We start from the raw sequence: 56,526 nt of genomic DNA on the forward strand, positions 1-56,526 counted from the left end.
CCGTCAAATCACTTCCGTCAAATCACTTGGAAAACGAAGCGCGTCTCGGTTATGCTCACGCCGAGCGATAGCAGTCCAGGTCATCGGAAACCCCATTTTGATTTAGCACCAAAAGGGAATCACAACCTGCTGTTATCGCTCAACTACTTTTAAATCGGGCTCTCAGCCAATTCCGACCAATAGCGGACATCCTTGTAGCGCCAGGATTGATCTCTCGGATGCGCCCACAGACCGGGCGACTGGTGCCCGACGCAGTTCATTTCGAACGCGTTGAATCGAATCGGCTTGGTCATCGCTTGCCTCATACATATAATCTATAGATATAATGTATTTATAGATCGCGGCAGAAGCTGTGTTCCAAATCAAAAGGCTTTGAGAGAAAAGTATTCCGATCGAAACTGGAGCGGCGCGATCCCGGGACCGCGCCGCTTTATTTGCGTCAGGCCGGCGCGCTGCCGATGCGCCACTGGAACGGCGGCGGCGTGCCGTTGACGGCGTAGTCGCCGACGATGCGGTCCTTATAGATGCGCGGATTGTGCGAAGAAAGCGTCCGGGCATTGCGCCAATGCCGATCCAGCCCGTTGGGCTTGCGGGTGGCCGAGGCGCTCAGCGCATCGAAGGCGATGGTTGCGGCCTGCAGGATCAGATCGCTGACCACCGTCTGCGCCTGGGCGACTTCGAGTTCGGCCTGGATATTGGCACGGTCCTCCGCCTCGGCATCGTCGACGAAATGCGCTTCGAACGCCCGCTGAACCGCGGCTGCCGCCTGCAATACGATGGCGCCCGCGCTATAGGCCGCGCCGCGCACCCGCCCGACCACCTGCAGCACCTGCGGGTCCTGGCTCGAAAGCGGGCCGTTGGCATGGGTAAACGTGCGCTTGCGTGCCGCCACCGCCTTGGCGAGATCATTGGTCAGCGCCCGGCCGATGCCGGCCAGCGTCGCCAGGTGATAGATCTGGTAGAAGGCCGCACCATATTTGAAGCGTTCCTCCTCGACCCTGATATCCTCGGCGGCGACAGAGACATTGGTGAAGGTCGTGGTGCCGCTCGCCGTCAGCACCTGGCCGAAACCGTCCCAATCGTCGATGACGTCGACGCCCTGAGCATGCCGGGGCACGGCGACGCCGATCGCGTTGCCCTCGCTGTCGGAGGCACCTGTGTCGATCCAGTCGGCGAACAATGACCCTGTCGTGTAATATTTCGCGCCGTTGAGGATTAGCCCATCGGCATTGGCGGAAACATGGGTGGAAAAGCGCTCGATATTGGCGCCGCCGCCGATCTCCGTCCAGGCATTGCCGGCGACTTCGCCGCCGCCGATGCGGGCGAACCAGCGCTTGCGCCGCTCCTCGATCTTGGAGTTCAGCAGGTCCTCGGTGAAGCCAAAATGGCCGCGCAGGATCTGGGTAATGTTGGAATCGGCCTCCGACAGTTCAATCAGCAGGTTCGCCAGTTCGGGCAGCGTCGCACCCTTGCCGCCGGCGTCGACCGGCAGCCGCACCGCGCCGAAGCCGGCGGCTTTCAGCTTGTTGACCGCGTCGAACGGCAGGTCGCGTTCAAGATCGCGGCGAACCGCTTCGCTCTCGATCTCCGCGAAGATGGGACGGAACGGCGCGGCGATCTGCTCATAGTTCTGTGTCGGCCCGCTGCCCCAGCCGCGTTCAGCCTGGGCGACCCCACTCTGCAGCTGTTTCTCGTTGATCTGTAACATCGTTTCTTCCTTCCAAGTGAATGAATTATCGAGCGGATCGCCTCGCGGAAATCCGCTTCCGCGGCGGCAAGGATCAGGCAAGTCCGGCTGCACGTGTCGGCTGTTCGGACCATCGGAACGAGGCACCCGTATGCCGCGCCGGCAGGCGGTCACCCTCGCCGAACAGGCGGCTGCGCAGCGTGCCCTCGGCATAGGCGGTCTTGTAGAGGCCGCGATCCTGCAGAGCCGGCACGACCACGTCGACGAAGTCCTCGTAACTCTCCGGCATCACGATGCGGGTCATGTTGAAGCCGTCGATCTCGCCCTCTTCGATCCAGGAGGCGAGCTCGTCGGCCACATGCGAGGCATCGCCGACGATCACCGGATAGCGCCCGCCGATCGCGACTTCCTTCAGCAGCTGGCGCTTGGTCCAACCGCGCTGCTGCGCCAGCTGGGTGACGGATTGGATGGAGTTCGACGTGCCGTAGGCGATCGGATCATCGAGGCCGTAACGGGAGAAATCCACGCCGGTGCCGGCGGCAAAATGCGCCAATCCCGCCTCCGGGCTGGCATAGGGCCGGTATTCCGCCAGCTTCTCCTCGGCTGCCTTCTGCGACAGGTCGGCAACCACGGTGATGCCGACGAAGATCTTGATGTCGTCGGGCCGGCGGCCGGCGGCGACTGCGGCCTGCCGCAGCGCCCGCGACGTCTTCTGCGCCGCGGCCTTGTCGCCGGCGCTGATGAACACGCATTCCGCATGCTTGGCGGCAAATTCCCGGCCGCGGCCGGACGTGCCGGCCTGGTAGAGCACCGGCGTGCGCTGCGGCGACGGCTCCGACAGATGATAGCCGTGCGACTTGTAGAACGGGCCATCATGCGCGATCGGCCGCACCTTGGACGGGTCAGCGAAGATGCGGCGCGCTCGATCAACGATCACGGCATCGTCGTCCCAGCTTCCCTCCCAGAGCTTGTAGAGCACGTCGAGATAATCGTCGGCGCGGTCGTAGCGAGAATCGTGCTCCGCCTGCTTGTCGAGGCCGAGCGCGCGGGCCGCACTATCGAGATAGCCGGTGACGATGTTCCAGCCCATGCGGCCACCGGTCAGGTGGTCAAGCGTCGACATGCGTCGGGCAAATGTATAGGGCGCTTCGGAGCTGACATTGACGGTGACGCCGAAGCCCAGATGTTTCGTCACCGCCGCCATGCCGGACACCAGCATCATCGGATCGTTGACCGGCAATTGCACGGACTCGCGCAGCGTCAGGTCGACCGAGCCTTGATAGACATCGTAGACCCCGACGATATCGGCGAGGAAGATGCCGTCGAACAGGCCGCGCTCCAGCGTCTGCGCCAGCGAGGTCCAGTAGGACAGGTTCTTATATTCCGACGAACGGTCGCGCGGATGCGTCCAGAAGCCATGATTGATATGGCCGACGCAGTTCATGTTGAAGGCGTTGAGCAGGATCTGTTTCTTCTTGGTCATCGTCTCATCCCCAAAACCGCACGATGGCGGCCCGCAGGGCTCCGTTGAGAAAAAGCGGCCAACCGCCCCACATCACAGCGTGAGCACTGAGATGCGAGGCGGCGGCCCTCGTCATTCGACCTGGCTAGTCTTTTGCTTTGTCGCAGGTTCTTGTCGGAAAACAGTGCGACACTTTTCCGGAACCTGCTCAGCTCCAGGGATGGCGCGGCGGGTTGATGCCGTTGAGATAGAAATTGCCGACATGGAAGAATTTCCACCGCACCGGATCGTGCAGCGTGTGCGCCCGGGCATTGCGCCAATGCCGGTCGAGATTGTGCTGGGCGAGCGTCGAGCGCGTTCCGGCCAGTTCGAACAGCTTGTTGGTGGCGAGGATGGCGATTTCGGTGGTCAGCACCTTGGCTTCCGCCGTCTTCACCGTCGCCTGGGCGACGTTTTCCTCGGTCGCCTCGACCTGCGCCTTGTCGATCGCAAGCCCGGCGATGTGCAGCAGCGCCTCGGCTGCGTGCAGCCGGATTTCCAGATCGCCGATCGCCGAGACCGTGAACGGGTCCTCGCCCGCCGTTTCCTTGCCGCTGTCGATCCAGGGCCGCGACTGGGTCTTGATGAAGGCGATCGTGTCTTCGATCGCACCCTTGGCAATGCCGGCATCGATCGCCGCCTGGATGATCTGCGACACCGGGCCGGCAACGGTCGGCCGATCGAAGGCAGCCACCGGCAGCAACCGGCTGAGCGGCACGCGGACATTGTCGATCCGCACACTGCCCGACGCCGTGGTGCGCTGGCCGAAGCTCGACCAATTGTTGGTCACGGTGATCCCCGGCGCATCGCGCTCGGTGAAGACGAGGAAGCCCTGGCCGGTCTCGTCGACGGCAACGATCGGGATGATGTGCGACAGCAGCGCGCCGGTTGTGTAGAATTTTTCGCCGTTGACCACCGCCTCGGCGCCGTCATAGCTGACCTTCGTCTCGAAGGCGGCGACGGTTTTGCTGTGCAGTTCCGAGAAGGCGTTGCCGAAGCGCAGGCCCTTCAGCACCCAGCCGAAGAATTCCTTCTTCTGCGCTTCCGTGCCGTCGAGGTCGATATGGCCTGATATCGCCAGATGGTTCTGGGTGATCTGCGCAATCGAGGAATCGGCCGACGCAATGATCTTGATCACCTCGGCCAGCGTCGCATAGGACACGCCCGGCCCGCCATATTGCTTCGGCACGTTGATGCTCCAGAGGCCGCTCTGCGAATAAAGGTCCAGTTCTTCGAGCGGCAGCAGGCCCTCGCGATCGCGGAAAGCCGCTCCCTCGGAAAACGTCTCGGCAAGCTTCTTCGCCACCTCGATCGCTTCGGCATCCGATTTGATGATGTGAGCGGGCTTGGCCGGATGCGGCCGTGGCGGCACCGGATCGGCCGAGTTGACGCGCGGATGTTGCGAATAGTCGATCTTGCTTTCTGCCTGGGAACCCATGGCTGTGCTTCCTTTCGAAATGCCCGCCGGCCAGGAGCCAGGCGGTTCGGTTGCTGTTGAACCGGTGGCGCGGACCGCCACTCTCTTGTTATCCGCCATATTCAATGATGCTGAGCCCGGCATTGTAGTCGGTGGCGTAGATCAGCCCGGCGGGGTCGACGAACACATCGGCAGACTGGATCACCTTCGGGCGCGGGCGGCGGTCGATCATCCGCTCAGGTGCGGCCGGCACCAGGGCGCCGGTTTCTTTCGGCCGGTAGGGATCGGAAATGTCGAAGGCACGGATGCCGGCATTCTGCCAGGTGGCGAAGATCAGGCTGGAAGACCGGAACGTTCCGGGGCGGTTTTCATGCAGGTTGTGCGGACCGAAATGACCGCCCTTGGCCGAATAATCCGCCTCGTCGGGAATGGGAAAGGTCGCAATCGACACCGGATTTACAGGCGCGCGCATGTCGAACACCCAAGTGTGTTTGCGGCCATCCGCCTCGTTGTCGGCCACCGCCTCATCGGCGACAACAAGCAGGTCGCGGTCGATCAGCGGGAGCGCCGAATGCGTGCCGCCGCCATAGGGTGGCGACCAGTTGCGATGCACGATCAGCCGCGGCCTAGTCCTGTCGGAAACATCGATCAGCGTCAGCCCGCCGTCGCGCCAGCAGGCATAGGCGATATCGCCTTCGACCACGGCATGATGCAGCGCATAGCGCCGCCCCTCGCTCCATGTCGGCGTCTCGCCGGCGGCCTTGTTCATGCCCGGCAGCCAGAAGCGTCCGGCCTCGACGGGCTTCGTCGGATCGGCGAGGTCGACGATCAAGAGGATATAGTCGGTGAAGCCGTCGATCAGCGCCGAGACATAGGCCCAGCGGCCGCCGACATACCAGATGCGGTGAATGCCGACACCATCGACCGGGAAGAAGCCTATCCGCGACGGCCGGGCAGGCACGGAAATGTCATAGATCGCCATGCCCGCAGACCACGGCCTCGTCTTCATGGCGCCACCGGCCGTGCCGAGCGTATCGCCAATCGAAGTGGTGTAATAATCCTTCTCATCGGCAAAGGCAGCTTCTGCGAACAGGTCGAGCGCATGCACGACCAGCAAAAGGTCGTCATGGGTCTGTAGATGGATCGTCCAGGTCTTCGGCGGCGCCGGCACGAAAGTCGACTCGCCAGGCCTTTTGGGATCACGCACATCGATGATCGAAAACCCGCCGGACCAGGGGTGGGCGATATAGGCATGGCCGCGATGCACCATCAGTTGCAGCCCGTCGCCGCGTCCACCCTGATCCGAATGGCCGAGCAGGCGCATATTGCGGGCATAATCCGGCTGCGGAAATGCCATCTCAGCGCGCCTGGCCGACTCGGAACGAGCGCATGGCCACGGCAGCCAGCAGCAGCCCGCCGGCGCTCCAGAAGGCTTCAGCAGAGTAGCGGCGGATGCCGAGGAAATGGTCCTGCCGGCAGAGCGATTCTGCCAGCGAGCAGATATCGGTGTTGCGCGCCAGGCAGGGGACGACCTCGGAAAAGGTCATCGTATTGGTCTTCAAGAGTTCGTCGAAGACCACCCACCACCAGAGAATGGCAAGCGTGGTGAGCACGCCGCCGACGATCAGCAAGGCGTTGGAAAGCGAGATCCTAGTCATGGACGATGCCCAGTTTGGAGAGCAGTTCCTGGCGCAGATGCACGAGGGCGTCATCGTCGCGCTTGCGCGGATAGGGCTTGTCGACACTCACTTCGTGAATGATGCGCGCCGGCCGGTCGCTGAAGACGATGACGCGATTGGCGAGCAGCAGCGCCTCCTCGACGTCATGGGTGACGAGGATCGCGGTGAAGCCGGCATCCTGCCAGAGTTTTGTCAATTCCTGCTGCAGGCCGAGACGGGTAAGCGAATCGAGCTTGCCGAAGGGCTCGTCGAGCAGCAGCAGATGCGGATCGTTGACCAGCGCCCGGGCAATGGCGACGCGCTGCGCCATGCCGCCCGAAAGCTGGTTGGGATAGGCATCGGCGAATTTCTCCAGCTTGACGATCCTCAGCGCCTCGTCGACGCGCGATGCATGCGTCTTGAGCAGGCCGCGCGCTTCGAGCCCGGTGGCGACATTGTTGCGCACCGTGCGCCAGGGAAACAGCGTCGGATCCTGGAACACCAGGATGCGCGACGGATCGGGCGCAGTGATCGGCGCCCCTTCTTCCAGCAACCGGCCCTGGCGCGGCGTATCGAGGCCGGCGGCGAGGCGCAGCAGCGTGGACTTGCCGCAGCCGGACGGCCCGAGCAGCGCGATGAACTCGCCCGGCTTGACCGAAAGGTCGACATTGTCGAGCACGGCCAGCCTCTCGCCATTGATGACGAAGTGATGCGAGACATTCTCGACATCGAGCGCGATGGCGCGGCGTTCGACGGCAGATGGATTGACGGTGACGTTCATCAGATGAGCCCTCTTTCCTGGCCGGTCAGCAGGCGGTCGCGGGCGACGAACAGCAGCTTGACGATTCCCGAGCAGAGCAGCGCCATGATGACGATCGTGGCGTAGACATTGGCATAGCCGGAATAGGCCGTCTGGAACTGGATATACCAGCCGAGCCCGTATCGTGCGCCGAGCATTTCGGCGACGACCAGCACTGCGAAGGAATAATAGAGGCCCATGAACAGGCCGACGAAAGTGTGCGGCAGCGACGCAGGAATGGCGATCTTGGTGATCAGGTAGCGCGAATCCGCCCCCAGCGTCCGGGCGACGTCATAAAACGCCTTGTTGACCGAGGCGACGCCGGAAGCGGTGAGGATCGCCACCGGAATGCCGCAGGAGAGCGCCACAATGAAGATCGAAGCGTCGAACGTGGTCGGGAAGAAATAGAAGGTCGCGGGAATCCACGCCGTCGCCGGCACCGGCCCGATCAGCTTCAGCACCGGCATGGCCCAATAATTGAACCGCACCGACGAGCCGAGCGCCACACCAAGCACGAAGCCCACGGCAATGCCGGAAAAGAAGCCGAGCCCCCAGAGCCTGAGCGAATAGGCGATGCAGATCAGCAGCCGCTGCCATTCGACCACATAGACGTTGAGCAGGCCATGCGGCGGCGAGAAGAACGGTTTCGGCAGCCAGCCGGTCTTGGCGGTCGCATATTCCCAGAGCAGGAACCAGACGCCGAGCGCGATCAGCCACGGGCCGTAATAAGTGAATTTGGCGCCGGCCGCACCCATGCGCGGCACGGCAAAGCCAAGTGCTGCAAGCACGATCGCCCCTGTCCCCATGATGGCGGCGAACAGCGGACCGCTGCCCCAGGCGATCACATCCGGCAGGGCGACCGTGACGATCGCCGTCAGCGCCCAGAACAGGGCGGCAATGAAACCGGAGGTCCAGACACCCTGCCGCAAGGACAGGGTGCCGATCCGGTCGTCGACAAAGGTCGGCGCGGCGTCCGTCATGGTTTTGGTCCTTATGCCAGGAGGTTGACCGTGATGCGCTCGGCGAACTCCTTCGGGTCCGTCGACGGGTCGAGAACCTTGACGAGCTTCAGGTCTTCCGAGGTGATGCGAATCTGCTCCACCAGTTCCGGGCCGATCGGATGATTGTGGGTCCTGAGATTGCCGATCACCGCGACAAGGTCCTCGAGGCTGAGGCCGGCCGGCTTCAGCGCTTCGAGATACCATTGCGCCACTTCTTCGACATGGCCGGAGACATATTCGTGGATCTCGATATTGGTCTCGGCGAGCCGGCGCAGCGCATCCTTGTTGGCCTGCAGGAACGGGCCATTGGCGCCGAGCACGCAGCAGGTATGGTTCTCGTAGACGCCGGTCTGGGTGTCGGCGATCAGCTTGAAGTCGAACTTCTTTTCGATCGAATAGGCCCAAGGGTCGAGATGGGCGGCGAGATCCGCATCGCCGCGCTTGACCGTTTCGCCGACGAGATCGAAGGGCACGGCCTTCCAGGTCACGTCGTTTTCCGGATCGATGCCCGCCTTCTTCAGCGTCACCTGGAAAGCGACCTGCGGCGGCGCGCCAATGCCATAGGTGGCGATGGTCTTGCCCTTGACGCCGGCGAGATCGGTAATGCCGGATTCCTTTGACGCCATAAGCCGCTGGCAGCCGCCATGCGAGCCGACGAACAGCTTGACGTCAAAGCCCTGCTCCAGCGGCTTCAGCCAGTCGCCGATCAGGCCGGCGCCGGCATCGGCCTTGTTGGTGGCCAGCGCCTGGATCAGCGTCTGGCCGCTGGCGCCCTGGTAGAACAATTCGACGTCGAGATTGTGCTTGTTGTAAAAACCCTTGGCGACGCCGAAGCCGAGCGGCGAATGGCAGGCCGCCACTTCCGTCCAGGCGAGCCGGATATGCGGCGCTGGGCCGGCGATGGCCGGGGTGAACAGGCTGTTGCCGGCAATTGCACCCGCGGCGACCACGCCCGTGCCAAGCGCCGCACCCTTGAGCACCGTGCGCCGCGAAACGCCGGCCTGGCTGGCGCTGGACGACTTGCTGTCCTGATCCGTCATATCATTCCCTCCGGATATGAGCGCTGCCCCTGCAGGCTCCGATTGCCTAAGCATAGGCGGCATTTTCGCTTAATCAATACAGTTTATAGATTTTATGTTCTAACTTTTCGATCACGAGTGAAACGAGTTTGCGCCAGCGCTGCAATCAACGAAAAATCCGTACGAAGCGATTTGCTAATATAGTATTTTTATCGTTATTTTTCATATTTTTATATCTTTTTTATAGACAATATTGCTTTATCGCATCGCACAGCCTATCGTCGCACCATCACCGCGCCGGAGACAACCGGCAGGAAAAAGACGAAAGAAAGGGAGTGCGCTGTGGCCGCTGAACAATCCTTGCCCATCCTCAATCTCGAGCGCTTCGCACCGGACCATCCGGAACGCGATGCGGCGCTCGCGGAATTGCGCAATATCGCCCATACGCTCGGCTTCTTCTATCTCTCCGGCCACGGCATCCCGCAGGAGCGCATCGACGGCGTGCTGGCTTTGTCGCGGAAATTCTTCGCCTTATCGGATGAGGACAAAGTCGAAATCCAGATGAAGAACTCGCCGCATTTCCGCGGCTATAACGGTCCCGGCCTCGAATATACCCGCGGCCAGAAGGACTGGCGCGAGCAGGTCGATTTCGGCGCCAGCCGCGACAGGCTCACCGTCAATGCCGGCGATCCGCCCTGGAAGCGGCTGGTCGGCCCCAACCAGTACCCCTCCGCCCTGCCCGAATTGAAACCGGCAATCGAGCAATGGATCGCCGACGTCACCTCGGTCGGCATCCGCGTGCTGAAGGCCTATGCCGAGGCGCTCGGCCAATCGCCCGATGTGTTCGCGCCGATCTATGCCGGCGGTCCCAACCAGTTGCTGAAGATCATCCGCTATCCCGGCCGCGACAAAACCGAGACCGACCAGGGTGTCGGCGCCCATAAGGATTCGGGCTTCGTGACGCTGCTACTGCAGGATACCGGCGCCGGCCTGCAGGTCGATGACGGCCATGGCGGCTGGATCGAGGCCAAGCCGGTGCGCGGCACCTTCGTCATCAATACCGGCGAGATCCTGGAAATGGCCTCGAACGGCTTCCTGCGCGCCAATATTCACCGAGTGGTGACACCCAAGGCCGGTACGGACCGCATGTCCGTCGCCTTCTTCCTCGGCGCCAATCTCTCCGCCACCGTACCAGTCCTGACCTTGCCGGAGGACCTGCAAAAACAGGTGCGCGGCGTCACCCAAGATCCACTCAACCCGCTGTTCAGCGAAGTCGGCCGCAATTTCCTCAAGTCGCGGCTACGCTCGCATCCCGACGTCGCCCAGGCGCATCACGCCGACCTGATCACCGAACAGCAAAAGGTCGCCGAGACCGCCTGATCCATCAACGCCGAGCCAAAGGAGCCGGATATGAACCTCCATCTCAACCCCGACGAGGCCGCCCCGACCACGCCCGCCCCGCCCGCGGGAACTGCGCTGTTCAAGAGCAGGCATCCGGAAACGATCGCGCTGCATGGCGGCAGCTATCGCTTCGACCCGACCACCGGCGCGGTCGCCGTGCCGATCTACCAGTCGACCTCGTTCCAATTGCCGGGTACGGAAGGTGCCGACAAGCTCTTCGCGCTCGAAGCGCCGGGCCATCTCTATACCCGCGTCTCCAACCCGACCCAGGATGCCTTCGAGCAGCGGCTCGCCGAAATCGAAGGCGGCGTCGCGGCACTGGCGCTGGGCTCCGGCCAGGCGGCCTCGGCCTTCGCCGTGCTCAACCTCGCCCGCGCCGGCGACAACATCGTCTCCGCCGTCGGCATCTATGGCGGCACCTGGGCGCTGTTTGCCGCAACACTGAAAAGCTTCGGCATCGAGACCCGCTTCGTCGACCCGACCGATCCGGAAGCCTTTGCCCGAGCCACCGACGACAAGACCCGCGCTTACTATGCAGAATCCCTGCCCAATCCGAAGCTGGAAGTCTTCCCGATCGCCGAGGTCGCCGGCATCGGCCGCCGCTTCGGCATCCCGCTGATCGTCGACAACACCGCGGCTCCCCTGATCATCCGCCCGTTCGAGCACGGGGCGGCCGTCGTGGTCTATTCGACCACCAAATATATCGGCGGTCATGGCACCTCGATCGGCGGCGCGATCATCGAAAGCGGCACTTTCCCCTTCGCCAATTATCCGAAACGCCTGCCGACCCTGCACGAGCCCGATCCGAGCTACCAGGGCGCCACCTGGCTGCAAAAGGCGGAAAAGATCGGCTTCTTCGCCTATATCCTGCGTGCCCGCGCCGTGCTGTTGCGCGACCTCGGCGCCGCAATCAGCCCGCAGAATGCCTTTCAGTTCCTGCAAGGCCTGGAAACCCTGCCGCTGCGCCTCATCCAGCACAATCGCAATGCCGAGATCGTCGCCGACTATCTCAAGACCCATCCGAAAGTGTCGAACGTCATCTTCCCGAAATTCCAGACCGGCACGGCCAAGGCCAATGCCGACAAATATCTGAAACCCGGCAATTTCGGCGCGCTTGTCGGCTTCGAACTCAAGGATGGTCGCGATGCCGGCCGGCGTTTCATCGACGCTCTGCAGCTCTTCTACCACGTCGCCAATATCGGCGATGCGCGGTCGCTGGCGATCCATCCCTCGACCACCACCCATTCGCAGCTCTCCGCCGAGGATCAGCTGTCCACGGGCGTCACACCGGGCTATGTCAGACTGTCTATCGGCCTCGAGCATCCCGAGGATATCCTCGCCGATCTCGAGCAGGCGATTGCGGCAGCCTGAACAGGCGGGGTGGCGTTCTTCCCTGCTGCGCCACCCCGTCCGGATTCCATCATGACCCGCTACATCAAAACCGACAAAGCCGCTCCACCGCCAAAAACCGCCCGCTATTCACATGCGGTGGAGGCCAACGGCTTCCTGCTCGTCACCGGCCAATTGCCGATCGATCCCGCCCATCCGGACGCAGCGCTGCCGGCATCGATCGGGCAGCAGACGGAGCTCGTCTTCCGCAATCTTGCGCTGATCGTCGAGGCATCCGGCTATCGCCTCTCGGACACTGTCTTCGCCCGCATCTATCTCAGCCATTTCGAACGTGACTATGCGGGCTTGAATTCCGTCTATCACCGCTATTTCAACGACGAGGCTGCCTTCCCCGCCCGCACGACGGTCGGCGTCGCCAGGCTGGGCCGGGATGCGCTGGTGGAAATCGACCTGACACTTGCCCGCCGTCAATGAGTCCTACGGCTTTATTGCAGCTTCGCCGAGACTTGTGAGCCTGGTCCAGCGCCTTGCGAGAAACAAGAGGTTGAAAGAGCTCCAATTCCCCAGCAGGCATCGATCACCGGAACATGACTGCTCCCTAAAAGCAGTGTTGAATCATTTTCCAGATGAGTTGTGGATCGTCCGCTGATAGCGTGCCGACATTGGCGATATGGCGCAAAAGAGATGTCTAGAAAGATCGTATGGAGTATTGTTCACGATTTTGAAGATGATACGTTTTGCGATCATTTCAAAATAATCGGCATTTTTCGAACCCGAGAGCAAGCGAGAGCGGTCGTTCGCCGTTTGAAGGAGAAACCAGGATTCGTTGATCATCAGAAAGGCTTCTTTGTCGACAATCGCACCCTCAATTATGGCGAGTGGGCTGAGGGTTTTGTCACCATGATCGGCACCAACGAGATGCCAGAGCCGGAGATACCCACAGACCTGGCTACGGCCTTGGATTTCGAGATCGAGGAAAGCCAAGATGGCTTGTGGTATGTCCTACATTCCTATCTCGATGAGTGGAACTGCACAGAAACAAAGGACATCGGGCTGTATTCCGACCTGGAATTGGCAAGGAACGCTGTCAGAGATCGATTGGACCAACCGGGATTTCGCAGCCGACCAAATGGATTTCAAATCATACCGATGACACTCGGGCGGATCGCCTACGAGGGCGGCTTCTGACCGCACCTCGTTGTCGCCGGAAATTTGTCAGCAGTACATAGAACAGGTTTGCAATCACGCTCGGTTCGCCTTGGCGGCAAGGGCGAGCCCGTGGGCTGCGCCGAGCAGCGGATAGCGCTCGGCGTCGACAAACTTCGTCACGATCTCGTCCTTCCCATCGAACTGCGATGTCACGAGATAGAGGCTCCCGGTCGGCACGCTGGCGCCCAATTCCACCAAGAGCGGCCGCAATGTGTGGTTCGGCGCCAGCGAGTGATCGGGCGCGCCGCCGGTGAAGACGGGGATTGCCACGGTGCCCTTGAGTCCGCCGGTGTCGTAGCGGTCGAGAAAAGCCTTGAGCAGGCCAGTATAGCTCGCCTTGTAGGTCGGCGTGGCGAAAACCACGAGACCGGGCTCGGCGACGCTCTTCGTCAGCGCCTTGACGCTCTCCGAATTCCAGTCGAATAGGCCCGCGGCATGGTGTGAGAGCTCGATCACCTCGACCTCATCCGACGTGCCGACCAGACCGGCAATCGCCTTGCCAACGGCCACGGCCAGTTCCGTCGTTCGACCGCCCGCCGAAGGATTGCCGATAACCACTTTGATTTTCATGTCGATTTTCCTCATCGATGAACTGGTAATAGGGTCGCTCATATAACACTTTCTCTATAGAATTAGTCTGTAGAATATTTTTCGTCCAGTGGCCACCAAGTTAGATCATGCGCCTCTCACCTTCATCCAGGCCCCGGTGTAACTTCCTACCCACGCAAGCGAGGCGTCCATGAGCCAAATCCCGCAAATCGACTACGACACCGCCGCCGAGGATATCCGCCGAGCGCATGACGACGAAATCGCCGCCCGCGGGCGCATGACCAATATGAAGCGCACGCTGCTGCATTCGCCGCAGGCGCATCGCATCTATGCCGAATGGTTCACCCTGCGTACCGAGCTGCTGCCGGTCATCGACGACCGCGCCATCTGGATATTTTCGCATGCGATCTCCAAGGCATTGAACTCGAAGATCGCGGTGACGTTCTTCCGCAGGGCACTGATCAACGCCGGCTTCGACCCCGACGCGCTCGTGCTCTCCGAAGAAGAAGCCCTGCTTGCCCGCTTCGGCCGCGCCATCGTTGCCAACTCCAATGCCGTGCCGGCCGATATCTGGGCGGCGCTGAAACTGCGCTACCAGCCGAAAACCCTGGTCGATCTCACAGCCTTCGCCGGCATCATGATCGCCACCGCCGTGTTCAACAACGTCGTCGAGGTCGATTTCGACCCCGAACTCGCGGCCTTCGCCGAAAAACAAGACTGATCTTACCGCCATCCGATCAAAGGGAGTCCACCATGACCATCACCATCAGGCAAAAACTGCTCGGCGGCGTCTTCGGCGCCGTTCTCGCACTCGGCGCTCCGTTCGCGCATGCCGAAACGCCGAGCGACACTCTCGTCGTGGCGCAGTCGATCGACGATGCCGTCAGCTTCGACCCGGCCGAAGGTTTCGAGCTGACCACGGTCCAGTCGTTCAACAATGTCTACCAGCGGCTGGTACAGTCCAACCGCCAGGACGGGACCAAGATCGAGCCGGCGCTCGCCGCTTCCTGGGAAGCCGGCAAGGACGGCAAGAGCCTGGTCTTCGCGCTCACTGATGCCAAGTTCGCCTCCGGCAATCCGGTGCGCCCCGAGGACGTGATCTTCTCGCTGACGCGCGCGGTCAAACTCAACAAGGCGCCGGCCTTCATCCTCAATGAGCTCGGCTGGAAGGCCGACAGCGTCGATGCCGCCGTCACCAAGGTCGACGACAAGCATGTCAAGCTTTCCTGGAGCGCCGATGTCGGTCCGGGCTTTGCCCTCGCCTTGCTCACCGCGCCGATCGCTTCGATCGTCGACGAAAAGACGGTCACCGCCCAGGTCAAGGACAATGATTTCGGCAATGGCTGGCTGAAGATCAATTCCGCCGGCAGCGGCGCCTATGTCATCGCCAATTACACGCCGCATGAGGCTCTGGTGTTGCAGGCCAACGCCAATTCGTCCGACAAGGCAGCCCTGCCCAACCTGATCATCCGCAACGTGCCGGATGTCGGCGCCCGGCGGCTGCTCGTCGAACAGGGTGACGCCGATATCGCCCGCGGCCTGTCGGCCGACCAGATCGATGCGCTGAAGAGCAAGTCCGGCGTCAAGGTCCTCTCCGTCCCCTCGGCCCGCACGGACTATGTGCTGATCAATTCCAAGGCCAATCCGACGCTCGGCAATCCGGCCTTCTGGGACGCGGCACGTTATCTCGTCGATTACGACGGCATCGCCAAGAACCTGCTGCGCGGCCAGAGCACGGTGCATCAGGCCTTCCTGCCGGTCGGCTTCCCCGGCGCGCTGACCGACACGCCGTTCAAGCTCGATGTCGAGAAGGCCAAGAAGATCCTTGCCGACGGCGGCATCAAGACACCGTTCAAGATCGAATTCATCGTCTTCAACGACCAGCCCTTCCTGTCGATCGCGCAATCGCTGCAATCGACCTTCGCGCAGGCCGGCATCACGCTCGACATCCAGCCGGGTGTCGCCAGCGAGATCTATGCCCGCGGCCGCGCCGGCAAATACGAGATGACGCTGCGCTACTGGATCCCGGACTATTTCGACCCGCATTCCAATGCCAGCGCCTTTGCCATCAACAAGGACAATTCCGCCAACACGGTCGCCAAGCAGGCGGGCTGGGTGATCCCGGAACTGACCGACGAGACGCTCGCCGCCGTCAAGCAACAGGACCCGGCCAAGCGCGTCGAGCTCTATCAGGACCTGCAGAAGAAGATCCAGAAAAGCTCGCCCTACGTTTTCACCCTTCAGGGTAATGATGAGGTCGTGCTAAGCGACAAGGTGAAGAACTATGCCCAGGGCCTGAACGCTGACCAGGTCTATTACGACAAGGTGGAAAAATAAGTGCCAGAGACGGCAAACCCGTCGCAAACCGAGATCGATGACTCCCGCCCACGGCGACGCTGGCGGGAGTTGTCTTTCGCCTGGACGCTCGCCAAATGGCTCTGGTCCTTCGCACTCACCCTGCTCGGCCTGGCGCTGGTGACCTTCGCCATGACCCGCGCGGCCCCCGTCGACCCGGCGCTGCAGCTCGTCGGCGAGCATGCCAGCCAGTCCACCTATCTCGCCGCCCGCGCCGAACTGGGCCTCGACCAACCGCTGCCGCTGCAATTCGTCCGCTATGTCGAGACGGCGCTGACCGGCAATCTCGGCCTGTCGACCTCGACCGGCCAGCCAGTGGCGAGCGATATCGCCCGCACATTTCCGGCAACCATCGAACTCGCCACCGTCGCCATTGTCTTTGCCACCCTGATCGGGCTGACGCTCGGCATTCTCGCCGCCATGCGGCCGGGAAGCTGGCTCGATGCGCTGGCGCGCCTCATCTCGCTGATCGGCTATTCGATCCCGATCTTCTGGCTCGGCCTGTTGATGCTGCTGCTCTTCTATGCCCGGCTGCATTGGGCGCCGGGACCCGGCCGCACCGATATCGTCTTCCAGTACACGGTCAAACCGGTCACAGGCTTTGCGCTGATCGACACCTGGCTCTCCGGCAAGGCCGGCGCCTTTCGCGATGCGCTGTCGCATCTCGCCCTGCCGGCGACGGCGCTCGCAATCTATGCGCTCGCCTCGATCGCCCGGCTGACGCGCTCGATGGTGCTGACCGAACTCGGCCAGGAATATGTCACCACCGCCAGAGCCAAGGGCGCCGGCATGCGCCGCGTCGTGCTCGTCCATGTCCTGCCGAACGTCGCCGGCACGCTGTTGACCGTCGTGGCGCTCGCCTATGCCAGCCTGCTCGAAGGCGCCGTACTGACCGAAACCGTCTTCGCTTGGCCCGGGATCGGCCGCTACCTGACCACCGCCATGTTCGCCGGCGACATGGCAGCCGTGCTCGGCGCGACGCTTGTGGTCGGCACGTCCTTCGTGCTGCTCAACACGCTGACCGATCTCGGCGCCCTGCAGCTCCAGGTGGGGGGCCGCCGATGAGCGCGATCGTCGAGCACCCGGTTGCCGAACCGTCCTTCGCCACGCGTTTCCTGCGCTCGCCATCCGCCACGATCGGCGGAGCAGTCGTCGCGCTGATCTTGCTCGTGGCACTGCTGGCGCCGCTGATCGCGCCCTATGATCCAATCCTCCAGGACACCGCCAACCGGCTGATGCCGCCCACATCGGCCCATTGGCTGGGCACGGATGCCTTCGGCCGCGATATCCTCTCACGCCTCATCTATGGCGCGCGGCCCACCCTGTTGCTCGTCCTCGTCGTGGTTCTGCTGATGGCGCCGCTCGGCATTCTCGTCGGTATCCTGGCCGGCTTTTTCGGCGGCATGACCGAGCGCATCCTGATGCGCTTCACCGACATCGTCATGTCCTTCCCGCGGCTGCTGCTCGCCTTCGCCTTCGTCGCCATCATGGGGCCGGGCCTGATCAACGGCGCCCTGGCGCTGGCGCTGACGAGCTGGCCGGCCTACGCGCGGCAGGCGCGCGTCGAAACGGCGGCCTTGCGCCGCAGCGACTATCTCGCCGCCGCCGAAATGGTCGGCATTCGCGGTATCCGCCTGCTCTGGGGCCATATCCTGCCGCTTGTCCTGCCCTCGGCCGTCATCCGCCTGGCGCTCGATCTATCCGGCATCATCCTCGCCGCCGCCGGCCTCGGCTTCCTCGGGCTGGGCGTGCGGCCGCCGACGGCGGAATGGGGTTCCATGGTCGCCGATGGCACGCAGGTGATCTTCGACCAGTGGTGGGTCGCGGCTGTCCCCGGCTTTGCCATCCTGGCGATTTCGCTGGCCTTCAACCTGATCGCCGACGGCCTGCGCGATATATTGGATCCCCGCCATGGCTGAGCCCTTGCTTGACATCCAAAGCCTGTCGATCAGCTTTCCGTCCGAAGCCGGATCTGTGCGCATGGTGGACGATATTTCGCTGTCGGTCGGTCGCGACGTCGTTGCCCTGGTGGGCGAATCCGGCTCCGGCAAATCCATGACCGGTCGCGCCATCATGGGCCTGTTGCCTGAGAGCGCCGAAATGCAGGCGAAAACGCTTCGCTTCGATGGCCGAGACCTGCGCACGCTCTCCACGGCCGGCTGGAACGGACTGCGCGGCAACGACATCAGTCTCATCCTGCAGGACCCGAAATATTCGCTCAACCCGGCCCATAAGATCGGCCGGCAGGTCGAGGAAGCGCTCCTGCTCCACACCCGCCTCGGTGCCGCGGAGCGGCGCGAAAAGGCGCTCGACATGCTCGCCAAGGTCGGGTTGCCTGACCCGAAACGCGTCTATGCCAGCTACCCCGCAGCACTATCCGGCGGCATGGGCCAGCGCGTCATGATCGCCGCGATGATCATCAACCAGCCGAAACTGTTGATCGCCGACGAGCCGACCTCGGCACTCGACCGTGCACTGCAGGACCAGATTCTGACGCTGCTGCGCTCGCTGACCACCGAATTCGGCATGGGCCTGCTGCTGATCAGCCACGACCTCAGGCAGGTGTCGCGCTATGCCGATCGTGTCGTGGTGATGCGCCGGGGCAAGATCGAGGAGCAAATGGCATCGGCCGATCTCGCCCAGGCGCAGTCCGCCTATACGCAGGCGCTTTGGGCTGCGCAGCCATCGGCCAGGACCTATGGCACACGGCTGCCCGTCTACGGAGACGCGCCATGAATGCGATCTCGGTAGACAACCTGGTGATCGGCTTCGAGACATCAGGCAGCCGCTTCGTCGCGGTAAAGGGCGTCGGCTTCGAGGTCGGTGAAGGCGAGACATTCGGCCTCGTCGGCCCGTCCGGCTGCGGCAAGACCACGGTTCTCAGGGCGATTGCCGGCTTGAACACCCATTGGCAGGGTTCGATCCGCGTCTTCGGGGACATGCTGCAGCCCGGCCGCAAGATAACCGGCCGGCTGCGCGACAATATCCAGATGGTGTTCCAGGACCCCTATTCGTCGCTGCACCCGCGCCACCGTATCAGCCGCACGCTCGGCGAGCCGCTGGCGATCCGCGGCGGGCGCGACATCGCGCGGCAGGTCATCGACGTGCTCGGGAAGGTCGGCCTATCGCCGGACATCGCGGCGCGCTATCCGCACCAGCTTTCCGGCGGCCAGCGGCAGCGCGTGGCCATCGCCCGGGCGCTGCTGCTGAAGCCGTCACTGTTGCTGCTCGACGAGCCGACCTCGGCGCTCGACATCTCGGTGCAAGCCGAAATCCTCAACCTGCTCAACGATCTCAAGCGCTCGCAGGGCATGACGCTGATCCTCGTCAGCCACGACCCCGGCGTGATCGCCCATATGTGCGACCGGGCAGTGATGATGAAATCCGGTCTGATCGACCGGTCGCTCGACCGCAACGCGCTGGCATCGGATGACTGGGTGGCAGCGCTCGCCTGAACAGGGCCTCAGGCCACCGTCGTGACGAATTCCGGATTGCCGCGAATCGTGTTGCTGACGGTGCAGATTTCGTCCTCCGCCGCCGAGATGATCGCCGAGCGCGTTTCCCCGTCGATATCGCCTTCGACCTTGAAAACGATATTGAACTTTTCCACCCGAGAAAGGCCGTCATGCGCCTTCTCGCCAGTGACATCGGCGGTGATCCGCTCGATCTTGTCGAGCACGCCCATGCGGCTCGCGGCGATCCGGGCGCTGAGCACCAGGCAAGCGGAAAGCGAGGCATAAAGCAGGTCGAGCGGATTGAAGCCCGGCTGCGAGGCGCCGGTGACGATATCGATTTCGCCGCCGGTGACCGAGGTAATGTGCGGAAAACCGTTGCGGCCAAGCACTGCATTGGCGCCGGTAGGGCGGGTCTTGACTTTCACTTCTTGCATTTTGACGATCCGGATTTCGGCGTGATGGATATGTAGTGCGGAACGATCGGAATTGAAGCGAGCTTGTCCACGCCGTTCGACGCAGCCAGGGATTAATTGCCATCGGCTGTCGCCTCGATGGCGTTAAGACACGTCTCCCACAGCAGATCGGTGCCGAGCATCAATTGCCGCATTCGCGCGCCGCGATCCCGCAAGCCCCATTGAGCCACGTCAGATGACGTAATCCGGCTCATCCAGCGCCTGTTTCATAGTCACGCCGGGCATGCCCTTGTCGGGCGAGGAGCGGCCGACAAGGGCGGGCCGGGATACCGACCACAGATGTATAGGCCGCCACGGGCGAGACAACGACGCTGCCGGCGCCGATCTTGGCGCCCTCGCCGATCTCGATATTGCCGAGAATCTTTGCGCCGCAGCCGATCAGCACGCCGCGGCGCACCTTTGGATGCCGGTCGCCGCTTTCCTTGCCGGTGCCGCCCAGCGTGACGTTCTGCAGGATCGAGACATCGTCTTCGACGACTGCTGTTTCGCCGATGACCAGCCCGCTGCCATGGTCGAGCATGATGCCGCGGCCCATGCGCGCCGCCGGATGAATATCGACGCCGAAGACTTCGGAAATCCGGCTCTGCAGATGCCGCGCCATGTGGGTGCGGCTATGGTGCCAGAGCCAATGGCCGACCCGCTGGCCTTGCAGCGCCAAAAACCCCTTGAAATAGAGAAACGGCGTCAGGATCTCCGCATTGCTCGGATCGCGCTCCTTGACGGCGACGAGATCGGCCGCCGCAGCGGTGATGATCGAGGGATCGCTGAGAAACGCCTGGTTGATCACCATCATCATCTCTTCGCCGTCGAGATCGTGATTGGCGATTTTCTGGGCGAGCCGGTGCGCAAGTGCCGCCGCAAAGCTGGGGTGATAGAGAATGGCCGAATTCATCGTCCGGCTGAGTGCCCCGTCGCTGCGCGAGGCAAAGATCGCCTCCTCCCCCAGCCGCTGCCAGATCCACTCGACCTGGGCGCTGACGGATGGCTCGACCGGATAGACGGTGCCGAACCGGACCTGTACGAATTCGTTCATAGGGCACGCTCCAGAAGCGGGTGGCGTCGACGACAATCCGCGCAACTGTCGTTCGGAAGCCTAAGCAAATTTTTGGTATTCACACAATAAATATATAATCCATGGAACAAGTTCCGACAGGAATCGGCCGACAAGTGAAGCAAGCGCACAAATTCCATCTTAGCCCCCATCGGCATAGGCGGCCGTGACAGCCTCCGCGGCACGTCCGAGATCGACGGCATGGCCGAAGGTGCGGAGTGCCGCGCCATAGGCGACGACATTGGCCAGCACGGGCGTGAAGGCGGCACGCGCGCCGGTATGATCGAGCCGCACCAGCCGGTCGGCAATGTCGCCGAAACCGCGCCCGAGCGCGACGCCAAAGCGGGCGGCAGCGGTGATCAGCGCCTCGGCCCCGATGCCTTCGGGCACGGGCGCGGCGGTGACCAGAGCAGAGGCAGAGGCGTCACTTGCGATCCACGGCGCGATGCCGAGCGCCCGCAGGCCGGCGCGGGTGGCGCTGGCGGCCTGCTGATGGCGGGCCACCAGATGTTCGATTCCTTCAGCCTCGACCCGGTCGAGCGTGGCCTCCAGCGCCCAGAATTCCATGGCCGAGGGCGTGCCGGGCAAGACGCCACGGCCGCTATCGATCCAGTTTTGCTTGAGGTCATGGAGCGACAGCAGCGAGGGTGCGGCTTGCGCGATGGCTGCAATATGCGCCCATGCCCTGTCGCTGACGGAAAGCGCCGAAAGCCCGGTCGGGCCGCCGAGCGCCTTTTGCGGGCCGATGGCGACGATATCGACCCCCAGCGCATCAACGGCGAATGGATGGGCGCCGAACGAGGCGACGGCATCGACCACGGTCAGCGCGCCCTGCGCCCTGGCGAGCGTGACGATCTCGGCAATCGGATTGAGGGCGCCATTGGCCGCTTCGCCATGCACGACCGACAGGAGATCGAGCCTCGGCAGCGCCTCCACCGCCCGCCGTACGGCCGCGAGCGCGATCGGCTGGCCGGGCTCTGCCGTCACATCGATGACATCCGCCCCGCCGCGGCGCAGCCAGGCGCCGAAATAGCTGCCATAGGGGCTGGTGACGATATTGACGGCGGAGAGCCCCGGCCTTGCAACGCTGGTGGCGGCGGCTTCGAGCGCCAGCAGCGCTTCGGCCTGGATCAGCAGAACGTCGGAACGGGTGGAAAGCAGTGCCTTCAGCCGGTCGGCGGTGACGGCGTAGCGGTCGGCGGGATAGGCCGGCAGATTGAGCAATGCGCTGGGCGGGAGAGCGGACATGTGGGAGACCTTGCCAAAACAACCCTAGCTGAGCAGCCGCACCGCGCCGGCCCTGCGCGCCAGGCCGAACAGAAGCGCCGCGATTGCCAGCATCAGGAGGGTGAACAGGAACACCACGGCCGCCGCCGCATAGACTGCCGGCGACGGGCCATATTGCAGGCTGCCATAGAGATAGACCGGCAGCGTATTGATCTGCGGCGTAGTCAGGAACGCCGACACGACCAGATTGTCGAAGGAAAACGTATAGGCCATGACCCCGCCGGCCGCGATGGCCGGTAGGACCTGCGGCAGGACGATGAAGCGCAGGGTCTTGAGCCGCGTACTGCCGAGATCGGCCGCCGCCTCCTCGATGCGCCGATCGAGCGTCAGCACCCGGGCACGCACGATCAGCGCCACGACGGCAATCGAAATCGGCGTGATGCCGGCGACCAGCGTTGCGGTCGAAAGCCGGATGCCGGTCACCGCATAGGTAAGCAGCAGCGACACGCCGATCACCGTCTCCGGCACGATCAGCAGCATATAGGTGAGTCCGGCAAGGAATTTGCGCACCAGCGCGCTCGGGTGGCGCACAAGTGCATAGCCGAGCGACGAGCCGATCAGCACCGAGATCACCGCCGACCACAGCGCCACAACCAGGCTCGACTGCACCGCGCGCCTGAGCGACAGGTCCTCCCAAGCAGCGAGAAACCATTGCAGCGTCCAGCCGGTGATCGTCGCCGTCTGCTTGTTGACCACGCCGAGATTGAAGGCATAGACCAGTGCGGCAATGATCGGCGCGAACAGGAACACCAGCGCCGCGCTATACCAGACGAGCAGGCCAGCATCGATGAGCGACGTCCGGCGGCGAGCGGCAGACACAATCGCGCTCATCGCCCCACCTCCGCAAAGCCACGCGTCAGCCGCGCCAGCACGGCGACGATCACCGCAATGACGATCAGGATCAGCACCGCCATGGCCGAGCCGAGCGGATAGTTCTGCGACTGCAGATATTTCGAAGACAGCGCCTGGCCCATCAGCACGCCGCGGCTGCCGCCGAGCAGTTTCGGGATCACCATTTCGCCCAGCATCGGCACGGCGGTGAGCAGCACGGCGGTGGCAAGACCGGGCCGGCTGAGCGGCAGGGTGATGTTGAGGAAGGTTTTCAGCCGCGAGGCACCGAGATCGCGGCTGGCTTCCAGAAGCGGCTTCGGAATCCGGTCGAGCACGACGGTGAGCGGCACGATGGCGATCGGCAGATAGGCATAGACCATGCCGATGAACACGGCGGTCTGCGTATCGAGCACGTCGAGCGGCCCCGAATGCAGCCAGAGCGCATTGAGCACGATCTCGGCCAGGCCCTGGCGCGACATCAGCATGTAGAGCGCCATGATGCGGATGAGGAAGCTGGAAAAGTAGGGAATGAGGATCAGCGTGATGGCAAGCGCCCGCCGCCGCTCCGTTCGCCGCGCGATGAAATAGGCGACGGGATAGGCGACCGCGATCGACAGCGCCGAAGCGCTGGCCGCAAAGACGATGGTGCGCAGAAGCGTGGCGCCATAAAAGCCGGTGAGCGCCTCGCCATAATTCTCCAGGGTGAAGCCGAGCTCCACCCCACCGAAGGTGGAGTGGCCAAAGGAATAGACCACGGTGAAGCCGAGCGGCGCCAGGAAGAACAGCGCCAGCCAAACGGTCGGCACCGCCGCCAGCAGGTGATCAAGGAGCCGCGGCGACACCGAGCGCGCACTGCCATTGCCGGCGAAGGCATCGCCGGCAATGGCGCGGTTGCGCAAGGAGGCTGCGGCCGGGGCTCCGGTCACGATCAGCCGGCCGCCGCCTGGATTTCCTGCTGCACCTGGCTATAGGTGCCGATCGTCTCGGGATTGACGACGAAGGAGGTCAGCTTCTTGAAGTCCAGGTCCTTGCCGCCGAAAATCAGGTCGGCATTGGGCACATCGGCGCCGATCTTCTCTCTCAGCCCGGCCACCGCTTCCGGAAAGCCGATATAATTGGTCTCCGCCAGCTGGATATCCGGCTGCAGCACGAAAGACAGGAAATCATAGGCCTGGTCGAGATTGGGCGCGCCTTTGACCACGGCGTAATTGTCGACCCACAGCTCGCTGAACGGCCCCGGCACGGCCCATTTCAGCTTCGGATTGAGGCCGATAATAGCGCGGGCCTTGCCCTGATTGGTCTGGGCCATGACGATCGCGCCATTGGCGACCGAATTCGGATCGAGCCCGGAGAACGACTTCACATGCTTGGCGAAGGCCTTCAGCTTCTCGCCGGCCGCCTTGATCTCGTCGATAGTGGCCTTGTTCCAGTCCTTGCCCTCGATCCAGAGCTGCGGCCCTATGGTTTCCCAGCCGGAATCCGACATGCGGATCTTGCCCGACACTTCAGGCTTCTCGCCGGCCTTGAAGAAATCCTCCCAGGTCTTGATCTCGCCGCCGACCGCTGCGGGATCGTAGACGACGCCGAGCAGGCCCCAATCCTTGGGGATCGAATATTTGTTGCCGGGATCATAGTCGCGGTTGAGCAGGTCCTGGTCGAGCGAGGCGAGATTGAGCCTGGAATGATCGAGCTCTTCCAGCAGCCCCTTGTCGGCCAATTGCTTGATCCAACTCGACGACGGCACGACGATGTCGAAACCCTGCCCTGCCGGGCTGTTTAGCTTGGCGAACATGGTGTCGTTGGAATCATAGGTGGCGATATTTGGGGTGACGCCTGTCTTCTCGGCGTAAGCCGCAAGCGTCTCCTTGGAGAAATAATCCGGCCAGCTGTAGATATTGAGCTGGCCCGCCGTGGCGGCACGGCCAGGCGAAGGGCTGGAAAACACGCCGCCGAGGGCCGCGGCGACCGGGGCTGCGCCCAGCAGCCCGAGCATGGAGCGCCTGCTGACAGGCAGGCTTGGCGAAAAACGATTGTCCGACATCGGCTTGGTCCTCCTTCTATGATCTGGTCTGCGGCGAAATATCGTCCCGATAGGCACGGGCAGCGCCGGCGGAAAACGAGACGAAGACATCGTCCCCGACAGAAAGCGTATCCACCGAAGGCCCATCGGTGAGGCGCTGCACCACCGCCTCGAAGGCGAGCCCGCCCGGCGTCACTGCTCTCAGACGCAAAGACGGCCCGATCGCCACCTTGTCGACCAGCCGCGCTGCAAAGCGGTTCGGCTGCGCCGCCGCCTTGGCGTCGAAGGGCGCGAAATGCGTCGCCTCCGGCCGGACGACAACCAGCAGCGTGTCGCCGATACTGGCCCCATCTTCAAGGTGACCCGCGGCGATGGCGCCGAAATCGGATTGCAGCGCCGCCGGCATGCCCTTGGCCGTCAACCGCGCGCGCAGCCTGTTGGCACTGCCGACGAACAGCGCCACCCAGGCATTGGCCGGCGCATCATAGATCTCTGCCGGGGCGCCGACCTGTTCGAAGCGGCCATCGCGCATCACCGCCAGCCGGTCGGCCATGCCGAAGGCCTCGTCCTGATCATGCGTCACATAGATGAAGGTCGCGCCGAGCTCGCTCTGCACCCGGCGCAATTCCCGCTGCATCTCGTCGCGCAGCTTGCGGTCGAGAGCGCCGAGCGGTTCGTCGAGCAGAAGCACCGCAGGATCATTGGCAAGCGCACGTGCCAGCGCCACCCGCTGCTGCATGCCGCCGGAAAGCTCGTGCGGCCGACGCTCGGCCGCGTCGGACAGGCGCACGAGATCGAGCAGGCCGCGCGCCTTCGCCAGCCGCTCCGCCCGCCCTGCCCCATGCATGCGCGGGCCATAGGCGACATTGTCGATCACGCTCATATGCGGAAAGAGCGCATAGGATTGAAAGACAGTATTGACCTTGCGCCGCTCGGCTGGCTCCGCTGTGACGTCCTCACCGGCAATCCGGATCGTGCCGGCATCCGGCGGTTCGAACCCGCCGATCAGCCGCATGATCGTGGTCTTGCCCGAGCCGCTGGGGCCGACGATCGCCAGAAACTCGCCGGCCGCGACGTCGAGCGAAATATCCTTGAGCACCATGCGCCCCTGATATGACTTGCTGACGCCGGCGAGCGAGATTGCACTCGGCGATGCCGCAACATCCGCCGCCGCGTTCTTGGCGACGTCGAGGCCTGCGATGGGCCGAAGATGCGATGCTTTCACCATGTCACGACCGAAAATGCCGATGCTGTGGGATCGTGCACGTCCAGATGCGACCCCGATTGTCATCGCGAAATCATCTACGCCCGATCGCTGCGCCGCAACGCTTTTAGGAGCATTTCATCAGGCGAAAGTGAAATGATTTTCTATGTTTTGTGAGTGGCGGCGAATTGGGTGAGCAATCGGGGCTGCAGCAGAGAAACTGCTGGGCGAGCCGCGCGCGCAATCACCCGCCATATGTCCTCGACAGCACACGACATCACAACCACACTCCTGTAAAAGCAGCCGTCGCGCGCCCTGCCCCCAAACGGCGCGGCAGCAACGACAGCATCAAGAGGCGTCAGATGAAGAAAATACCGACGGTTTTCGAGCGTGACTGGAACGGCGACAGGAGCCGCGTCGTCGATCAAGTCCATGCCGGCTGCGAATGGGTCGCCGCAGGCGAAGGATGGCCGACGCTGAAGATCGACGGCACGTGTTCGCGGGTGCGCGACGGCAGGCTCTACAAGCGACGGGAACTGCGCAAGGGTGAGGCTGCGCCGAACGGATTCGAGCAGGCCGATTTCGATGCCGAGACCGGCAAGACCATGGGCTGGATGCCGGTCGGCGACGGCCCCGAGGATGCCTACCATCGCGAGGCCCTCGCCGCGGCAGCACCACTTGCCGACGGAACCTATGAGCTCGTCGGGCCAAAAATACAAGACAATCCGGAACACTTGTCCGCCCACCGGCTGATCTCGCACGACACGCTCAGGCTGGACGAGACCGTGCCGCGCGATTTCGCCGGGCTGAAAGCCTGGTTCGCCGACAAGGACATGGAGGGCATCGTCTTCCACCACGCCGACGGCCGCCGCGCGAAAATCAAGCTGAGGGATTTTGGGCTGAACCGGGGGACTGTGCGGCCGGGAAGAATTGGCGGGGGAGTATGACCGAGAGGTGCGGTGACGGCGGCGTAGGAGGCCACGGCCGATCGCTTGGGGACGCATCCTTAAAGGCGCTTCAAAAATCCCGCCAGCCCCCTGCCAGAACCGCCTCAACTGCCGGCAAGGCTGGTTTGCGATAACCGGATGGCCCGGAGCGCAAGATTCTGATATCTGCAGCATGTTCAAAAATGCAGGAATTGGACATCACCACGCATGAAGCCGTCGAGAACAATGGCGATCATTGCCATTTTGGCAATCGTAGCCGGATGCCAGTCGGCCAAGCCGACAGCGCCGAAACCGGGCCCGCGCTTCACCGGTCCCGCCTTTCTGTCCGGAAAGCGCCGAGTGACGGCACCCTTTGCCTCGGTGATGTTTTGCATGCGCTCTCCGGCGGAATGCGTTGGCTCACGCAATGTGGCAGCCGTTAACCCGACATTCGGCAAGATGGCCGATCTGGATGACGTCAACAGCGCGGTCAATCATCAGATCGCGCCGCGCCCCGACCCCACTGCCGATGACAATTGGACTTTGTTTCCGAAAGCCGGCGATTGCGAGGATTATGCCGTGTCGAAGCGGCATGTGCTGATCCGGCACGGCTGGCCGGCCTCGTCGCTGCGGCTGGCGATCGGCAAGACCGAGCGGGGCGAAGGCCACCTCGTCCTGGTGGCGCGGACCAATGATGGCGATGTCGTGCTGGACAATCTCACCGACGAGGTCAAGCCTTGGAACGCGGTAGGCCTTCGCTGGATCAGCATCCAGTCATCCACCGATCCGAAAATGTGGTACGCCCTGATGTGAGAGGGCGGAGGCGATGATCGCCGATCGTCCGGGATTTGGTCTCCGATATTGTCGAGGGTCGAACAACATCTGCACGCCCGGTTCCCTGCCCGCCTCGCGCAAAATTCCGCGTTACTGCCCCGACACGTCGCCTCGCGACAGGAGGAACCAGCAGCGGCTTTGATTGTTAGCTATCAGACACGGGGCACTATATGGGGCGTTGTTGTTGTAGGCGCAGTCCTCGTGGCTGTCGCTGCCCGCACCGGGGCGGTTGAACCTTCAATACCTCCGAGGGGGCTCCACCGAGCCATTATTCCGATAGACTGCAGCCATGGAGCATTCCTTGATACCGACGTTCGGCCCTGTTCTCGGCAATGACAGCGTGACCTTCCGGCTCTGGGCGCCCCTGGTGGACCCGGTCGCCGTCAAGATCGACAATCACGCGCCGCTACGCATGATCCGCGGCGACGACGGATGGCACAGGCTCGAACGGAAGGATGTCGGTGCCGGCCAGCGCTATTCTTTCGTCATGCCGGATGGCCTGGCGGTGCCGGACCCGGCCTCCCGCTTCCAGCCGGACGACGTACACGGCCCGAGCGAGGTGGTGGACCTCGACCGGTACCGATGGGCAGTGCCGCAATGGAAAGGCCGTCCCTGGCATGAAATGGTGATCAGCGAAGTCCATATCGGTGCATTCACCCGGCAGGGCACGTTCGCCGCAGCGATGGAGCGGTTGGATCATCTGAGCGACATGGGCATCACGGCCATCCAGATCATGCCGATCGGCGATTTTCCCGGCCGTTTCGGCTGGGGTTACGACGGCGTTCTGCCTTACGCGCCGGAGAGCCGCTACGGACGGCCGGAGGACCTGATGGCGCTGATCGATGCGGCACATGCACGCGGCATCGCCGTATTCCTCGATGTCGTCTACAATCATTTCGGCCCCGACGGGAATTATCAGCCGCTCTACGCGCCGCTCTTCACCCATAAGCACAGGACTCCCTGGGGCGAAGGGATAAATTATGACGACAAAAGCGGGCGGCTGGTTCGCGATTTCGTCGTCGAGAACGCGCTTTATTGGCTCGGGACGTTCCGTTTCGACGGCCTGCGGCTCGACGCGGTGCATGCGATCCGGGACGACAGCGGCGAACATCTGCTGCTCGAGCTGGCGAGACGCGCAAGAGAGGCCGCAGGCGACCGCCATATCCACTTGATGGTCGAAAATGAGAACAACGACTCCGCCTTGCTGGAAAGGCGCAAAGACCTCACGCCGCTCCATTACACGGCGCAATGGAATGACGACCTGCACCATGTCCTGCATATCGCGGCGACAGGTGAGAGGTTCGGCTACTATGCCGACTACAAGGGCAGTCCGCACGATATCGGCCGGGCGCTGGCAGAAGGCCTGGTGTTCCAGGGTGAACACATGCCCTATCGCGGCGGCCTTCGCGGAACCTCCTCCGCGCATCTGCCGCCGACCGCCTTCATCTCCTTCATCCAGAACCATGACCAGATCGGCAACCGGGCAGCCGGCGACAGGATCATGGCTTTGCAGGACGCGGCCGTCATCAAGGCGATCGCAGCCGTCTATCTGCTCGCCCCTGAGATACCGATGCTGTTCATGGGCGAGGAATGGAATGCCAGAGAGCCGTTTCCGTATTTCTGCGACTTCGACGAGGATCTGAACGAAAAGGTCCGTGTCGGCCGGCGCAAGGAAATGTCGCGCCTACCCGGTTTCGACGCGGCAGACCTGCCCGATCCGACGGCCGAGGCCACGTTTTTCTCCGCCAAGCTGGACTGGCAGATGAGCCGGGAGCAAGGCGACATGCTCGCATATTATCGCGCGCTTCTCTCCCTCCGGCACCGCGCAATCGTGCCCCGGCTCGCCGGCATGCAAGGTCATGGCGGCTTCTTCGATGCGGATGGCGCCGCCACCACAGTCCGCTGGCGTATGGGCGATGGCTCCGTGCTGAGGCTCTACGCAAATCTGTCTGATGCCGCGGTCGATCTGGCCGAAACGATCGGCGGCGATCCACTATTTGCTGTTGGGAATATCACCGGGAAGAGACTTGAAGCATGGGCTGTGGTTTGGACGCTGAAGCGCGGCGAGCAGGTCTAATCCCGTGCAATCGTTTGGTTTGGATCGAAAGGACATTGGTGTCGGACATGTCTTGAGGGGTCACGCCTCTTCTGCCGGATCGGGATCTTCCTCATAGGTGTCCCAGCGTTTGGCGCAGATGCTGTCGAGCGCCGTCAGGATTTCCTTCGTGCCGAAGCCGCGCTGGTTGAGGTTGATCTGGATTTTCAGCAGGAGCTGATCGAGCACGGCTTCCAAATGAACGCGGCGGTCGGGATCGTCTATAGCAAGTGTTTCGGTCATCATGTCCTCCTGAACCATAGAACTATTTTTGAGCCTTGTCGTTCCGCGCACAGCCAAGATGCGCTCGGACGCGCCGCACCCATGCAATCCATTGCAACTGTGCTCTCTATCAAGGCGACGTGCCGCAGGCGTGTTTCATGGCCTTTCAGGGACGCGCGAAGGTAAGCGAGATCAGGCCAGACATCCTCTAAGCATATATACGTCAAGGGTTTATTTCCCTTGTCTCACACTCGTCCAGTGCGCTTCAGGCAAACTTAACCGGCGCCGGTCCATCACTTCCGCGCCATGTTGGCACCCAAAGGATTTGGAAATGAAGACCCTGCTTGCCGCAGCCGCGCTGGCTGCTCTGCTCTCCTCCACGGCTCATGCCGCCGATCTCACCTTCCCCAGCGATGCTCCGGTGGCGACGCTGACCATCCCGGATGATTGGGGTCCGAAGGAAACCGACACCGGCATCGATGCCACCTCGCCTGACAATGCCGTCTATCTGTCGGTCGATGTCGCGGACGCCAAGGACACCGATGCCACCGTCAAGGCGGCGATCAAATATCTCGGCGACCAGGGCGTGAATGTCGACGAGAAGTCGGCCAAGCCGACCGAGAGCACGCTCAACGGCATGCCCTTCTATGCCGTGGATTGGACCGGCACCGACAAGGACGGCCCGGCCTCGATCGGCCTCGCCTCGGTCACCGTCGGTGACAAGAACCTGATTTTCACCTATTGGGGAACACAGGGCGATGAAGACAAGGATCAGGCCCTCATCGGCAATATCCTGCATTCGCTCAAACCGGCGCAAAAATAAGGAGACCTGCATATGAAGGCAATTGTTCTCGCATCCATGGCTATCCTGGCGTCCCTGTCGATGACATCCAGCGCCTTTGCCTGGGGCTGCGTGGCCGTGTCGGAAAACGGCACCTATGGCTATAGCTACAAGTACGACGACAAGGACGCCGCCGTCGACCGTGCGCTCAACGAATGTGCCAAGCGCGCAACCACCGACCAGACCTGCGAAATCACCGACTGCAGCGAAGATCAATAACCGGGTACGACACTGCGCCAGGGGGCTGACCGAGTTCCCTGGCGTGTGACTGCCGTGGCGTCCCGGAGCGGACTTTCCCGCATTTTTCGAACAACATTGGCCTTCCCGAGTTTCCGCAGCATGTCGCCTGCAACCGGCCCCGGGGTTTCGGGGTAGCGGCATGCGAAGCCCACGGGCGGGCATTTGCGGCAGATGGAGGCGAAGCCGATGTCTGCCCTTGGAGCAAGTCATCCGTTCCCCGCTCTTGATTGTCCCGCCGAGACCATGTAGCGCCAAAAACATGACCGTCCTGCCGCCGGCATGTCCGGCGGCCGACCGAGAGATTTGCCATGGAAACCACCATGATCGAGACACGGGCCGATTTTGCGCAATGGGCGATCGAACGCGCACGCGCAATCGTCGCAGAACAGGGCGGCAACCTGGCTCTGGCCGCCCGCGACATGCGCGACGATACCATTGCAGAGACCGGCAATGCTCTCGGACAAGCCATCGTCGACGCACTTCTCGAAGTGTTCGACGGCCTCCTGCCTGAAGCGTGATGCATCGGCGGAACCGCGCCGACCTCTATCCCCGCCTCACCTCGCGCAGGATGCGCATCTCCTCGCGGTCGAGCTCGATCGCTATCTGAATGGTCCTTTCGGACACGGATGGGTGTCAACAGAGAGGTGCTGCCGGGACGACGTCCATGGCGCTCGGCTTCACAGCCGGAGCGCGGCGTGGGAAAGAGGCGGCACCCCACCGAACGCGTCCGGAGCAACCCGGCCCATCCCCTGGCCCGGAGCAGATCGGGCAATTGGCGCGAGTTGCGCGTCGGTGCCCGGATCGTAGATTGACACGCCTGTCGGTGAAATTCAGACGGCTGCCTGCCCGTGGTCCTTCAGATAGGCTTGCACAGTCGGGTGCGAGAGGATGATGTCGGTCTTCTCCTGATCGAGATAGACGCGATCGAAATGCATGCCCGGCTCATCAATCAATATGTTGTCGAAGCTGAGCTCCGTCCCCATGAAGGCATTGATCGCGCTCACGGTTTCGGAAAACCTGAAAACCAGGTCCTCATACTGGATATGCAGCACGTTTTTCCGCGCCGCGATGGCCATGATCGCCAGATAGGCGGTAGACCAGGCCTGCAGCATCTCGTCGAATTTGACGATCGCTTTCCACCAGTCGCGCCCCTCCTCCGCCTCGGCCGTGCGCCGCAACATCGAATTGACGACATCGAGAGGATGCCGGGTGATGTGGATATAACGCGCATGCGGCAGCGCCAGCAGCCCGGCGAGATTTTCATAATATTTCGGGTATTTATCGCCCCACAGCACCAGCTCCGATCCGGGATTGATCCGGTTCGCATGCCATTTGTACAGCGACCGGACCGCCGGCCACACGGCCTCGGTGGTGAAATTGTGCCGATGGATGTTGTCGAGCGTCAACGTTTCCCGGCTGGAAAGCGAACGCATCCCGCTCTTCAGCGAAGCCTTGCGACGTTCCTTTGTATTGATCGCCTTGCCGAGCCGCTCGACCAGGGACAGCAGGTCTTCTTCCGAAGAAACGAAGGCATGCGGACTCGAATTCAACACCTGCAGCAGCGCCGTCGTGCCACTGCGGGGGCAGCCGCCGATCAGAAGTGGAGCTTTGAGCATTTGCGCCTATCGTCCGATGACATCGAGCGCACGATACGGCCACAGTCCGGGCTCTGCAAATGCCGGGAGATGATTTTGTGCGCTTTACCCGGAAACGCAATCCTTGGCGACGGGCGCCAACGCCGCCCGGGACCTCACTTCCCTCCGGCATTTGGCAAAGCCTTGTTTTTTTCAGCCCGGCCTCATACTGTTGACACCCCCCTTCGATATGAAGGGAGTGACCTGGATACGAATCGAGGCAAAGCACAACAACTCTACTGACATATTTACTGGCGCGAGTTTTGCGCTATTCTGCAATCCCGTAGAACAAGGTCGCACCAATGACCGATACCGAAATTGAGCCACAGAAGAATTCAGTCGTCGCCCTTAATTCAAAAAGGCTTCGAAAAGCCGCTTATGACGCTGAAACAAAGAAACTCACCATTTGGTCCGGCCGTTTCAATAAGATTGTGCACCGCGACATCTCGCCTGGCGTCTACAATAACCTCGTCACGGCGCAAGAACCGGACTTTTATTACTTCCACTACATTCACCACCCGCCACCGCCCCGCAAGCCAGCTTTGCGAAGGTGGATCGTGCTTTTGGTTCTGCTGGTGCTGGTCACGGTGTTATGGAGCCTCGGCTGAGCGGCCTTCCGATTTCACAGTGATCGGGACCCAGCAATAGAACGCGAAAGCAAAGGCACCCATCTCATTGAGGGAGCGGACCGGCGTCACGCCATCGATGCTGCTCGCCTGAGCAAGCAACATTCCAACCCAATGGGAGGGCGCGGGTTACGACGCGGCTTTAAGGCTGTAGGACGTAACGGCACCTTGCCGTTATCGCAATGGCGGACCAGCCTGGACGAACCAAAGGATTGACTGGTGACTCGAACCCCGCCCGACACTTGCGACACATTGGGCCTCAGCCTTGTGCTGCGCGGTCACGGCTGGATCGACATCGTCATCGCCTGCGAAAGCGGGCCCTATATCTGCACTGTCACCGAGATTTTCCGCGATCCGGTTTCGGACCTTCTCGATCTCTGCCGTGGCATCCTGACCAACACATCCACGTCGATCTTTCTCCATGACGAGCCGGGCGGCCATCTGATGTCCGTGACCAGGAACGAAGCGCAGCAGCATACAATGAGGTTTGCGCTGTTCGACCTCGGCGGCACGCTTTACCAGACTGAAATCACCGGCAACGAGACCTTGCTGTTCTCGATCCCAGTCAAGCGCAAGCAATTGCTCGGCCTGATGATGGCGGAGCTGTGGAAGGGCCATCGCTTCATGCTGGAGCCATCATTCCAGAAGAGCCGCGGCAAGGTCTATCCACACGACGAACTCAAGGCGCTGAACCGGGAATGGAATGCCCACCCTTCCCTTGGTCCGTCGTTTCTCAAGTGACCAGTGCGACGGGCACAGATCAAAACACAAAATCGCCCTTGTGCAGATCACCCGCGCTCACATGCAGCAGCGTAATCGTATCCCCATCCCCATCGCTGATCACGACACCGTCGTGCCCTTCGGTGATGTGGTTCCTGACCAGATCCCTATACGACGCGATGCCATCCACCCCTGACAGGTCGATCTTGTCGCCCTGAGCATGGTGGAAATCGGTGATCCTGTCCTGGCCATCGCCGGTCTTGAACAAAAATGTATCGTCGGCCTTGCCGCCGGTCAGCCGGTCGTCACCGCGCATGCCGTTGATGATGTCATGGCCATCGGTGCCGACAAGTTTATCGGCCGCCTTGGTGCCGGTGAAAGTGTCACTCTCGATCGCGAAGGTCAGCGTGTGCACTGCCGACGTGTCCTTGCCGCCCTCCGCAGTGCCGCCATTGTCGGTCACCGTAAAGCCGATCGTCGCCGACAGCGCATATCTGCCAGCCTGCCAGACGAGGTGGGCGAGATCGCCAGCGGAAATGGTCTCGCCCACCGTCACCGCCTCACCGTTGAGCAGCAGTTTGCCGGCCGAAGGCAAGGCGCTGATGGTCACCGAAGCAAAACGATCGCCGTCCGTGCCGTCGGAAAAGGCGAACGTGGTCTTCGAGAAGGCATAAGCGCCGTTGGTCAGGCTGCCGATCGTCCCGTCCGCCGCTGTCGGCGCGTGGTTGGTGCCGTAGATCTGGCCATCCGCATCATAGCGCTGCTGGTAGACGTCATAATTGTCGTCGGCATTGCTGCCGGAATACCATGTCACCAGCCAGCCGCCATCGGCGAGCGCCGTTGCCTTTGCCTCTGCCTGGTCGGCCGTCGTGGTGGTGTTGACCCGCATGTCGCCGGTCCTGGCCGTGCCATCGGCATTGTAGATCCGCTGGTAGATGCCGGAACCGTCGCCGTCCTCGCCGATCGCGTCCCACACAACCACCCAGCCGCCATCGGCGAGCGCCACGGTGCTGTCGTAATAGTTGGAGTCGGACGTGTAGGTATTGATCTGGGTTTCCCCGCCCAGTGCGGAGCCGTCGGAGGCATAGGCCCGCTGACGGATGTTGGGGCTGCCGCTGTCCTCCCATGTCGACACCCAGCCGCCATTCTCGAGCGCGGTGACCGACCGGAAGTAGTGATAGCCACCCGTGCTGGTATTGACATGCGTTTCCTCGCCCACAGGCTTGCCATTGGCAGCGTAGACCTGCTGGTAGAGGTCGGTGGTCGAGTGGTCCGAACTGGTGATCTGCCATGTCACCACCCAGCCGCCACCGGTCAGGCCGGCAATATCGACGGAGCTCTCATCGCCTGCGGTCGTGGTGTTGACCCGCACCTCGCCGCGCATCTTCGTGCCATCGGCATGATAAGCCTGCTGATAGACGCCATAGCCGTCGCCATCCTCGCCGGCCGAAGTCCAGCTCACCACCCAGCCGCCGCCGGCAAGCGCCGTGGTGTCGCCGCCGCTCGTCTGATGGCCCGTCGTATAGGTATTGACCTGTGTTTCGTCGCCCTTGGCCTTGCCATTGGCTTTATAGATCTGCTGGTAGATGCCGTAGCCGTCGCCATCCTCGCCGTTCGACATCCAGGTCACCACCCAGCCGCCGCCCGCAAGCGCGATCGGCGTCGGGTTGAGCTGACCGCCTGTGGTGTAGGTGTTGACATGCGTCTCCTGGCCCAGGGTGGTGCCGTCTGCGCTATAGGCGTGCTGGAAGGCGCCGTAGCCATCGCCATCCTCGCCGGTGCCGTCACTCCAGGTCACCACCCAGCCGCCATCGGCAAGGCCGGTGACCGCTTCGACATAGTGCATGCCCGTCACGTAGCTGTTGACCAGCGCCTCGCTGCCGCGCGTCGTTCCATCGGCATTGTAGGCCTGCTCGTAGATTTCGTAGGTGCCGCCATTGCGGTCGGTATCGCCCCACACCACCACCCAGCCGCCATCGGAGAGCGCCGCCACCACCGGCTCCATCTGACCGCCGGTCGTATAGGTGTTGACCAGGGTTTCGGGGTAAGGCGTATGGGACATGGCGCATCCTGCTCGGGTCTGTCTGTCGACGATGCGAGCATTCTGCCCAGGCGGCTGTTGCGCCCGGTCCGACGAGGTCGATCATCACTTCCGGCGGCAAAATCTCGTGGAAGCGAGATAGCAGATCGTTGCCACCGGCGTTTGACTATTTTTGGGTGTGTCCTGCGTGGTTGCGTAAGATGCCACAAGCGCCGATCAAAACAGGAAATCGCCCTTGTGGAGATCACCCACGCTCGTATGCAGCAAGGTGATCGTGTCTCCATCCCCATCCGAGATCGTCACCATGTGATCGCCTCCGGACAGATGGTTCTTCACAAGGTCCTTGTACGACGCGACGCCATCCAACCCGGAGAGATCGATCTTATCCCCCTGCTTGTGGTCGAAATCGGTAATCGTATCCTGACCATCGCCGGTCTTGAACACAAACGTATCATTCGCCCTGCCGCCGGTCAGCTTGTCATCGCCGTGCATGCCGTTGAGGATGTCGTGCCCATCGGTGCCGACAAGCTTATCGGCCGCCTTGGTGCCGGTAAACGTGTCGCTCGTGATCGCGAATGTCAGCGTGTGCGCCGCCGACGTGTCCTTGCCGCCCTCCGCAGTGCCGCCATTGTCGGTCACCGTAAAGCCGATGCTCACCGAGCGCGCGTGCCGACCCGCTTGCCAGACGAGGTGGGCGAGATCACTGGCGGAAATGGTCTCGCCATCCGTGACCGCATCACCGTCGAGCAGCAGTTTGCCGGCCGAAGGCAAGGCGGTCATCGTCACGGAGGCGAGATGATCGCCATCCGTGCCGTCGGAAAAGCCGAATGTGCTTTTCGAGAAAGTGTAGCTGCCGTTCTTGAGTTCGGCGATGGTCCCATCCGCCGCCGTCGGCGCATGGTTGGTGCCGTAGACTTGGCCCTCGGCATCGTAGCGCTGCTGGTACACGCCGCCGCCATCACCGTCCTGGCCCACGGAATACCAGCTCACCACCCAGCCGCCATCGTCAAGCGCTGCGGCGCTGGCGATGAATTGATTGCCCGTCGTATAGGTGTTGACCCGTATTTCGCTGCCCTCGGCCGTGCCATCGGCATTATAGGCCTGCTGGTAGACACCGTAGCCATCGCCATCAGGGCCGTAGGACATCCAGACCTGCACCCAGCCGCCATCCGAAAGCGCGATGACGTTCTCGGGACGTAGGCCGGTTGTCGGGCTGGTCGTATTGACATGGGTTTCGCCGCCCAGCGCTGTGCCGTCGGCATCATAGGCCCGCTGATAGAAGTCATTTCCTACGCCCGACAGCCATGTCACCACCCAGCCCCCGCCGGCAAGCGCGGTGGTCAGGCCGGATCCCGTCTGGTACTGATAGCCCGCCGTCGTCGTATTGACCTGCACCTCGCCGCCGACTGCCTCATCGTCAGCGTTGTAGCGCTGCTGATAAAGGCCATAGCCACTGCCGTCCTGGCCGTTGGAATTCCAGTTGACGACCCAGCCGCCATCGGCAAGCGCGGTCAGGGAGACGTTGCCGCTCTGGTCGCCCGTCGTATAGGTGTTGACCTGGGTTTCGCCGCCGTCCGTCGTGCCGTCGGCATGATAGGCCTGCTGGAAGACACCCTGGCCGCTGCCATCCTGGTTCTGCGATGTCCAGGCCACCACCCAGCCGCCACCGGCAAGCGCTGCGATCTGGGGGTCAACCTGATAGCCCGTCGTATAGGTATTGACCTGGGTCTCGCCGCCTGACTTTATGCCATCGGCATTGTAGCGCTGCTGGAAGATGCCGTCGCTATCGCCATCCTGTCCCGCGCTATCCCACGTCACGACCCAGCCGCCGCCGGAAAGCGCCGTCAGCGTCGAGTCGGACTGATCGCCCGTCGTATAGCTGTTGACCGGCACCTCTTCGCCCACCGCAACACCTTCGGCGTCATAGCGTTGCAGGTACACGCCGCGGCCGTCGCCGTCCTGGCCGACGCTCTCCCATTTCACCACCCAGCCGCCATCGGAAAGCGAGGTGGCTGAAATCGAATATTGATCGCCCGTCGTATGGGTGTTGACCGGCACCTCGCCGCCCTGCGCCGTGCCATCGGCATTGTAGACCTGCTGGTAGACGCCATAACCATCGCCGTCCTGGCCGTAGCTGTTCCATATCACCACCCAGCCGCCATCGGAAAGCGACAGCACAGCGCCGGGAGACTGGCTCGCCGTCGTATAGGTGTTGACCAGGGTTTCGGCATAAGGCGTATGGGACATGGCGCATCCTGCTCGGGTCTGTCTTCAGGCATTACGAGCATTCCGGCCGGGCGGCGGAGACGCCCGGTCAGGCCGGGCGGCGGAGACGCCCGGTCAGGCCGGGTCGATCATTTCATCTGCCGGCAAATCTCGCCACCGCGAGATAGCAAATCGTTGCGGTTGGCGTTTGACTATTTTTGGGTGTGTCCTCAGCGGCAAAATGCGCAGTTGCACGCTTGCCTTGGCCGTCACCCCGTGTTCTGCTTGCCGCGGATTTGCCTGAGGACAAGACGATGATCAGGAAAGCTGTCGAAGCCGACGAAGCGCACGTGCGCGCCTGCGCCGAAAGCGCCTATAGCCGCTACATCGCCGCCATCGGCCGCAAGCCCGCCCCGATGCTCGCCGACTATGCCGCCCAGATCGCCGCGGGCGAGATCCATATCGCCGTCGATGCCGCCGATGGCTTGCAAGGTTTCATCGTCTTCTTCCCCAAGGACGGCCATATGTTCCTGGAAAACGTCGCCGTCCACCCCGACGCCACCGGCCGCGGCGTAGGCAAATCCCTGATCCGGTTCTGTGAAGCCGAGGCCGTTCGCCTGGGTTTTCGCGGAGTGCATCTCTACACCAATGAAAAGATGACGGAGAACCTGTCGATCTATCCGCGGCTTGGCTACCGGGAGGTGGACCGGCGGTCGGAAGATGGGTTCAATCGGGTGTTTTTCGAGAAGCGGCTGGGGTGATGGGGTGAGGCTGCAGATTAACGAAAACTGCTGTTAACGTGAGGTTGTCGCATATGACGAAAGGCCCTCTCTGGCCTGCCGGTCCATACACCCCCAAGGGGGAGAAGACTCGCGGCACGCTCCCTGCATCGATTGGGGCGCAGGCGGTGCGGCGGGATTAGCCCCTCCTGCTTGTGGCGGTGAGGAGCGGTCCACGAAGCGGAGAAATCGTTCCGGTGGAACGATTTCAGCGACAAACGCCGGCAGGCCAGAGAGGGTCTTAGCCACCGGCGATAACCCGGCTGTGAGCTCTTGAGCCGGGCAAGTTCCCCAGCTCCAATCGCCCGCCCCGTTTCACTGATGCGCGGTCGCGAGCTTCGCGGCCAGTCCGACGAACACGAAGCCCGCGACGCGATTGAGGATGACCTGGCCCTTGTCCGACCGCTTCAGCCAATGGCTGATCGAGCCGGCCAGCAGCGAAATGGTCGCGAAGGACACAAAGGTGGAGAGGATGAATATGCCGCCGAGTTGCAGCATCTGCAGTACGATGCTGCCGCTGCCGGGAGAAGTGAATTGCGGCAGGAAGGCCAGGAAGAAGATCGCTACCTTCGGGTTGGTGATATTCATGACCACGCCGCGCAGCATCATCTGCCACACCGGCTTGGCTTTCATCGCTCCGCTTGCCAGCCGCTCCGGCCCTGCCCGAAAGGCTTTGTAGGCAAGATAGATCAGATAGGCGGCACCGACAAACTTCAAGGCGTCAAAAGCAAATTGCGACGTCTGGAAGATCGCGGCAACGCCGAGCGACACTGCGATGGTATGAAAGACGAGCCCGACGCAGAGTCCTGCCGTTACGGAAAGGCCGACGCCGCGACCATGGATCGCCGATTGCATCAGCACGCACAGATTGTCGGGGCCAGGCACCCAGGCAAGAATTGTCGCCGTGGCGGCGAATGCGATGACGACATCGAGTGACAGCAAGTTCTCACCAGGCTCCGTTGGAGAGCGGCCAATAGCACAGGCAATGCGCCGGAGCCACCGCAACCGATTGAACACAGCGTCAATCACCGTGTCTTCCCGCCCGCCGGCCCCCCCTTGCGTCGCAATCCTGCCGCCGCGAGACGGCCACCATGGAGCAAGAATCTCATAAGGTCAGCGTATCAAACGGAGTGCCACGGTGAATTCGCCTGTGCTGATGTTGCTGCCCGGAGACAATTCTGCCTCCATGGCGCCAGGGCCCAAGGCGCTGTGGACGCTTGTCGGGTTGTCGGCGATCCCGCTCTGGGCGCTGTGGCCGCTGTTTGCGGTGATCTCAGGAAGCATACCGGTCTTTCAGTTTTCCGCGATCATCTACACTGTCGGAGCGGCCACGCTGTTTGCCTTGCACTTGACGGCACCGTCGGCGCCGCGGCCGGTCGCGGCCAGGTTCTCGCTTGCGGCATGGTTGCCGGCGATCATGGTGTCCTTCGGCATGCTTGCGCAGAACGTGCTGTTTCTGCGTGCGCTGAGGACGCCAACGCGGCCGGTATTACCTCCCTCTGCCCTCCTGAGTTTATCGAAGGCGGGCATCTGCCCTCAAGCGGGAGAATGATGCGGCACCCACACACTTCCCACTAAGATTGCATCTCTACCCACCCACCCGCGATGGCGGCCAGGCACTGGCGCATCAGGTCATGCACCGGGCCACCGCGAGCCCACACTCTAAGACCGCCGCCGCGTGCCCCCCTGAAACAACTGAAACAAAATCCCGCCCGCGCAGAAAATCTCCTGAAACAGTCCCAATGAAAAAGGAACCCCATAACCTATCCAGCAATTTGGAGATCGCCATGCCTACTGTCAAAATCGGAGACCAGGCCAGCACCTATATCGCGGGCCAGGCCGACACCACCTATCTGCTGCAGGCCGGCAAGAACATCGTCGTCGCCTCGGGCGCCGGCATCGACGCCTCCGGCATGGAGGCCGGTAACCGGTCATTTGTCATCGACGGCGCGATCCGAGGTGCCAATGTCGGACTTTCCGTGAGCTACGGCCAGAACGTCGCCAATTCCATCACCATCGGTGAAGCCGGCTTTATCAATGCGAGCAATGCGGCCATCGCCGTCAGCGGCGACGCCGCCCAACTCACCAACAACGGTACGCTCAGTGTCAGCGCCAATGGTGCGATCGCCGTGCACCTCGACAGCGCCGGCGCGACAATGGCCAATAATGGCCTGATCTCCGCCGCCAACGGCAGCGGCATCATAATCACCAAGGCGGACGTGACCATGACCAATAACGGCGAGATCGTCGCAGCCACTGTCGGCGTCGACGCCGTCGGCGGCGGGGGAAAGCTGGTCAATTCCGGCTCGATCACCGGACTGCAGCAGGCCTATTTCGGCAGCGCCGTGACCGACACCGTGATCAACAGCGGCACGCTGAACGGCGCCGTCAGTCTCGGTGGTGGCGACGACATCTTCCGCAGCAAGGGCGGGCATGTGAACGGCATCATCAATGGCGGTGGCGGCGATGACCGCTACTATGTCGATGACATCCACACCAAGATCTACGAGGACAGCTTGGGCGGCTATGACCGGATCTATTCCGCCGTCTCCTGGACGCTCGGCGACTATCAGGACGAAGCGACGCTGACCGGCAAGCACAATACCAAGCTGATCGGCAACGATTTCGGCTCGACGCTAACGGGCAATGCCGGCAACAACCGGATCATCGGCCTTTTCGGCAGCGACGCCATCACCGGCGGCCGCGGCAACGACGTGCTCACCGGCGACGACACCGTGATTTCGATGAGCGATACCGGCGATATCTTCATCTTCAAGAACCATTCCGGCCACGACGTGATCACCGACTTCCACAATGGCGAAGATGCGATCAACCTGGCAAACTACAAAGGCATCGAAGATTTTTCCGACCTCAAGGGCCATATCGTCCAATCCGGCAACGACGTGATGCTGACGCTGCTGGACGGCGACCACATCACGCTCCGCGACACCCACAAGGCCGATATCGACGCCTCCGACTTCATCTTTTGAGGAGGAGAGCTGGCTCGGTTGCTTCGATCAATGCACCCGCTCTCGTGGAATGAAGCCAGGCTTCATAGACGAGTTTACGGATGTCCGATACACATTGTGGCTCCGGCGCCTTCTTCCACGGCCATCGCAGCATATCAACTCCTTCCTGATACGCTGGAGAGGAGGCATTTAAACATCGTGCAAGGGATACACGCAGCGCGCTGCCACATTCCGAGCGAAATTTTTGAACTATGCAACACGCGGGGCCGCGTCACCTCCACCCCATCATCTGGCCCCCCTCATCCCCGCACCGCAAACCGCTTCTTCACCCTGTCCACCAACGTCCCATCCGCCAGCGGCACCTGAACCACCCTGTCATAGGTCTCAAACCCCATCTTCTCATAATAAGCCAGCCCGCTGACATTGTCCGCCCGGATGGTGGCGTTGATGACGGCGAGGCCCAACTCTTCCGCCGCCTTGCGTGTTGCCGGGAAGAGCGCGCTGCCGACACCTTTCGTCTTTGGGTTCAGGCGCGCGAAGGTGGCGATGTCAGCCCATCCCTTTGGCGGGTCGCCGAAGGTGCTGAGCGATTGGAAGCCGACCAGCGCGTCGCCGTCTTCCGCTACATGGCAGGCCAAGGGGAACGCGCCGGTGATGAACCAGTCTGCAAACTCATCGGCCGAGAGCTCCGTTTCGATCGCCGTCGTGCCGCCGGCGCGGATGATCTCGTTGAGCAGCAGGCTCAATTCCCGGGCGTCGGCGGGCACGGCTTTTCGGATTTTCATGGGAGCTCCGGAATTTTTCGACCTGTCACCGGGCCTGAACTTGAGATCAGTCCACTTGGATAGTCAATCGCAAACGCTACCAGCCATGAGGCCCACCATGGCTGCTTCGCAATCGAAGCATGAGACGAGAGGCGACGGCGACGGGGACTATGCGCGTTCATGCGGATATGCGTGGTGAATCGCGAAATGTCGTCGTATTCTTCCAGCAGTCCAAAATCGAGGCGCCGACATGGCCGATCCCACACCGATCGATTTTCAACAAGCAGTCGAATGTTTGAAAACCATGATCGCAAAACATGTTGCCAAACACGGAGAGGCTCCGCCTTTCGTCGTCGTGGTTGGCGGCACCGCCATGGCAGCTCGCGGCATTCGAGCTGCGTCCTTCGATGTCGATTTCTTCTCACCGGTGATCGACGAAGACATCGTCTATTCAGTCGAGAAGGAATTGAGGGAAATCTACGGGCCTGACTTCAAGATCGATGCCACACCGACGGAGAACCTATGGGGCCCGATCATATTCCGCGATCTGGCCAGTTCCCAACAGGTGATGCTCGTTGAGGTCGCTGGGGCACGGGTGCCTATAAAGGCTCTTTCCAGCGAGGACCTTATCCTCGCCAAGCTCGCCGCAAACAGGGCAAAGGACCGGGACGACTTGCCTCTGCTCGCGCTTGACGTCGACGGTCGGTCGCTACTGGATCGTTTCAATACTGTCGTAGGCTGGTACGGCGACAGGGGATCGGTCATGGCATTCGCTGACCGTTTTCTCAACTTCCTCGAAGAGCTCAAGGGCCTGCCGTCTACCGAAGTGATTGCTGCGCTTGCCGTCCCGGACTATATAAAGGACATCCTGCAGGAGGCACGTGCCAGTGACGACATCCCTGACGCCGATACAGCCGGACCAAAGAAGCCGGACTGAGGCAAGGATCGCTCTCCAAGCGCGCGTGCTCCGCGATATCGTATCCCTGATCGCGGCGAAAGTGCCTTGGGGTTCGTGGCCCCGCCAGGAGCTGTCGGTTCTCAAGGGCGCGTTGACGTGCGATGGTCGCAACACCTTTGAAGATGCAAAAGCGCGCAATCTCGAATGGCATCTCTTTCGCGGCAAAACACCTCTGCTCGAAGCCGGGCGTCTTCCGGAAATGTCCGATATGGAGGAACGTGTGCGGGCTGACCTGGCGGGGTTGGTTCGACTGGGTTCGGGGCGCGGATTGTAAGGCCCGGCGTGCAATTCCGCATTTGATGGCAAACACAAGGTTCACCGACACCGCCGACGGAGGATCGGAGCCAACCGTGGACCAGTCGTCCCTCATTCAAACATAAGTGGCAACAGGCTCCCCCAGCACCTCCAGCCGCGGCACAATCCCGAGCCCCGGCGCGCTCGGTGCCGTAACCCGCCCATCGCACACCCCGAAATCGCCGTCGGCGGTCTTGAGCGTCACCATGTCCCGGCATTCGAGAACGCAACGCAGGTTTTTCTCCGGCACGGTCTGGCCGAGATGCACGATGGCCGCGAAGGCGATGTCGGAGCCGGTGGTTTCCTGGACGCTGACGGTATAGCCCGCTGCCAGGCAGATGTCGCGATGGCGGCGGCCGCGGGTCAGGCCGCCATTCTTGGAGATTTTCAGGCCGATGCCCTCCGCGGCGTCTTCGCCGACGAGTTGGGCAATCGAGGCGTCGTCCGTCGCCAGTTCGTCGAATATGATTGGCACATCTGTGCGGCGCCGGAGCGAGATGCATTCGCGCCAGGTGGCGCAGGGTGCCTCGAGCACGAAATCGAGCCCCGGCGGCAGGAGCCGCAGCATGCGTAGCGCGCTCTCGACCGTCATGCCGCCATTGGCGTCGACGATAAAGAATTCGCCCGGTCTCTTGTCTGCGAGGGATGCCGCAATGCGCGCCGCATCGGCCGCAGGCTCGTCGCCGACCTTCACCGAATGGGCGACATAGCCCATCGCCCGGTGCTCATCCACGCGCGCGCGCATATCCTCGGGATCGCCCATATAGATCGATGAAATCACCGGCATCCGAACATTAGTGCGACCGCCCAGGAGGTCGCAGACCGGCAATCCCACCGATTTGCCGAACAGATCCCAGCAGGCGACGTCGAGTGCGGTCTTGGCATGCAGATGGCCGACAAGTGCCGTGTCCATGGCGTCGTTGATGCGATCGACGCGCCGCGGATCGAGCCCGATCAGGCTGGGCGCGATCTCCGCAATACCGGCCCGCACGCCAAGCGCATGCGAGGCGACATAGGTCGATCCGAACGGCGTGCTTTCGCCCCAACCTTCCAGCCCGTTTCCGGTGGTGATCCGGACGATCGTGGCATCAAAGCTTCGATATTCCCGTCCGCCTGACAGAAGATAGACGCCGCCCGAATAGGGCAGGTCCAACTGGAAGACATCGATTTTCTCGATTTTCAGTTCGCTCATCTTCGATCTCGTTATGTGGGGCTGAGGTTATTCGGGTATGACGAGGACAATCTTGCCCACCGTCTGTTTCGACAGGAAATCCTGCTGCGCCTCGACGATGTCTCTGAGCGGATAGGTCTTGCCGACCAGCGGCCGGATTTCGCCGCGCTCGACATAGGAGACCAGTTTCTCGAACACGACATCCTCCTGGAAGGTACAGCCGAAGAAGGTCAGGTCCTTGAGATAGAGGGTTCTGACATCGAGCTCGACGATCGGCCCAGCAATCGCGCCGGCAACCGCATAGCGCCCGCCCTTTTTCAGCACGCCGAGCAACTCGCCGAAGGAAGGACCGGCCGCGACGTCCAGGGCCACGTCGACGCTCTCCTTGCCGAGCCCGGCGACAATGCTTTCGCCGCGGACAAGCACCCGGTCGGCCCCGATCGCGCTGAGCTGCTCGGCCTTGTCGCGGCCGGCGATCGCGGTGACGATTGCGCCGCGGCGCTTGGCCAGTTGCACCGCGGCCGAACCGACGCCGCCCGAGGCACCGGCGATCACGACATGCTCGCCCCGGCCGACATTGGCGCGGTGCAGCATGCCCTCGGCAGTGGAATAGGCGCAAGGCAGCGAGGCCAGCTCGACATCGCTCCAGTCGCAATCAACGCTATATGTTTCCCGCGACGGCGCGACGGCATATTGGGCGAAGCCGCCATCGCATTCCGAGCCGAATGTCCAGCATTCGAACGGCCGGTAATCCACGTAGGAGCGCAACATGTTGCGCACCAGCACCCGCTCGCCGATGCGGCCGGCATCCACGCCCTCCCCGACCGCCACGACGCGGCCGCAGCAATCCGCGCCCTGGACACGCGGAAAGGCCATGGGCTCGCCGGACCATGTGGCGTCGGCATCTTCGGCAGCCTTGAAGCCTTCGGTCGCGCCGGTGCCGGTGCCGCTGGTCACCGTCTTGGAATACCAGCCGATGCGGGTGTTGATATCAGTATTGTTGACGCCGGCAGCCGTGACGCGGATCAGCACTTCGCCGGATTTCGGCCTGGGCACCGGAATGTCTTCGCGATATTCCAGCTTGTCGAAACCGCCATGCCCGGTCAGAAGCACGCCTTTCATCACCCTCGGCAGCGAATCCGGCGCCTGCCCCGCGTCAATCGTCGTGTCGGTCGTCATCTCTGTGTTCAAGACCTCGGAAAGTGTTTTCGGCGAGACGCCGCTTGCATGGGCGGCGCGCCAGGAATGCCCGCATGAAAGCGGCAGGCAAGCTCGAAGGCAAGTCTCATAAAAATCGGCGCTGTGTTGAGTTTGACGCACGACAAGGGCGAATATACGGGCTATTCTGAGTACAACTCAACGATCTCTTCCTCCTGCAGCCGAAAGCAGGTCGAAGCCGTATCGTCGCGCGGCAAGGAGGGATCGATGGTTCGTCGCTTTTATGGTTTGCCGTCGCTGACCGCGCTTGCCACGTTCGAAGCCTCCGCCCGCCATGGCAATTTCACCTTGGCGGCCAATGAACTCAATGTCACCAAGGGCGCCGTCAGCCGCCAGATCAAGGCGATGGAGGAGGAGATCGGCGTTCCCCTCTTCGCTCGCACCGGCAAAGGCGTCATGCTCACCGCGCCGGCCGAGGAATTATACCGCGCCCTGGCCAGCGGTTTTGCCCGCGCTGCCGAAGTGATCAATGCGATGAAACTCGGCAACACCTCTCGCAACGTCACCGTCGCCTGCAGCGACGTGTTCGGCACGATGTGGCTGATCCCCCGCATGCCGGATTTCTGGACCCGCTTCGCCGACATCACCGTGGATCACCTGATCGCCGACAATGTCCGGAATGTCCGCCGCTCGGAAGTCGAGCTGCGGATCCGCTACGGTTCGGGCCGATGGCTCGACGAAACGGCAGAACTGCTCTTCGACGAATGCGTCTATCCCGTTTGCGGCCCGAGCTTCGCCGAAAAGCATGCTGGCGCGTGCGCCTCCGATCTCGCCGATCTGCCTTTGCTGAATGTCGAATGGGTCGAGCCCGACTGGATGGGCTGGGCCGAGGTTCTGTCCCGCGGCGGCGTCAAACACCGCGCCTTCAGCGGCCGGCGCTTCGGCAAATTCAGCATCGCACTGCAGGCCGCCATGGCCGACCAGGGCCTGGTCGTCGGCTGGCACCGCATGGTCCGGCCCCTGATCGAAAAGGGCGAGCTGGTGCGCTTCACCGACCTCGTCGTGCCGACGCCGGATGCGTACTATCTCACCTGGAACAGCACGCGCGACCTGCCTCCCGCCGCGCTGTCGCTGCGCGATTGGATCAAGACGATGGCGGAGGAAGAGCGGGAGGCGCCGGCGCCTTATGAGCGGCCTAAACGGCAGTGAGAGTTCCCCCGGCTCGCGTCCCTCACCGCACAACATTATCCCCCCATACCCTGCTGATATGCGGCAGATCCAACCCCAAATCCCCCTCGCCCATCATCTTCAGCACCCGCGGCGGCGTCAGCGGCAGGCGGCTGACCGTCTTACCCGTAGCATTGGCCACCGCGCAGGCCACCGCCGCACCGACATTGAGGATCGGCACTTCCCCCGCCCCCTTGGCGCCGAGCGGGCCGATCGAGGGTGCGCCTTCATAGAGGTCGATCGCCACAGGCACGACGTCCTGGGCGAGCGGCAGCCGGTAGGTCTCGAAGCCGGATTGGGCGATGCGGCCGGTTTCGTCGATCGTCACTTCCTCATGCAGGGCATAGCCGAGCCCCTGCACCACGCCGCCCTGGATCTGGCCGTGGATGGCGCGGGGATTGAGCGCCCGGCCGACATCCTGCACCACCTGGTAGGAGAGCACGTCGACATGGCCGGTCTCGGGGTCGACGGCCACTTCGCAATCGTGGACGGCGAAGACGGGAATGTCGATCGCATCGATGAAATGCGCCATGGCGCAGCCCGCCATGGCCTGCACGCCGGGCTTGGTGAAGGCGCCTGAACCGGCCACCGGGCCGGAGAGTTGCTGCACGCGTTCGACCACTTTGGCGATCGTCGTGCCGGCCCCCTTGCGGCCGGCGATCTCGATCCGGCCATTGGCGAGCACCAGCTGGTCGGCCGGCGTCTGCAGCATTTCGGCGGCGACGGGCAGGATCTTGTTGCGGACCTCTTCGCAGGCCTTCAGGCTGGCGGCACCGATCGACACTGTCGTGCGTCCGCCGCCGACGCCGAGATCCAGTCCGGCCGCGTCCGTGTCAGCCGCCTTTACCACCACGTCTTCGGGGCGGATGCCGAGTTCGGCGGCGACGATCTGCGGCAGCGATTGCACCATTGTGCCCGAGCCGATCTCGACGCCCGAAGTGACCAGCGTGGCGCTGCCATCGGCATTGAGATTGACGGTCGCCGACGATGGCCCGACGAAGATGAACCAGGTGCCGACCGTGGTGGCACGGCCATAGAGCCGGCCGTCCGCCAATGGCGATTTCGCCGGCCGGCTTGCCTTCAGCACCTCCATGCGCCCCAGCATCGGCCGCAGCACCTCGCCTTCGAAGACCTGGCCGGTCGCGCCGAGATCGCCGTCGCCCAGCACGTTGCGGCGGCGGAATTCCAGCGGCTCCATGCCGATCGCCTGGCAGATTTCGTCCGTATGCCGCTCCAGCGCGAATGTGTTGTAGACGCCGTTGCAGGCGCGGAAGGCGCCGTTGGGGGCGGTGTTGGTATAGACGGCGCGGCTATTGAGCCGCACGGAACCGAGCCGGTAATTGCCGCCCAGCGTATGCGCCGTCATCGTGCTGAGGAAAATCTGCTCGCCGCCATAGGCGCCGCAATCCATCAGCACGGTCGCCTCGCGGCCGACGATCTCACCCTCCTTGGTCACCGCCGAGCGGATGCGGATCTCGGCATTCTCGCGGCAGAGGCAGGTGATCGTCTCCTCATAGCGCGAATTGACCATCGCTACGCGCCGGCCGGTCCGCTTGGCCAGCAGCGCGGCGATGGGCTCGATGGTGCAATCGAACTTCAGCCCGAATGCACCGCCGACCGGCGGCACGGTCACCCGCACCTGCGAGGAGGGAATACCCAGCACTTCTGCGGTGACCTTGCGCACCGTCCAGGGCACCTGCGTCGAGCAGATGATGTGGAATCGGCCATCCTCGAACGTGGCGATGGCCGAGCGCGGCTCGAACGGCACATGGCTCTGCCGCCCGACGGTATAGCAGCTGTCGATGATGGTGACGTCGGACCGGGCAAAGGCAGTGTCGGTGTCGCCCCTGACAACCTTGGCCTCCCAGGCGACATTGCCGCCGCGGGCCACGCCATCGAGCTGCACTTCGTAGGATTTCCAATCCGGATGCACGAGCGCAGCACCGGGGGCCAAGGCCCCCTCCATGGTCAGTATCGGCGCCAGCGGCTCGATCTCGATCTCGATTGCCGCGGCGGCGGCGCGGGCCTGTTCGATCGTATCGGCCGCCACCGCCGCGATCGGTTCGCCATGGTAGCGGATGCTGCCGCGGGCAAACAGCGGATGGTCGATGACGCCGATGCCATGCGTGCCCGGCGCATCCTCTGCCGTGATCACCGCCCGCACGCCGGGCATGGCCTTGGCGGCGGTCACATCCATGCGAACGATCCGCGCCGAGGCAATCTCCGAGCGTCGGATGGCCGCCTGCAGCGTGCCCGGTCCGGCCTGGTCGACGGTATAGCGCGTGCGGCCGGCGATCTTGTCGCGCGCATCGCGCCGTGCCAGGTTCATCACCGCGCGGGGCGTGACGATCTCATTCATTCCGCGTGCTCCATGTTCATGGCGGCGATCAGGGCTGCGTCGACGATCCGCTCATAGCCGGTGCAACGGCAGATATTGCCGGCAAGCCCGGCCTTGAAGGCGGCGCGGTCGGCGCCCGGATTGTCCTTGAGCAAGGCCGTCAGCACCATCACCATGCCGGGAAAACACATGCCGCACTGGACCGCATCGACATCTTCCAGCGCCTGCTGGATGGGGCTCGGCGCGCCATCGACAGCCATCCCCTCGATCGTCGTCACCGACAGGCCTTCGACCGATGCAACGGGGCAAAGACAGGAGACCCGCGGCTTTCCGTCCACATGCACCATGCAGGCGCCGCAAAAGCCCTCGCCGCAGACGGACTTCGTGCCAGTCAGCAGCAATTCGTTGCGCAGCACATCGACCAGCGGCGTCAGGGGATCGCCATGGAAGGTGCGGCTGTCGCCATTGACGTTGAGATGCACGGCCATCACGTCCCCCTCTGCCGCTCAAGATCTTCGAAGGCCCGCCGCACCAGCGCCGGCAGCACCTGCACGCGATACCAGCCGGGCGCTTCGATGCCGTCGCGGCCGGAAAACGCGCTGGACAAGTCCGCCGCCGCAACCCCGATCTCCGCCGCCGTCATCGCCCTGCCCTCGATTTCAGCTTCGAGCGCCGGCCAGCGCCGCGCCACCGCCTCGACCGAGCCGACAGCGATCCGGATGCCCTGAAATCCCGCCCGATCGTCACTGCTGGCTGTCGCCGAGACAATAGCGACGGGATAATCGCCCGCCTTGCGCAAAGGCAGGCGCATATGCGCAGAGCGGAAGCCGCCCCTGCGCACGCGGACCTCGGTGAGCAAACCCGGCGGCAGCACCGTGCGCAGGTGGAGGAACGCTTCCAGGGGCATAGTCGAAGTCCCCTCGATCGAGCGATATTCGATCTCCGCATCGAGGCAGAGCAGCGCCGGCGCGAGATCGGCGGCGGAAAAGGCCATGGTGCAAAGATTGCCGCCCACGGTGGCGACGGCGCGGATGGCAGGGTTGGCGGATTTGCCGGCGGCTTCGGCCAGGCCCCAGAATTCGCTGATGCCGGCGAGCGCGCTGGCGAGGGCGGCATGGGTGACGCGTGTGCCGATGGTGAGCCATTCCTCGTCGATGTCGATGCGGCCGAGTTCGGCAATGCCCGAGATCGAGACGATGGAAGCGGGCAGATCCTCGCCGCGGAGCGGGGAGCGCATGAGCCAGGTCGCGCCTGCCATGATGCTTGCCCGTCCCTCGTGTACGGAGAGTGTGGCCAGGGCCTCATCCACCGTGGTTGGCGCAGTGAATTGCCGTGCCGTCATCGCGGATCTGCCTCGGGCATGTTTTCATCATCATGGTGGACCGTGAGCTGCCTGCCGCCTGTCTCCGATCGGAAGGCAGGACTGTCGCATTCCGCGCCGCACCCCCCTCTGTCCTGCCGGACATCTCCCCCACAAGGGGGGAGAGCAGATGGGGGCACCGTCCCACGTCCATCTAAGGCCGAGAATGCAGCACTCGACATTGGCTTAAGGCGAGGAGCGCGCCGCCTGCCACTCTCCCTCCTTGTGGGGGAGATGCCCGGCAGGGCAGAGGGGGGTATCGCCGCAATGAAACGCCGTGCCGTCATCCCAAAACCGCCTCAGCCACATTCTGATGATCATGGTTTGTTGCCAGCACGACCATGAGCAGCCCGCCATCCGTCTCTTTCCGCAGCGTAGAACGATCGGATATGGCGAAAGACCCTCTCTGGCCTGCCGGCCATCTCCCCCACAAGGGGGGAGAAGACTCGCGGCGCTCTCCCTGCCTCGATTGGGGCGCAGCGAAACGACGCGTTAAGCCTCCCGCCCTTGTAGGGGGCCAAAGGCGGAGTCGAGACGAGCGGCTCAGTTGGGAAGAGGCTTTGGTTTCAGATGTGATTGTTTTGCTCTCATAGAGGGAGATCGGCTCGAGGCAGGGAGCGCGCCGCGAGTCTTCTCCCCCCTTGTGGGGGAGATGGCCGGCAGGCCAGAGAGGGTCTTGCGGCAGATGCGACAACCTCGCGCGTGCGGGGGAGATGCCCGCCAGCGCCGAGGGAGCTATCGCCGCGATGAAGTACCGTGCCGTCATCCCAAAGCCACCTCAGCCATGCCCCGATCTCCGTGGGCCGCCGCCACGACCGAAAGCAGCCCGCCATCCATCTCCGCCCGGAACGGGTCCTCGCTGACGATCTCCGCCAGCACCGAGAGCGCAATCTCCGTCGCATTCTTGCTGCCCGGAAACAGCCCGATCGGCGCATGAATGCGGTCAACCACGCCCTCATCCACCTCCCGCGCAACCAGCGCCTCCACGCGTTTCCGATGCGCAGCCCGGCTGCCCATCGCACCAATATAGAAGGCGTCGGAAGCAAGCGCGGCCATTAGCGCCTCGGCCTCCCAATCATGATCATGAAACATCAGCACGATCGCGGTGCGCCCATCGGCCACGATCTCCGGCCTCCGCGTCATGCTTGTCAGCGCAACGGCCTTTGCGCCGCCCAATTCGGCAAATTCCCGCGTCGCCTCGTCGGGCGACATCAGTTCCACCTCGATATTCATCATCGAGCCGAAGCGGCAGAGCTGTGCCGCAGCCGCACCCACCCCGAGGACGACCAGCCTGAGGCGCGGCCGGTAGTGCCGGACGAACCTGGCGGCCGTCGCGCCCTCCTCGGCAAAATCCAGGCTGGCCGTCTCCCGGCGCGCGAGCCGTTCTTCTATCATCTTCAGCTCCTCAACCGATCGGCCGGTGTCGAAATAGAGTTCGATGGCGCTGCCGCAGGGCAGTTGGATGTCGAAATAGGGCGAGCCTTTGCCGTAGCGCACGCGCCGCCCCACACCTGCCTCCAGGGCTTCAAGGGCCTCGGCCACCACCGCCCGCTCGATACAGCCGCCCGAGAGATAGCCCGACCATTCCCCCGCCTCCGTCACCACCATCTGGGCGCCGGGATAGCGCGGCGACGAACCTTCGATCTTCACCAGGGTGACGAGGACGAAGCGCTGTCCGCGGCTGGCCGCCCGCAGGGCAAAGCCCAGCACATCGTCATCGAATATCTCCCACCGATCCCCCGAACCGCGCCCTGCCCCGCCGGCATCACGTGCCGAAGGCCCGGCGCCGCGACGCCCTTCATGATTAGGATCGTCGCGGCGCCGCATGGTCATTTCCAATGATCGAGCGTGCGCTTCTGGTGCATTTCGCGGAACTGCCGCGTCGTTTCCGGCAGCACGTCGCCATTGGCCCAATCGAGGATGACGGCATAGTGGCGAACCGCATCGAGTGCATCGATCTGCCCGGCCTTGTACATTTTCGACACCGCCTCGGGCGCGACATTGGCCCAGGCGTTGCGCTCGGAGCGGATCCACGCCCGCTCGCGCTCGGTGGCCGCAAGATCGACTGTATAATCGGCGAGATCGGCATCGACGAGGGTCAGCACCACGCCATAGTCCTTGCGGGCGCGCTCGACCGAGACATAATCGTTCTCGACATCCTCGCGCACCTTCTCCGGATCACGCTCCAGCGGATCGCCGAAGCCGCCGCCGCCGGCAGTCGGCCGCGAGAAAATATCGCCCGTGCTGATCGGCACATCGGAGAAGACCGAGCCGAGCCATTCGTCGCGGTCGGTGCCGGCGCGGCGGATGGTCAGCCCATGCGGCATGGACGGCAGGCCGCCATGGGTGCCCCAGACCACCGCGCGTTCGCGGTCGCAGATATAGGAGATGACGGTTTTCTCCGCCTCCAGCAGGATCGAGGTCTTCTCGACGCCCGCGCCGCCGCGGAATTTTCCGGGGCCGGCGGAATCGCGCTTGATCTCGAACTTAGTCGTCAGCACCGGATTGACGCGCTCCTGGCCTTCGACCGGCTGCGCCATCAGGCCGGTGCCGAAGCAGGCCGTGGTGCTGTTGCAGCCATCCATGCCGTTGCGGCCGCCCCAGCCGCCAGGCAGCCAGTCATAGAACATGAAGATCGGCTTTTCCTCGTGCCGCAGGTCATGGCCGCCGGTCAGCAGATATTCGAGATTGAACGAGCAGGAGATCGCCCGTTCAGGGATGATCTTCGACCACATTTCGAAGATCGAGTTCATGATCTTCTCGAACGGCATCAGGAAGCCGGTGACCGCCACCGGCCATTGGGCGCTGACGACGCTGTTCGGCGGGCTGGCAATCTCGAAAATGCGATAGAAACCGCTGTTGAGCGGCAGATCGGGGAAGAAGGTCTTCATGCCGGCGGCGACGGCGGAGAATGTGGCGCCGGGGGCGGAATTGTAGATCGAGCCGATCGTCGGATGGCTGCCGGCGAAGTCGTAATAGACCTTGTCGCCCTTGATCGTCATCTTGATGCGGATCGGGATCATGCCTTCGCCGGCCGCAGGGTCGCGGTCGATATAGTCGACGGTTTCCCAGACGCCATCCGGCAAGGCTGCGATGCGCTGGCGCATGGCGCGCTCGACATAGTCCTGCACTGCGGCCATGCCGCCGGTGACCGTCTTGCGGCCGTATTTCTTCACCAGCCTGAGCACATCGCGTTCGGCCACATGCGTCGCCTGCGCCTGGGCATGGATGTCGCCGATGATCGAGCGGGGATCACGGGTGTTGGCCGCGATCAGGTTGGCGACATCGCTGCAGAACCGGCCGCCATGGAAGAGCCGCACCGGCGTGATGCGTACGGCCTCGCGGAACATGTCGCGCGCCGTCACATCGAACGAGCCGGGCACGCTGCCGCCGAGATCGGACCAATGGCCGTTGGACTGGGAGAAGCCGATGATCTCGTCCTCGTCGAAAATCGGCCGGATCAGCCGCACATCGCTGAAATGGGTGCCGCCGGCATAGGGATCGTTGATGGCATAGACATCGCCCGGCAGCATGTCGCCTTCGAAGGCGCGGATGACCTCCTTGCAGGTGAAATGCAAGGTGCCGACATGCACGGCGATGTCCTGCGTGCCCTGGGCGACCGAATTGCCATGCGCATCATGCAGCCCGTTGGAAAAATCGCGATTGTAGATGACGAAGGAATAGCAGGTTCTGAGCATCTGCTCCGCCATCTGGTCGACGGAGGTGATGAACGAGTTCTTCAGAACCTCGAAGGTGACCGGATCGAGTCCGTTGAATTGCGCGTCGCCGTTCATCTCATGCCTCTTTGATATTGATCAGGATATTCAGGTACTTGTCGACGGAAGCTGACGTGCCGGGAGGCACGACTACCGTAGAGTCGAACTGCTCGACCACCGCCGGCCCGACGAAGCGGAAGCCCGAGGGAAGATCGTCGCGATCGTAGACCGGCGTGTCGAAGGCCCTGCCCTCGAACCAGACCGGGCGGCTCTGCTTCGGCGCCGGCTTGCGCATTTCCGGCTTGTGCTCCATCAGATTGGCCTTCGGCACCAGGCCGATTGCCTTCAGGCCCAGACGGAAGAAGCTGATGGGCGCATCGTCGCGGCGGAAATTATATTCGCGCTCATGCTCGCGATGGAAATTCTCGGTCAGCGCGGAGACATCGGTGACCTCAGCCGGGGCGGCGATCGACAGCGACCGCCACTGGCCCTGGTACATCATCTCGGCACTGCGCTGCAGCGTGATGTTTTCCGCCGCCACGCCTTCATGCGACAGGCGCTCCACCGCCTCTTTCTCCAGCCGCTCATAGGCGGCCTCGATGTCGGCCGGGCTGGCGAGCGTCGCCGGCACCATGAAGCTTTCGGAAAAATCATGCTGGATATCGACCAGCAGGCAGCCGAGCGCCGAGGTGACGCCCGGATTGGGCGGCACGATGACCACGGGAATGGCGAGTTCCTGGGCCACCGCCGCACCATGCAGCGCACCGGCGCCGCCAAAGGCCACCAAAGCGAAATCGCGCGGATCATAGCCGCGGCTGATCGAAATCAGCCGCACGGCATTGGCCATATTGGCATTGGCGACCTTGACGATCGCCTCGGCAGCCTCGGGGGAAGAGATGCCGAAATGCTCGGCAATGCCGGAAATAGCTTTCTCGGCCAGCGCGGGCTGCAGCGTCAGCTTGCCGCCCGCCAGACTCGTGCCCAGCCGGCCGAGGACGACATTGGCGTCGGTATTGGTCGGCACGGTATTGCCCTTGCCGTAACAGGCCGGTCCCGGCTGGGAGCCTGCGGATTGTGGCCCGTTGCGCAGCGAGCCGGCCTCGTCGAACCAGGCCAACGAACCGCCGCCGGCGCCGATGGT

55 protein-coding genes (1 of these 55 only partly in view) are annotated in these 56,526 nt (G+C 62.8%); 24 read left to right on the plus strand and 31 right to left on the minus strand.

What is annotated here, in order from left to right; genetic code table 11:
- Window positions 1-439: 439 nt before the first annotated feature.
- The 8 genes from AC1DYF_RS27480 to AC1DYF_RS27515 form a co-directional block, all read right to left on the minus strand.
- A complete protein-coding gene (locus AC1DYF_RS27480) occupies window positions 440-1,708 on the minus strand; it encodes an acyl-CoA dehydrogenase family protein (RefSeq protein WP_477880378.1) in 1,269 nt (422 codons plus the stop codon).
- Between the two features lie 73 nt (window positions 1,709-1,781).
- On the minus strand, window positions 1,782-3,170 hold the full coding sequence (locus AC1DYF_RS27485) for an LLM class flavin-dependent oxidoreductase (protein ID WP_477880379.1): 1,389 nt from the start codon (window positions 3,168-3,170) through the stop codon (window positions 1,782-1,784).
- 187 nt (window positions 3,171-3,357) lie between these two features.
- On the minus strand, window positions 3,358-4,626 hold the full coding sequence (locus AC1DYF_RS27490; RefSeq protein ID WP_477880380.1) for an SfnB family sulfur acquisition oxidoreductase: 1,269 nt from the start codon (window positions 4,624-4,626) through the stop codon (window positions 3,358-3,360).
- 88 nt (window positions 4,627-4,714) lie between these two features.
- Window positions 4,715-5,962 carry an LVIVD repeat-containing protein gene (locus tag AC1DYF_RS27495; protein WP_477880382.1) on the minus strand — a complete coding sequence of 416 codons (1,248 nt, stop codon included), beginning with the start codon at window positions 5,960-5,962 and terminating at the stop codon, window positions 4,715-4,717.
- A gap of 1 nt (window position 5,963) precedes the next feature.
- Window positions 5,964-6,263: a hypothetical protein gene (locus AC1DYF_RS27500; protein WP_477880383.1), complete on the minus strand. Its 300-nt coding sequence runs from the start codon at window positions 6,261-6,263 to the stop codon at window positions 5,964-5,966.
- Complete coding sequence (locus AC1DYF_RS27505) at window positions 6,256-7,044, minus strand: ABC transporter ATP-binding protein (RefSeq protein ID WP_477880385.1); 789 nt, start codon at window positions 7,042-7,044, stop codon at window positions 6,256-6,258. Before AC1DYF_RS27505 ends, AC1DYF_RS27500 begins: the two co-directional genes overlap by 8 nt.
- A complete protein-coding gene (locus AC1DYF_RS27510) occupies window positions 7,044-8,042 on the minus strand; it encodes an ABC transporter permease (RefSeq protein ID WP_477880386.1) in 999 nt (332 codons plus the stop codon). Before AC1DYF_RS27510 ends, AC1DYF_RS27505 begins: the two co-directional genes overlap by 1 nt.
- An 11-nt stretch (window positions 8,043-8,053) precedes the next feature.
- Entirely contained in the window at window positions 8,054-9,103 is a 1,050-nt protein-coding gene (locus tag AC1DYF_RS27515; protein WP_477880387.1) for an ABC transporter substrate-binding protein, read from the minus strand.
- Window positions 9,104-9,424: 321 nt separating this feature from the next.
- Between AC1DYF_RS27515 and AC1DYF_RS27520 the strand changes: the two genes are divergently transcribed.
- From AC1DYF_RS27520 to AC1DYF_RS27535, 4 genes are all read left to right on the plus strand, one after another.
- Window positions 9,425-10,462 (plus strand): isopenicillin N synthase family dioxygenase, encoded by a 1,038-nt coding sequence (locus tag AC1DYF_RS27520; RefSeq protein ID WP_477880389.1) that lies wholly within the window; start codon window positions 9,425-9,427, stop codon window positions 10,460-10,462.
- Window positions 10,463-10,492: 30 nt separating this feature from the next.
- The gene (locus AC1DYF_RS27525) at window positions 10,493-11,854 is read left to right on the plus strand and encodes an O-acetylhomoserine aminocarboxypropyltransferase/cysteine synthase family protein (RefSeq protein ID WP_477880391.1); all 1,362 of its coding nucleotides are present in this window, start codon (window positions 10,493-10,495) and stop codon (window positions 11,852-11,854) included.
- A 51-nt stretch (window positions 11,855-11,905) separates the two neighbouring features.
- Window positions 11,906-12,307 (plus strand): RidA family protein, encoded by a 402-nt coding sequence (locus tag AC1DYF_RS27530; RefSeq protein WP_477880393.1) that lies wholly within the window; start codon window positions 11,906-11,908, stop codon window positions 12,305-12,307.
- Window positions 12,308-12,517: 210 nt separating this feature from the next.
- The gene (locus AC1DYF_RS27535; RefSeq protein WP_477880395.1) at window positions 12,518-13,021 is read left to right on the plus strand and encodes a hypothetical protein; all 504 of its coding nucleotides are present in this window, start codon (window positions 12,518-12,520) and stop codon (window positions 13,019-13,021) included.
- 54 nt (window positions 13,022-13,075) lie between these two features.
- On the opposite strand, the gene AC1DYF_RS27540 is transcribed toward AC1DYF_RS27535, so the two are convergent.
- Entirely contained in the window at window positions 13,076-13,612 is a 537-nt protein-coding gene (locus AC1DYF_RS27540; RefSeq protein WP_477880396.1) for an NADPH-dependent FMN reductase, read from the minus strand.
- Between the two features lie 169 nt (window positions 13,613-13,781).
- Between AC1DYF_RS27540 and AC1DYF_RS27545 the strand changes: the two genes are divergently transcribed.
- From AC1DYF_RS27545 to AC1DYF_RS27570, 6 genes are read left to right on the plus strand one after another with little or no spacing between them, the layout of a single operon-like run.
- A complete protein-coding gene (locus tag AC1DYF_RS27545) occupies window positions 13,782-14,312 on the plus strand; it encodes a carboxymuconolactone decarboxylase family protein (protein ID WP_477880398.1) in 531 nt (176 codons plus the stop codon).
- A 32-nt stretch (window positions 14,313-14,344) separates the two neighbouring features.
- On the plus strand, window positions 14,345-15,928 hold the full coding sequence (locus AC1DYF_RS27550; protein ID WP_477880399.1) for an ABC transporter substrate-binding protein: 1,584 nt from the start codon (window positions 14,345-14,347) through the stop codon (window positions 15,926-15,928).
- The gene (locus AC1DYF_RS27555; RefSeq protein WP_477880401.1) at window positions 15,929-17,011 is read left to right on the plus strand and encodes an ABC transporter permease; all 1,083 of its coding nucleotides are present in this window, start codon (window positions 15,929-15,931) and stop codon (window positions 17,009-17,011) included.
- A complete protein-coding gene (locus AC1DYF_RS27560; RefSeq protein WP_477880402.1) occupies window positions 17,008-17,865 on the plus strand; it encodes an ABC transporter permease in 858 nt (285 codons plus the stop codon). Before AC1DYF_RS27555 ends, AC1DYF_RS27560 begins: the two co-directional genes overlap by 4 nt.
- A complete protein-coding gene (locus AC1DYF_RS27565; RefSeq protein WP_477880404.1) occupies window positions 17,858-18,682 on the plus strand; it encodes an ATP-binding cassette domain-containing protein in 825 nt (274 codons plus the stop codon). The genes AC1DYF_RS27560 and AC1DYF_RS27565 overlap by 8 nt, the downstream gene beginning before the upstream one ends.
- Complete coding sequence (locus AC1DYF_RS27570; protein ID WP_477880405.1) at window positions 18,679-19,401, plus strand: ABC transporter ATP-binding protein; 723 nt, start codon at window positions 18,679-18,681, stop codon at window positions 19,399-19,401. The genes AC1DYF_RS27565 and AC1DYF_RS27570 overlap by 4 nt, the downstream gene beginning before the upstream one ends.
- An 8-nt stretch (window positions 19,402-19,409) precedes the next feature.
- Here the strand turns inward: AC1DYF_RS27570 and AC1DYF_RS27575 are convergent, their stop codons facing one another.
- The 7 genes from AC1DYF_RS27575 to AC1DYF_RS27605 form a co-directional block, all read right to left on the minus strand.
- Window positions 19,410-19,835 carry an OsmC family protein gene (locus tag AC1DYF_RS27575; protein WP_477880406.1) on the minus strand — a complete coding sequence of 142 codons (426 nt, stop codon included), beginning with the start codon at window positions 19,833-19,835 and terminating at the stop codon, window positions 19,410-19,412.
- 229 nt (window positions 19,836-20,064) lie between these two features.
- Window positions 20,065-20,907 (minus strand): serine O-acetyltransferase, encoded by an 843-nt coding sequence (gene cysE / locus AC1DYF_RS27580; RefSeq protein WP_477880408.1) that lies wholly within the window; start codon window positions 20,905-20,907, stop codon window positions 20,065-20,067.
- A 159-nt stretch (window positions 20,908-21,066) separates the two neighbouring features.
- Window positions 21,067-22,173 carry a pyridoxal-phosphate-dependent aminotransferase family protein gene (locus AC1DYF_RS27585; protein ID WP_477880409.1) on the minus strand — a complete coding sequence of 369 codons (1,107 nt, stop codon included), beginning with the start codon at window positions 22,171-22,173 and terminating at the stop codon, window positions 21,067-21,069.
- A gap of 24 nt (window positions 22,174-22,197) precedes the next feature.
- The gene (locus tag AC1DYF_RS27590) at window positions 22,198-23,043 is read right to left on the minus strand and encodes an ABC transporter permease (RefSeq protein ID WP_477880411.1); all 846 of its coding nucleotides are present in this window, start codon (window positions 23,041-23,043) and stop codon (window positions 22,198-22,200) included.
- A complete protein-coding gene (locus AC1DYF_RS27595; RefSeq protein WP_477880413.1) occupies window positions 23,040-23,969 on the minus strand; it encodes an ABC transporter permease in 930 nt (309 codons plus the stop codon). The genes AC1DYF_RS27590 and AC1DYF_RS27595 overlap by 4 nt, the downstream gene beginning before the upstream one ends.
- Before the next feature lie 2 nt (window positions 23,970-23,971).
- Complete coding sequence (locus AC1DYF_RS27600; protein WP_477880415.1) at window positions 23,972-25,084, minus strand: ABC transporter substrate-binding protein; 1,113 nt, start codon at window positions 25,082-25,084, stop codon at window positions 23,972-23,974.
- 16 nt (window positions 25,085-25,100) lie between these two features.
- A complete protein-coding gene (locus AC1DYF_RS27605; protein WP_477880417.1) occupies window positions 25,101-26,291 on the minus strand; it encodes an ABC transporter ATP-binding protein in 1,191 nt (396 codons plus the stop codon).
- Window positions 26,292-26,629: 338 nt separating this feature from the next.
- On the opposite strand from AC1DYF_RS27605, the gene AC1DYF_RS27610 reads away from it, so the two are divergent.
- Entirely contained in the window at window positions 26,630-27,214 is a 585-nt protein-coding gene (locus tag AC1DYF_RS27610) for an RNA ligase 1 family protein (RefSeq protein ID WP_477880419.1), read from the plus strand.
- Between the two features lie 176 nt (window positions 27,215-27,390).
- On the opposite strand, the gene AC1DYF_RS27615 is transcribed toward AC1DYF_RS27610, so the two are convergent.
- Window positions 27,391-27,588, minus strand: coding sequence for a hypothetical protein (locus tag AC1DYF_RS27615; protein WP_477880420.1), 198 nt, complete (start codon window positions 27,586-27,588; stop codon window positions 27,391-27,393).
- On the opposite strand from AC1DYF_RS27615, the gene AC1DYF_RS27620 reads away from it, so the two are divergent.
- Together AC1DYF_RS27620 and treZ are read left to right on the plus strand one after the other, a co-directional pair.
- Entirely contained in the window at window positions 27,587-28,006 is a 420-nt protein-coding gene (locus AC1DYF_RS27620; protein ID WP_477880422.1) for a transglutaminase-like cysteine peptidase, read from the plus strand. The two genes, AC1DYF_RS27615 and AC1DYF_RS27620, sit on opposite strands and share 2 nt — an antisense overlap.
- Window positions 28,007-28,328: 322 nt before the next feature.
- Complete coding sequence (gene treZ, locus AC1DYF_RS27625) at window positions 28,329-30,104, plus strand: malto-oligosyltrehalose trehalohydrolase (protein WP_477880423.1); 1,776 nt, start codon at window positions 28,329-28,331, stop codon at window positions 30,102-30,104.
- A 60-nt stretch (window positions 30,105-30,164) separates the two neighbouring features.
- Here treZ and AC1DYF_RS27630 read toward each other — a convergent pair whose 3' ends face one another.
- The gene (locus tag AC1DYF_RS27630; protein ID WP_477880425.1) at window positions 30,165-30,365 is read right to left on the minus strand and encodes a hypothetical protein; all 201 of its coding nucleotides are present in this window, start codon (window positions 30,363-30,365) and stop codon (window positions 30,165-30,167) included.
- Between the two features lie 310 nt (window positions 30,366-30,675).
- Between AC1DYF_RS27630 and AC1DYF_RS27635 the strand changes: the two genes are divergently transcribed.
- The 3 genes from AC1DYF_RS27635 to AC1DYF_RS27645 all read left to right on the plus strand — a co-directional run bounded on the left by AC1DYF_RS27635 (window position 30,676) and on the right by AC1DYF_RS27645 (window position 31,943).
- On the plus strand, window positions 30,676-31,167 hold the full coding sequence (locus AC1DYF_RS27635) for a histidine kinase (protein ID WP_477880426.1): 492 nt from the start codon (window positions 30,676-30,678) through the stop codon (window positions 31,165-31,167).
- 12 nt (window positions 31,168-31,179) lie between these two features.
- Window positions 31,180-31,404 carry a DUF4189 domain-containing protein gene (locus tag AC1DYF_RS27640; RefSeq protein WP_477880427.1) on the plus strand — a complete coding sequence of 75 codons (225 nt, stop codon included), beginning with the start codon at window positions 31,180-31,182 and terminating at the stop codon, window positions 31,402-31,404.
- A 329-nt stretch (window positions 31,405-31,733) separates the two neighbouring features.
- A complete protein-coding gene (locus tag AC1DYF_RS27645) occupies window positions 31,734-31,943 on the plus strand; it encodes a hypothetical protein (RefSeq protein WP_477880429.1) in 210 nt (69 codons plus the stop codon).
- Window positions 31,944-32,255: 312 nt separating this feature from the next.
- On the opposite strand, the gene AC1DYF_RS27650 is transcribed toward AC1DYF_RS27645, so the two are convergent.
- Window positions 32,256-33,041 (minus strand): sulfotransferase family protein, encoded by a 786-nt coding sequence (locus AC1DYF_RS27650; RefSeq protein ID WP_477880431.1) that lies wholly within the window; start codon window positions 33,039-33,041, stop codon window positions 32,256-32,258.
- Between the two features lie 320 nt (window positions 33,042-33,361).
- On the opposite strand from AC1DYF_RS27650, the gene AC1DYF_RS27655 reads away from it, so the two are divergent.
- Window positions 33,362-33,667, plus strand: coding sequence for a KTSC domain-containing protein (locus tag AC1DYF_RS27655; RefSeq protein ID WP_477880433.1), 306 nt, complete (start codon window positions 33,362-33,364; stop codon window positions 33,665-33,667).
- A 237-nt stretch (window positions 33,668-33,904) separates the two neighbouring features.
- Complete coding sequence (locus AC1DYF_RS27660; protein ID WP_477880435.1) at window positions 33,905-34,426, plus strand: hypothetical protein; 522 nt, start codon at window positions 33,905-33,907, stop codon at window positions 34,424-34,426.
- Window positions 34,427-34,445: 19 nt separating this feature from the next.
- On the opposite strand, the gene AC1DYF_RS27665 is transcribed toward AC1DYF_RS27660, so the two are convergent.
- Both AC1DYF_RS27665 and AC1DYF_RS27670 read right to left on the minus strand, forming a co-directional pair.
- Window positions 34,446-36,467 (minus strand): hypothetical protein, encoded by a 2,022-nt coding sequence (locus AC1DYF_RS27665; RefSeq protein WP_477880436.1) that lies wholly within the window; start codon window positions 36,465-36,467, stop codon window positions 34,446-34,448.
- A 195-nt stretch (window positions 36,468-36,662) separates the two neighbouring features.
- Complete coding sequence (locus AC1DYF_RS27670; RefSeq protein WP_477880438.1) at window positions 36,663-38,693, minus strand: type I secretion C-terminal target domain-containing protein; 2,031 nt, start codon at window positions 38,691-38,693, stop codon at window positions 36,663-36,665.
- A 272-nt stretch (window positions 38,694-38,965) separates the two neighbouring features.
- Here AC1DYF_RS27670 and AC1DYF_RS27675 point away from each other — a divergent pair, with 272 nt between their 5' ends.
- On the plus strand, window positions 38,966-39,412 hold the full coding sequence (locus tag AC1DYF_RS27675; RefSeq protein ID WP_477880439.1) for a GNAT family N-acetyltransferase: 447 nt from the start codon (window positions 38,966-38,968) through the stop codon (window positions 39,410-39,412).
- 333 nt (window positions 39,413-39,745) lie between these two features.
- Here AC1DYF_RS27675 and AC1DYF_RS27680 read toward each other — a convergent pair whose 3' ends face one another.
- Window positions 39,746-40,372, minus strand: a complete 627-nt coding sequence (locus tag AC1DYF_RS27680) for a LysE family translocator (RefSeq protein WP_477880440.1) — start codon at window positions 40,370-40,372, stop codon at window positions 39,746-39,748.
- Window positions 40,373-40,568: 196 nt separating this feature from the next.
- Between AC1DYF_RS27680 and AC1DYF_RS27685 the strand changes: the two genes are divergently transcribed.
- Both AC1DYF_RS27685 and AC1DYF_RS27690 read left to right on the plus strand, forming a co-directional pair.
- A complete protein-coding gene (locus tag AC1DYF_RS27685; RefSeq protein WP_477880441.1) occupies window positions 40,569-40,982 on the plus strand; it encodes a hypothetical protein in 414 nt (137 codons plus the stop codon).
- A gap of 235 nt (window positions 40,983-41,217) precedes the next feature.
- Window positions 41,218-42,420: a calcium-binding protein gene (locus tag AC1DYF_RS27690; RefSeq protein ID WP_477880443.1), complete on the plus strand. Its 1,203-nt coding sequence runs from the start codon at window positions 41,218-41,220 to the stop codon at window positions 42,418-42,420.
- A 278-nt stretch (window positions 42,421-42,698) separates the two neighbouring features.
- On the opposite strand, the gene AC1DYF_RS27695 is transcribed toward AC1DYF_RS27690, so the two are convergent.
- Window positions 42,699-43,184 (minus strand): N-acetyltransferase family protein, encoded by a 486-nt coding sequence (locus AC1DYF_RS27695; RefSeq protein WP_477880444.1) that lies wholly within the window; start codon window positions 43,182-43,184, stop codon window positions 42,699-42,701.
- A gap of 229 nt (window positions 43,185-43,413) precedes the next feature.
- Here AC1DYF_RS27695 and AC1DYF_RS27700 point away from each other — a divergent pair, with 229 nt between their 5' ends.
- Both AC1DYF_RS27700 and AC1DYF_RS27705 read left to right on the plus strand, forming a co-directional pair.
- Window positions 43,414-44,100, plus strand: a complete 687-nt coding sequence (locus tag AC1DYF_RS27700) for a DUF6036 family nucleotidyltransferase (protein ID WP_477880445.1) — start codon at window positions 43,414-43,416, stop codon at window positions 44,098-44,100.
- A 25-nt stretch (window positions 44,101-44,125) separates the two neighbouring features.
- Window positions 44,126-44,395, plus strand: coding sequence for a hypothetical protein (locus AC1DYF_RS27705; protein WP_477880447.1), 270 nt, complete (start codon window positions 44,126-44,128; stop codon window positions 44,393-44,395).
- A 96-nt stretch (window positions 44,396-44,491) separates the two neighbouring features.
- Here AC1DYF_RS27705 and AC1DYF_RS27710 read toward each other — a convergent pair whose 3' ends face one another.
- Complete coding sequence (locus AC1DYF_RS27710; protein WP_477880448.1) at window positions 44,492-45,607, minus strand: mandelate racemase/muconate lactonizing enzyme family protein; 1,116 nt, start codon at window positions 45,605-45,607, stop codon at window positions 44,492-44,494.
- 27 nt (window positions 45,608-45,634) lie between these two features.
- On the minus strand, window positions 45,635-46,765 hold the full coding sequence (locus tag AC1DYF_RS27715; protein ID WP_477880450.1) for an alcohol dehydrogenase family protein: 1,131 nt from the start codon (window positions 46,763-46,765) through the stop codon (window positions 45,635-45,637).
- A 246-nt stretch (window positions 46,766-47,011) separates the two neighbouring features.
- Between AC1DYF_RS27715 and AC1DYF_RS27720 the strand changes: the two genes are divergently transcribed.
- A complete protein-coding gene (locus AC1DYF_RS27720) occupies window positions 47,012-47,953 on the plus strand; it encodes a LysR family transcriptional regulator (protein ID WP_477880451.1) in 942 nt (313 codons plus the stop codon).
- 22 nt (window positions 47,954-47,975) lie between these two features.
- On the opposite strand, the gene AC1DYF_RS27725 is transcribed toward AC1DYF_RS27720, so the two are convergent.
- The 6 genes from AC1DYF_RS27725 to AC1DYF_RS27750 form a co-directional block, all read right to left on the minus strand.
- Window positions 47,976-50,330, minus strand: coding sequence for a xanthine dehydrogenase family protein molybdopterin-binding subunit (locus tag AC1DYF_RS27725; RefSeq protein ID WP_477880452.1), 2,355 nt, complete (start codon window positions 50,328-50,330; stop codon window positions 47,976-47,978).
- Window positions 50,327-50,797 (minus strand): (2Fe-2S)-binding protein, encoded by a 471-nt coding sequence (locus AC1DYF_RS27730; protein ID WP_477880454.1) that lies wholly within the window; start codon window positions 50,795-50,797, stop codon window positions 50,327-50,329. Before AC1DYF_RS27730 ends, AC1DYF_RS27725 begins: the two co-directional genes overlap by 4 nt.
- Window positions 50,797-51,651 (minus strand): FAD binding domain-containing protein, encoded by an 855-nt coding sequence (locus tag AC1DYF_RS27735; protein WP_477880456.1) that lies wholly within the window; start codon window positions 51,649-51,651, stop codon window positions 50,797-50,799. The genes AC1DYF_RS27730 and AC1DYF_RS27735 overlap by 1 nt, the downstream gene beginning before the upstream one ends.
- Before the next feature lie 780 nt (window positions 51,652-52,431).
- A complete protein-coding gene (locus tag AC1DYF_RS27740) occupies window positions 52,432-53,496 on the minus strand; it encodes an XdhC family protein (RefSeq protein WP_477880457.1) in 1,065 nt (354 codons plus the stop codon).
- Between the two features lie 2 nt (window positions 53,497-53,498).
- Window positions 53,499-55,463, minus strand: a complete 1,965-nt coding sequence (locus tag AC1DYF_RS27745; RefSeq protein ID WP_477880459.1) for a hydantoinase B/oxoprolinase family protein — start codon at window positions 55,461-55,463, stop codon at window positions 53,499-53,501.
- 1 nt (window position 55,464) lies between these two features.
- On the minus strand, window positions 55,465-56,526 hold the 3' portion of the coding sequence (locus AC1DYF_RS27750) for a hydantoinase/oxoprolinase family protein (RefSeq protein WP_477880460.1). 963 nt of this gene lie beyond the right edge of the window; only the last 1,062 of its 2,025 coding nucleotides appear in the window; its start codon lies off the right edge, out of view — the gene reads right to left on this strand; its stop codon occupies window positions 55,465-55,467.

Source organism: Rhizobium sp. P2_G9 (assembly GCF_056403475.1).

Bases quoted from the DNA above. Each gene is read 5' to 3' on its own strand.
- AC1DYF_RS27670 (WP_477880438.1), bottom strand. From the start codon at position 38,693: ATGTCCCATACGCCTTATGCCGAAACCCTGGTCAACACCTATACGACG.
- AC1DYF_RS27695 (WP_477880444.1), bottom strand. From the start codon at position 43,184: ATGAAAATCCGAAAAGCCGTGCCCGCCGACGCCCGGGAATTGAGCCTG.
- AC1DYF_RS27575 (WP_477880406.1), bottom strand. From the start codon at position 19,835: ATGCAAGAAGTGAAAGTCAAGACCCGCCCTACCGGCGCCAATGCAGTG.
- AC1DYF_RS27740 (WP_477880457.1), bottom strand. From the start codon at position 53,496: ATGCGGCGCCGCGACGATCCTAATCATGAAGGGCGTCGCGGCGCCGGG.
- AC1DYF_RS27745 (WP_477880459.1), bottom strand. From the start codon at position 55,463: ATGAACGGCGACGCGCAATTCAACGGACTCGATCCGGTCACCTTCGAG.
- AC1DYF_RS27730 (WP_477880454.1), bottom strand. From the start codon at position 50,797: ATGGCCGTGCATCTCAACGTCAATGGCGACAGCCGCACCTTCCATGGC.
- AC1DYF_RS27615 (WP_477880420.1), bottom strand. From the start codon at position 27,588: ATGCAAAACATCACCGAGGCAAAGGGTGCCGTCACTCGGCGCTTTCCG.
- AC1DYF_RS27720 (WP_477880451.1), top strand. From the start codon at position 47,012: ATGGTTCGTCGCTTTTATGGTTTGCCGTCGCTGACCGCGCTTGCCACG.
- AC1DYF_RS27585 (WP_477880409.1), bottom strand. From the start codon at position 22,173: ATGTCCGCTCTCCCGCCCAGCGCATTGCTCAATCTGCCGGCCTATCCC.
- AC1DYF_RS27590 (WP_477880411.1), bottom strand. From the start codon at position 23,043: ATGAGCGCGATTGTGTCTGCCGCTCGCCGCCGGACGTCGCTCATCGAT.
- AC1DYF_RS27635 (WP_477880426.1), top strand. From the start codon at position 30,676: ATGAAGACCCTGCTTGCCGCAGCCGCGCTGGCTGCTCTGCTCTCCTCC.
- AC1DYF_RS27505 (WP_477880385.1), bottom strand. From the start codon at position 7,044: ATGAACGTCACCGTCAATCCATCTGCCGTCGAACGCCGCGCCATCGCG.
- AC1DYF_RS27525 (WP_477880391.1), top strand. From the start codon at position 10,493: ATGAACCTCCATCTCAACCCCGACGAGGCCGCCCCGACCACGCCCGCC.
- AC1DYF_RS27620 (WP_477880422.1), top strand. From the start codon at position 27,587: ATGCGCTCTCCGGCGGAATGCGTTGGCTCACGCAATGTGGCAGCCGTT.
- AC1DYF_RS27510 (WP_477880386.1), bottom strand. From the start codon at position 8,042: ATGACGGACGCCGCGCCGACCTTTGTCGACGACCGGATCGGCACCCTG.
- AC1DYF_RS27655 (WP_477880433.1), top strand. From the start codon at position 33,362: ATGACCGATACCGAAATTGAGCCACAGAAGAATTCAGTCGTCGCCCTT.
- AC1DYF_RS27570 (WP_477880405.1), top strand. From the start codon at position 18,679: ATGAATGCGATCTCGGTAGACAACCTGGTGATCGGCTTCGAGACATCA.
- AC1DYF_RS27540 (WP_477880396.1), bottom strand. From the start codon at position 13,612: ATGAAAATCAAAGTGGTTATCGGCAATCCTTCGGCGGGCGGTCGAACG.
- AC1DYF_RS27675 (WP_477880439.1), top strand. From the start codon at position 38,966: ATGATCAGGAAAGCTGTCGAAGCCGACGAAGCGCACGTGCGCGCCTGC.
- AC1DYF_RS27700 (WP_477880445.1), top strand. From the start codon at position 43,414: ATGGCCGATCCCACACCGATCGATTTTCAACAAGCAGTCGAATGTTTG.
- AC1DYF_RS27485 (WP_477880379.1), bottom strand. From the start codon at position 3,170: ATGACCAAGAAGAAACAGATCCTGCTCAACGCCTTCAACATGAACTGC.
- AC1DYF_RS27560 (WP_477880402.1), top strand. From the start codon at position 17,008: ATGAGCGCGATCGTCGAGCACCCGGTTGCCGAACCGTCCTTCGCCACG.
- AC1DYF_RS27550 (WP_477880399.1), top strand. From the start codon at position 14,345: ATGACCATCACCATCAGGCAAAAACTGCTCGGCGGCGTCTTCGGCGCC.
- AC1DYF_RS27640 (WP_477880427.1), top strand. From the start codon at position 31,180: ATGAAGGCAATTGTTCTCGCATCCATGGCTATCCTGGCGTCCCTGTCG.
- AC1DYF_RS27490 (WP_477880380.1), bottom strand. From the start codon at position 4,626: ATGGGTTCCCAGGCAGAAAGCAAGATCGACTATTCGCAACATCCGCGC.
- AC1DYF_RS27605 (WP_477880417.1), bottom strand. From the start codon at position 26,291: ATGGTGAAAGCATCGCATCTTCGGCCCATCGCAGGCCTCGACGTCGCC.
- AC1DYF_RS27690 (WP_477880443.1), top strand. From the start codon at position 41,218: ATGCCTACTGTCAAAATCGGAGACCAGGCCAGCACCTATATCGCGGGC.
- cysE (WP_477880408.1), bottom strand. From the start codon at position 20,907: ATGAACGAATTCGTACAGGTCCGGTTCGGCACCGTCTATCCGGTCGAG.
- AC1DYF_RS27650 (WP_477880431.1), bottom strand. From the start codon at position 33,041: ATGCTCAAAGCTCCACTTCTGATCGGCGGCTGCCCCCGCAGTGGCACG.
- AC1DYF_RS27500 (WP_477880383.1), bottom strand. From the start codon at position 6,263: ATGACTAGGATCTCGCTTTCCAACGCCTTGCTGATCGTCGGCGGCGTG.
- AC1DYF_RS27725 (WP_477880452.1), bottom strand. From the start codon at position 50,330: ATGAATGAGATCGTCACGCCCCGCGCGGTGATGAACCTGGCACGGCGC.
- AC1DYF_RS27480 (WP_477880378.1), bottom strand. From the start codon at position 1,708: ATGTTACAGATCAACGAGAAACAGCTGCAGAGTGGGGTCGCCCAGGCT.
- AC1DYF_RS27600 (WP_477880415.1), bottom strand. From the start codon at position 25,084: ATGTCGGACAATCGTTTTTCGCCAAGCCTGCCTGTCAGCAGGCGCTCC.
- AC1DYF_RS27495 (WP_477880382.1), bottom strand. From the start codon at position 5,962: ATGGCATTTCCGCAGCCGGATTATGCCCGCAATATGCGCCTGCTCGGC.
- AC1DYF_RS27630 (WP_477880425.1), bottom strand. From the start codon at position 30,365: ATGACCGAAACACTTGCTATAGACGATCCCGACCGCCGCGTTCATTTG.
- AC1DYF_RS27710 (WP_477880448.1), bottom strand. From the start codon at position 45,607: ATGAGCGAACTGAAAATCGAGAAAATCGATGTCTTCCAGTTGGACCTG.
- AC1DYF_RS27665 (WP_477880436.1), bottom strand. From the start codon at position 36,467: ATGTCCCATACGCCTTACCCCGAAACCCTGGTCAACACCTATACGACC.
- AC1DYF_RS27715 (WP_477880450.1), bottom strand. From the start codon at position 46,765: ATGACGACCGACACGACGATTGACGCGGGGCAGGCGCCGGATTCGCTG.
- AC1DYF_RS27535 (WP_477880395.1), top strand. From the start codon at position 12,518: ATGTCTAGAAAGATCGTATGGAGTATTGTTCACGATTTTGAAGATGAT.
- AC1DYF_RS27530 (WP_477880393.1), top strand. From the start codon at position 11,906: ATGACCCGCTACATCAAAACCGACAAAGCCGCTCCACCGCCAAAAACC.
- AC1DYF_RS27515 (WP_477880387.1), bottom strand. From the start codon at position 9,103: ATGACGGATCAGGACAGCAAGTCGTCCAGCGCCAGCCAGGCCGGCGTT.
- AC1DYF_RS27645 (WP_477880429.1), top strand. From the start codon at position 31,734: ATGGAAACCACCATGATCGAGACACGGGCCGATTTTGCGCAATGGGCG.
- AC1DYF_RS27610 (WP_477880419.1), top strand. From the start codon at position 26,630: ATGAAGAAAATACCGACGGTTTTCGAGCGTGACTGGAACGGCGACAGG.
- AC1DYF_RS27565 (WP_477880404.1), top strand. From the start codon at position 17,858: ATGGCTGAGCCCTTGCTTGACATCCAAAGCCTGTCGATCAGCTTTCCG.
- AC1DYF_RS27735 (WP_477880456.1), bottom strand. From the start codon at position 51,651: ATGACGGCACGGCAATTCACTGCGCCAACCACGGTGGATGAGGCCCTG.
- AC1DYF_RS27545 (WP_477880398.1), top strand. From the start codon at position 13,782: ATGAGCCAAATCCCGCAAATCGACTACGACACCGCCGCCGAGGATATC.